62 protein-coding genes and 1 riboswitch (2 of these 63 only partly in view) are annotated in these 56,261 nt (G+C 53.2%); of the genes, 18 read left to right on the top strand and 44 right to left on the bottom strand.

Translation table 11 applies throughout. From position 1 onward, the window contains the following. The 5 genes from KO503_RS14900 to KO503_RS14880 form a co-directional block, all read right to left on the bottom strand. On the bottom strand, positions 1–58 hold the beginning of the coding sequence (locus tag KO503_RS14900) for a PTS sugar transporter subunit IIA (RefSeq protein ID WP_215992338.1). Its footprint begins 347 nt before the window's first position; the window shows 58 of its 405 coding nt (coding positions 1–58); the start codon lies at positions 56–58; the stop codon falls past the left edge of the window. After that, the gene (gene rapZ / locus KO503_RS14895) at positions 55–978 is read right to left on the bottom strand and encodes an RNase adapter RapZ (protein WP_215992337.1); all 924 of its coding nucleotides are present in this window, start codon (positions 976–978) and stop codon (positions 55–57) included. Before rapZ ends, KO503_RS14900 begins: the two co-directional genes overlap by 4 nt. After that, positions 971–1,426 (bottom strand): HPr kinase/phosphorylase, encoded by a 456-nt coding sequence (locus tag KO503_RS14890; protein ID WP_252731111.1) that lies wholly within the window; start codon positions 1,424–1,426, stop codon positions 971–973. Before KO503_RS14890 ends, rapZ begins: the two co-directional genes overlap by 8 nt. Before the next feature lie 74 nt (positions 1,427–1,500). Then, positions 1,501–3,234 carry a sensor histidine kinase gene (locus tag KO503_RS14885; protein WP_215992336.1) on the bottom strand — a complete coding sequence of 578 codons (1,734 nt, stop codon included), beginning with the start codon at positions 3,232–3,234 and terminating at the stop codon, positions 1,501–1,503. After that, on the bottom strand, positions 3,234–3,935 hold the full coding sequence (locus KO503_RS14880) for a response regulator transcription factor (protein WP_215992335.1): 702 nt from the start codon (positions 3,933–3,935) through the stop codon (positions 3,234–3,236). The genes KO503_RS14885 and KO503_RS14880 overlap by 1 nt, the downstream gene beginning before the upstream one ends. Positions 3,936–4,313: 378 nt before the next feature. On the opposite strand from KO503_RS14880, the gene KO503_RS14875 reads away from it, so the two are divergent. Beyond that, positions 4,314–5,912, top strand: coding sequence for a phosphoenolpyruvate carboxykinase (locus KO503_RS14875; protein ID WP_215992334.1), 1,599 nt, complete (start codon positions 4,314–4,316; stop codon positions 5,910–5,912). Positions 5,913–5,989: 77 nt separating this feature from the next. On the opposite strand, the gene KO503_RS14870 is transcribed toward KO503_RS14875, so the two are convergent. Further along, the gene (locus KO503_RS14870) at positions 5,990–6,760 is read right to left on the bottom strand and encodes a sulfite exporter TauE/SafE family protein (protein ID WP_215992333.1); all 771 of its coding nucleotides are present in this window, start codon (positions 6,758–6,760) and stop codon (positions 5,990–5,992) included. Between the two features lie 173 nt (positions 6,761–6,933). Here KO503_RS14870 and KO503_RS14865 point away from each other — a divergent pair, with 173 nt between their 5' ends. Further along, a complete protein-coding gene (locus KO503_RS14865; protein WP_215992332.1) occupies positions 6,934–8,607 on the top strand; it encodes an acyl-CoA dehydrogenase family protein in 1,674 nt (557 codons plus the stop codon). Here KO503_RS14865 and recO read toward each other — a convergent pair. The 12 genes from recO to folK all read right to left on the bottom strand — a co-directional run bounded on the left by recO (position 8,604) and on the right by folK (position 18,089). Then, complete coding sequence (gene recO / locus KO503_RS14860; RefSeq protein ID WP_215992360.1) at positions 8,604–9,353, bottom strand: DNA repair protein RecO; 750 nt, start codon at positions 9,351–9,353, stop codon at positions 8,604–8,606. The genes KO503_RS14865 and recO overlap by 4 nt on opposite strands. A 77-nt stretch (positions 9,354–9,430) precedes the next feature. Beyond that, a complete protein-coding gene (locus KO503_RS14855) occupies positions 9,431–9,763 on the bottom strand; it encodes a DUF1491 family protein (RefSeq protein ID WP_215942749.1) in 333 nt (110 codons plus the stop codon). A gap of 6 nt (positions 9,764–9,769) precedes the next feature. Then, a complete protein-coding gene (era, locus tag KO503_RS14850; RefSeq protein WP_215992331.1) occupies positions 9,770–10,687 on the bottom strand; it encodes a GTPase Era in 918 nt (305 codons plus the stop codon). Further along, positions 10,684–11,370: a ribonuclease III gene (gene rnc / locus KO503_RS14845; RefSeq protein WP_215992330.1), complete on the bottom strand. Its 687-nt coding sequence runs from the start codon at positions 11,368–11,370 to the stop codon at positions 10,684–10,686. Before rnc ends, era begins: the two co-directional genes overlap by 4 nt. Then, on the bottom strand, positions 11,367–12,149 hold the full coding sequence (gene lepB / locus KO503_RS14840; protein WP_215992329.1) for a signal peptidase I: 783 nt from the start codon (positions 12,147–12,149) through the stop codon (positions 11,367–11,369). Before lepB ends, rnc begins: the two co-directional genes overlap by 4 nt. 142 nt (positions 12,150–12,291) lie before the next feature. Continuing rightward, a complete protein-coding gene (acpS, locus tag KO503_RS14835; RefSeq protein ID WP_215992328.1) occupies positions 12,292–12,693 on the bottom strand; it encodes a holo-ACP synthase in 402 nt (133 codons plus the stop codon). 7 nt (positions 12,694–12,700) lie between these two features. Next, a complete protein-coding gene (locus tag KO503_RS14830; RefSeq protein WP_215992327.1) occupies positions 12,701–13,324 on the bottom strand; it encodes a LysE family translocator in 624 nt (207 codons plus the stop codon). Beyond that, entirely contained in the window at positions 13,321–14,070 is a 750-nt protein-coding gene (locus tag KO503_RS14825) for a pyridoxine 5'-phosphate synthase (protein ID WP_215992326.1), read from the bottom strand. Before KO503_RS14825 ends, KO503_RS14830 begins: the two co-directional genes overlap by 4 nt. 130 nt (positions 14,071–14,200) lie before the next feature. Then, positions 14,201–14,767: a DUF2062 domain-containing protein gene (locus KO503_RS14820; RefSeq protein ID WP_354667595.1), complete on the bottom strand. Its 567-nt coding sequence runs from the start codon at positions 14,765–14,767 to the stop codon at positions 14,201–14,203. 103 nt (positions 14,768–14,870) lie between these two features. Beyond that, complete coding sequence (locus KO503_RS14815) at positions 14,871–16,988, bottom strand: RelA/SpoT family protein (protein WP_215992324.1); 2,118 nt, start codon at positions 16,986–16,988, stop codon at positions 14,871–14,873. A gap of 52 nt (positions 16,989–17,040) precedes the next feature. Beyond that, entirely contained in the window at positions 17,041–17,394 is a 354-nt protein-coding gene (rpoZ, locus tag KO503_RS14810; RefSeq protein ID WP_215942741.1) for a DNA-directed RNA polymerase subunit omega, read from the bottom strand. 107 nt (positions 17,395–17,501) lie between these two features. After that, the gene (gene folK / locus KO503_RS14805; RefSeq protein WP_252731109.1) at positions 17,502–18,089 is read right to left on the bottom strand and encodes a 2-amino-4-hydroxy-6-hydroxymethyldihydropteridine diphosphokinase; all 588 of its coding nucleotides are present in this window, start codon (positions 18,087–18,089) and stop codon (positions 17,502–17,504) included. A 124-nt stretch (positions 18,090–18,213) separates the two neighbouring features. Between folK and KO503_RS14800 the strand changes: the two genes are divergently transcribed. The 4 genes from KO503_RS14800 (at position 18,214) to KO503_RS14785 (ending at position 21,005) form a co-directional block, all read left to right on the top strand. Continuing rightward, on the top strand, positions 18,214–18,783 hold the full coding sequence (locus tag KO503_RS14800; protein ID WP_215992323.1) for a LabA-like NYN domain-containing protein: 570 nt from the start codon (positions 18,214–18,216) through the stop codon (positions 18,781–18,783). A gap of 153 nt (positions 18,784–18,936) precedes the next feature. Then, entirely contained in the window at positions 18,937–19,887 is a 951-nt protein-coding gene (gene ispH / locus KO503_RS14795) for a 4-hydroxy-3-methylbut-2-enyl diphosphate reductase (RefSeq protein WP_215992358.1), read from the top strand. 36 nt (positions 19,888–19,923) lie between these two features. Further along, on the top strand, positions 19,924–20,385 hold the full coding sequence (rnhA, locus tag KO503_RS14790; protein WP_215992322.1) for a ribonuclease HI: 462 nt from the start codon (positions 19,924–19,926) through the stop codon (positions 20,383–20,385). After that, a complete protein-coding gene (locus tag KO503_RS14785; RefSeq protein WP_215992321.1) occupies positions 20,382–21,005 on the top strand; it encodes a trimeric intracellular cation channel family protein in 624 nt (207 codons plus the stop codon). The genes rnhA and KO503_RS14785 overlap by 4 nt, the downstream gene beginning before the upstream one ends. A gap of 4 nt (positions 21,006–21,009) precedes the next feature. Here the strand turns inward: KO503_RS14785 and KO503_RS17940 are convergent, their stop codons facing one another. From KO503_RS17940 to def (KO503_RS14760), 6 genes are all read right to left on the bottom strand, one after another. After that, positions 21,010–21,141: a hypothetical protein gene (locus KO503_RS17940; protein ID WP_289846654.1), complete on the bottom strand. Its 132-nt coding sequence runs from the start codon at positions 21,139–21,141 to the stop codon at positions 21,010–21,012. After that, entirely contained in the window at positions 21,142–21,381 is a 240-nt protein-coding gene (locus KO503_RS14780; protein ID WP_215942737.1) for a GlsB/YeaQ/YmgE family stress response membrane protein, read from the bottom strand. It abuts the gene before it with no gap. A gap of 10 nt (positions 21,382–21,391) precedes the next feature. Beyond that, a complete protein-coding gene (locus KO503_RS14775) occupies positions 21,392–21,634 on the bottom strand; it encodes a hypothetical protein (protein WP_215942736.1) in 243 nt (80 codons plus the stop codon). A gap of 9 nt (positions 21,635–21,643) precedes the next feature. Then, positions 21,644–22,549, bottom strand: a complete 906-nt coding sequence (gene fmt / locus KO503_RS14770; RefSeq protein WP_215992320.1) for a methionyl-tRNA formyltransferase — start codon at positions 22,547–22,549, stop codon at positions 21,644–21,646. Further along, on the bottom strand, positions 22,546–23,049 hold the full coding sequence (gene def / locus KO503_RS14765) for a peptide deformylase (RefSeq protein WP_215992319.1): 504 nt from the start codon (positions 23,047–23,049) through the stop codon (positions 22,546–22,548). The genes fmt and def (KO503_RS14765) overlap by 4 nt, the downstream gene beginning before the upstream one ends. A gap of 70 nt (positions 23,050–23,119) precedes the next feature. Beyond that, entirely contained in the window at positions 23,120–23,641 is a 522-nt protein-coding gene (gene def, locus KO503_RS14760; RefSeq protein WP_215992357.1) for a peptide deformylase, read from the bottom strand. 133 nt (positions 23,642–23,774) lie between these two features. On the opposite strand from def (KO503_RS14760), the gene KO503_RS14755 reads away from it, so the two are divergent. Beyond that, positions 23,775–24,956, top strand: a complete 1,182-nt coding sequence (locus tag KO503_RS14755; RefSeq protein ID WP_215992318.1) for a MalY/PatB family protein — start codon at positions 23,775–23,777, stop codon at positions 24,954–24,956. Between the two features lie 22 nt (positions 24,957–24,978). Here the strand turns inward: KO503_RS14755 and KO503_RS14750 are convergent, their stop codons facing one another. The 8 genes from KO503_RS14750 to KO503_RS14715 form a co-directional block, all read right to left on the bottom strand. Next, positions 24,979–25,341, bottom strand: a complete 363-nt coding sequence (locus KO503_RS14750) for a hypothetical protein (protein ID WP_252731108.1) — start codon at positions 25,339–25,341, stop codon at positions 24,979–24,981. A gap of 106 nt (positions 25,342–25,447) precedes the next feature. Continuing rightward, on the bottom strand, positions 25,448–26,215 hold the full coding sequence (gene cobM, locus KO503_RS14745) for a precorrin-4 C(11)-methyltransferase (protein WP_215992317.1): 768 nt from the start codon (positions 26,213–26,215) through the stop codon (positions 25,448–25,450). Next, a complete protein-coding gene (cobJ, locus tag KO503_RS14740; RefSeq protein WP_215992316.1) occupies positions 26,212–27,999 on the bottom strand; it encodes a precorrin-3B C(17)-methyltransferase in 1,788 nt (595 codons plus the stop codon). Before cobJ ends, cobM begins: the two co-directional genes overlap by 4 nt. Continuing rightward, entirely contained in the window at positions 27,990–28,733 is a 744-nt protein-coding gene (gene cobI / locus KO503_RS14735; protein ID WP_215992315.1) for a precorrin-2 C(20)-methyltransferase, read from the bottom strand. Before cobI ends, cobJ begins: the two co-directional genes overlap by 10 nt. Next, positions 28,730–29,926, bottom strand: coding sequence for a precorrin-6y C5,15-methyltransferase (decarboxylating) subunit CbiE (gene cbiE / locus KO503_RS14730; RefSeq protein WP_215992314.1), 1,197 nt, complete (start codon positions 29,924–29,926; stop codon positions 28,730–28,732). Before cbiE ends, cobI begins: the two co-directional genes overlap by 4 nt. Next, positions 29,923–30,561 carry a precorrin-8X methylmutase gene (locus KO503_RS14725; protein ID WP_215992355.1) on the bottom strand — a complete coding sequence of 213 codons (639 nt, stop codon included), beginning with the start codon at positions 30,559–30,561 and terminating at the stop codon, positions 29,923–29,925. The genes cbiE and KO503_RS14725 overlap by 4 nt, the downstream gene beginning before the upstream one ends. A gap of 896 nt (positions 30,562–31,457) precedes the next feature. Next, positions 31,458–32,699: a sirohydrochlorin chelatase gene (locus KO503_RS14720; protein ID WP_215992313.1), complete on the bottom strand. Its 1,242-nt coding sequence runs from the start codon at positions 32,697–32,699 to the stop codon at positions 31,458–31,460. Positions 32,700–32,704: 5 nt separating this feature from the next. Beyond that, positions 32,705–32,932 carry a DUF6732 family protein gene (locus KO503_RS14715; RefSeq protein ID WP_215992312.1) on the bottom strand — a complete coding sequence of 76 codons (228 nt, stop codon included), beginning with the start codon at positions 32,930–32,932 and terminating at the stop codon, positions 32,705–32,707. A gap of 331 nt (positions 32,933–33,263) precedes the next feature. On the opposite strand from KO503_RS14715, the gene KO503_RS14710 reads away from it, so the two are divergent. Continuing rightward, positions 33,264–34,238, top strand: coding sequence for a glutathione S-transferase family protein (locus KO503_RS14710; RefSeq protein WP_215992311.1), 975 nt, complete (start codon positions 33,264–33,266; stop codon positions 34,236–34,238). A gap of 20 nt (positions 34,239–34,258) precedes the next feature. On the opposite strand, the gene KO503_RS14705 is transcribed toward KO503_RS14710, so the two are convergent. Further along, a complete protein-coding gene (locus KO503_RS14705) occupies positions 34,259–34,633 on the bottom strand; it encodes a response regulator (protein ID WP_215992310.1) in 375 nt (124 codons plus the stop codon). Between the two features lie 177 nt (positions 34,634–34,810). Here KO503_RS14705 and KO503_RS14700 point away from each other — a divergent pair, with 177 nt between their 5' ends. The 5 genes from KO503_RS14700 to KO503_RS14680 all read left to right on the top strand — a co-directional run bounded on the left by KO503_RS14700 (position 34,811) and on the right by KO503_RS14680 (position 38,864). Then, the gene (locus KO503_RS14700; RefSeq protein ID WP_215992309.1) at positions 34,811–35,221 is read left to right on the top strand and encodes a DUF1636 family protein; all 411 of its coding nucleotides are present in this window, start codon (positions 34,811–34,813) and stop codon (positions 35,219–35,221) included. After that, entirely contained in the window at positions 35,218–36,153 is a 936-nt protein-coding gene (locus tag KO503_RS14695) for a threonine-phosphate decarboxylase (RefSeq protein ID WP_215992308.1), read from the top strand. The genes KO503_RS14700 and KO503_RS14695 overlap by 4 nt, the downstream gene beginning before the upstream one ends. Continuing rightward, positions 36,150–37,076, top strand: a complete 927-nt coding sequence (gene cbiB / locus KO503_RS14690; protein WP_215992307.1) for an adenosylcobinamide-phosphate synthase CbiB — start codon at positions 36,150–36,152, stop codon at positions 37,074–37,076. Before KO503_RS14695 ends, cbiB begins: the two co-directional genes overlap by 4 nt. An 82-nt stretch (positions 37,077–37,158) precedes the next feature. Further along, entirely contained in the window at positions 37,159–38,331 is a 1,173-nt protein-coding gene (locus KO503_RS14685; RefSeq protein ID WP_215992306.1) for a lytic murein transglycosylase, read from the top strand. Beyond that, positions 38,331–38,864, top strand: a complete 534-nt coding sequence (locus KO503_RS14680; protein ID WP_215992305.1) for a hypothetical protein — start codon at positions 38,331–38,333, stop codon at positions 38,862–38,864. Before KO503_RS14685 ends, KO503_RS14680 begins: the two co-directional genes overlap by 1 nt. Before the next feature lie 6 nt (positions 38,865–38,870). On the opposite strand, the gene smc is transcribed toward KO503_RS14680, so the two are convergent. Continuing rightward, positions 38,871–42,326 carry a chromosome segregation protein SMC gene (smc, locus tag KO503_RS14675; RefSeq protein ID WP_215992304.1) on the bottom strand — a complete coding sequence of 1,152 codons (3,456 nt, stop codon included), beginning with the start codon at positions 42,324–42,326 and terminating at the stop codon, positions 38,871–38,873. A gap of 197 nt (positions 42,327–42,523) precedes the next feature. Beyond that, positions 42,524–42,748, top strand: a riboswitch (cobalamin riboswitch). Between the two features lie 36 nt (positions 42,749–42,784). On the opposite strand from smc, the gene KO503_RS14670 reads away from it, so the two are divergent. From KO503_RS14670 to KO503_RS14660, 3 genes are all read left to right on the top strand, one after another. After that, a complete protein-coding gene (locus KO503_RS14670) occupies positions 42,785–43,465 on the top strand; it encodes an energy-coupling factor ABC transporter permease (RefSeq protein ID WP_215992303.1) in 681 nt (226 codons plus the stop codon). A gap of 67 nt (positions 43,466–43,532) precedes the next feature. Next, a complete protein-coding gene (cobW, locus tag KO503_RS14665) occupies positions 43,533–44,618 on the top strand; it encodes a cobalamin biosynthesis protein CobW (protein ID WP_215992302.1) in 1,086 nt (361 codons plus the stop codon). Between the two features lie 10 nt (positions 44,619–44,628). Further along, positions 44,629–45,087, top strand: a complete 459-nt coding sequence (locus KO503_RS14660; RefSeq protein WP_215992301.1) for a GNAT family N-acetyltransferase — start codon at positions 44,629–44,631, stop codon at positions 45,085–45,087. Between the two features lies 1 nt (position 45,088). On the opposite strand, the gene KO503_RS14655 is transcribed toward KO503_RS14660, so the two are convergent. After that, positions 45,089–45,253: a hypothetical protein gene (locus tag KO503_RS14655; protein WP_215992300.1), complete on the bottom strand. Its 165-nt coding sequence runs from the start codon at positions 45,251–45,253 to the stop codon at positions 45,089–45,091. 78 nt (positions 45,254–45,331) lie between these two features. Between KO503_RS14655 and cobN the strand changes: the two genes are divergently transcribed. After that, positions 45,332–49,006: a cobaltochelatase subunit CobN gene (gene cobN, locus KO503_RS14650; RefSeq protein WP_215992299.1), complete on the top strand. Its 3,675-nt coding sequence runs from the start codon at positions 45,332–45,334 to the stop codon at positions 49,004–49,006. On the opposite strand, the gene KO503_RS14645 is transcribed toward cobN, so the two are convergent. From KO503_RS14645 to KO503_RS14625, 5 genes are all read right to left on the bottom strand, one after another. Next, positions 49,003–49,332: a hypothetical protein gene (locus KO503_RS14645; RefSeq protein WP_215992298.1), complete on the bottom strand. Its 330-nt coding sequence runs from the start codon at positions 49,330–49,332 to the stop codon at positions 49,003–49,005. The genes cobN and KO503_RS14645 overlap by 4 nt on opposite strands. Positions 49,333–49,372: 40 nt before the next feature. Further along, a complete protein-coding gene (locus tag KO503_RS14640) occupies positions 49,373–50,200 on the bottom strand; it encodes an MOSC domain-containing protein (RefSeq protein WP_215992297.1) in 828 nt (275 codons plus the stop codon). A 177-nt stretch (positions 50,201–50,377) separates the two neighbouring features. Beyond that, on the bottom strand, positions 50,378–51,028 hold the full coding sequence (locus KO503_RS14635) for an HAD family hydrolase (protein WP_215992296.1): 651 nt from the start codon (positions 51,026–51,028) through the stop codon (positions 50,378–50,380). Next, a complete protein-coding gene (rsmD, locus tag KO503_RS14630; protein ID WP_215992295.1) occupies positions 51,025–51,585 on the bottom strand; it encodes a 16S rRNA (guanine(966)-N(2))-methyltransferase RsmD in 561 nt (186 codons plus the stop codon). Before rsmD ends, KO503_RS14635 begins: the two co-directional genes overlap by 4 nt. Next, positions 51,585–52,802, bottom strand: coding sequence for an NAD(P)/FAD-dependent oxidoreductase (locus KO503_RS14625; protein ID WP_215992294.1), 1,218 nt, complete (start codon positions 52,800–52,802; stop codon positions 51,585–51,587). Before KO503_RS14625 ends, rsmD begins: the two co-directional genes overlap by 1 nt. 77 nt (positions 52,803–52,879) lie before the next feature. On the opposite strand from KO503_RS14625, the gene KO503_RS14620 reads away from it, so the two are divergent. Then, positions 52,880–53,368: a peroxiredoxin gene (locus KO503_RS14620; RefSeq protein ID WP_215992293.1), complete on the top strand. Its 489-nt coding sequence runs from the start codon at positions 52,880–52,882 to the stop codon at positions 53,366–53,368. A 71-nt stretch (positions 53,369–53,439) separates the two neighbouring features. Here the strand turns inward: KO503_RS14620 and KO503_RS14615 are convergent, their stop codons facing one another. The 4 genes in view from KO503_RS14615 to KO503_RS14600 are tightly spaced (at most 43 nt apart) and all read right to left on the bottom strand, a layout consistent with a single transcriptional unit that may run on beyond the window. After that, positions 53,440–54,288 carry a mechanosensitive ion channel family protein gene (locus KO503_RS14615; protein WP_215992292.1) on the bottom strand — a complete coding sequence of 283 codons (849 nt, stop codon included), beginning with the start codon at positions 54,286–54,288 and terminating at the stop codon, positions 53,440–53,442. Next, positions 54,281–54,571, bottom strand: a complete 291-nt coding sequence (locus KO503_RS14610) for a 4a-hydroxytetrahydrobiopterin dehydratase (protein WP_215992291.1) — start codon at positions 54,569–54,571, stop codon at positions 54,281–54,283. The genes KO503_RS14615 and KO503_RS14610 overlap by 8 nt, the downstream gene beginning before the upstream one ends. Then, positions 54,564–55,751 carry a GNAT family N-acetyltransferase gene (locus KO503_RS14605; RefSeq protein ID WP_215992290.1) on the bottom strand — a complete coding sequence of 396 codons (1,188 nt, stop codon included), beginning with the start codon at positions 55,749–55,751 and terminating at the stop codon, positions 54,564–54,566. Before KO503_RS14605 ends, KO503_RS14610 begins: the two co-directional genes overlap by 8 nt. A gap of 43 nt (positions 55,752–55,794) precedes the next feature. After that, positions 55,795–56,261 carry the 3' portion of a glycerophosphodiester phosphodiesterase family protein gene (locus tag KO503_RS14600; RefSeq protein WP_215992289.1) on the bottom strand. It continues 295 nt past the right edge of the window, so only the last 467 of its 762 coding nucleotides appear in the window; its start codon lies off the right edge, out of view; its stop codon occupies positions 55,795–55,797.

The following is a 56,261-nucleotide window of genomic DNA, read 5'->3' as shown; positions in this document are numbered from 1 at the left end:
TGGCAGCGAGATATTCCCGCGCCAAACCGCCGTGTGCTATAATGACAATTCCGATCAAGCCTCAGCCCTCGACGCAACCTGCGGCGCACCTGATTGGCGCCGTTCCATTTCTCTATGCCTTATTGACACTTGCCAATCATGTTTCGCAAGGGCCTTTGATAGGTTTTCCACCAAGGCGACAGACCTGTGTTGCCCGCCGGTACACCCGAATGCGATAGAGAGGTGCCGCTTGCCCTCTTCACGGTAAGCTGGCAACAACAAAAGCGTGAGTTCCAGAATTTTTTGAAAGAAAGCATCATATCGCGGATCATTCATGACATATTCCTGAACCGCTTCGTCTTGCCCGTTCAAGCCACGCAATGCGACGTCCCAATACGGGTTGCTTAAAAAGCGAACATCAAACACCATATCAAGCCCGCGCGGCATACCACGTTTGTATGAAAAAGACTGTATCGAAATCGCCATCGGCGCATGTTGCCCAACAGAAAACCATCGCTCGATTTCGTCGCGCAGCTCATGCGGGCTCATGTCCGTTGTATCGATGATGATATCTGCGCGAGCGTGAATTGGAACCAACAAATCTTGCTCACGCGCAATGCCGTCTTGCGCCGTCTCTGCGGGAGCCAACGGGTGCCTGCGCCGTGTTTCAGAATACCGCCGCGATAGCACTTCGGCAGCACAATCTAAATAAAGCACGGACGCGTTATAATCCGAGTTCAACGCAAGCCTCTCAATAAGCTCAATCAACGCACTAACCGAAAAGTCGCGATTGCGAACATCAAGGCCAAGCGCGAGCGGTCGACCTTTTTCTGACACCCCAAGCAGCTTGGGCAAGATCGACAAAGGAATGTTGTCGATCACTTCGTAATCTAAGTCCTCAAGCACATTGATCGCAGTGGATCTGCCAGCCCCAGATGGGCCAGTCACCAAGACAACACGGCGCTGATCGCGCGCATTCGGTTCGCCAACATCAGCCATAGTCCTGCGGCGCGATGCGCCCCTCCTTTAAAAGCTGGATCAAAGCGGCTGCAAAATACGGGCTGTCGCTTCGATGGTATTCAGGAATATCAAGATCAAGTAGGCGACGAATTCGCGCCGGTGGCAAGCGGTCTTGTTCCACTTTTCCGAGATCAACAACCGCACGGATCACGCATTGAGGCATCGTCTGTGCTTTCAAAACCCCGATCCCGCGCGCCTCGATCATGTTTTTAATCGTCTTTGGGGCGCTGGCGACCAGACCGCCATCGGGCGTTGTGCTTAATTGGGTGCGATCATCGGATACCAAAATCGCCCCCAAAGCCATCATCATAAGCGCTAAAGATGATTTGCCACTCCCCGACGCCCCGACAATCAGCAATCCACGGCTTGGATCGATGGCGACACAACTGGCATGAATTATATCGCAATGCGGATCAGGTTTCATCATATCGCGCCCTATAAATATCAGCAAAAAGCCACCGCGTTTCTGCGATGGCTTTTCGATCTATTGAAGATGGCAAGTCACACAGGCAAGCCGACAACAAAGCGAGCTCCCAGAGGGTCGGACGTAATGTCAGCATCCGTTGGGCGAATGTTTTCGGCCCAAATGACCCCGCCGTGCGCCTCGACAATCTGTTTTGATATCGCCAACCCCAGACCTGAATTGTTTCCAAACTGCCCAACGGGGCGCTCGGAATAAAACCGTTTAAAGATTTTAGACAAGGCCTGTTCGGGAATGCCCGGACCGGTGTCTTCGACCACCACCAACACGCGGCTGTCACGTTTGCGCACCCAAACACGGATAGCGTCACCGTCTTCGCAAAACGATATTGCATTCGAGATCAAATTAACGAAGACCTGCGCCAAACGTGCTTCAAGCCCAGACACGACAATGGGTCTATCTGGCAAATCGGCGATAAATTCGACGCCTTTGTCTTGCGCTTCTTGGGTTAAGTACTCTGTCAAATTTGCGAGCATCTTGATCAAGTTGAAGTTTTCTTCTTCTTCCTTGACCAATTCGCTATCCAAACGCGACGCATTTGAAATATCCGACACCAGCCGATCCATACGCCTGACATCATGTTCGATAACATCCAAAAGCTTTGTGCGGTGCTCTTCCTTTTTCACCATACGCAACGACCCAACGGCTGAGCGCAGGCTTGCCAGCGGATTTTTGATTTCATGCGCGACATCAGCGGCGAACTGTTCGTTTGCATCAATTCGATCATAAAGAGCAGACACCATGCCACGCAGCGCCGATGACAAACGGCCGATTTCATCGGGTCGTCCGCTTAAATCAGGGATACGCACGCGCCCCGGTGCCATTTTACGACTGTTCTTATCACGACCGACTTCGGCGGCCGCAGCGAGATCTGCCAGTGGGTTTGCAATGGTGGATGCGAGGACCAAGCTCAGGCCAATAGACACCAAAATAGCGATGATGAAGACCTGTAAAATCTGTTCACGCTCGACTCGAACAAGCGCATCAATATCACCCTCGCCAGAATGCAACCCCACAACGCCAATCGTAGTTTGAACGCCATCGACATCAACCGTAATCGGGGCTGCCACAGCAAATACAGGCGAGCCGGATTGGCTTTGTGTCGAATTGATATGAATCTGATTGGTAAGTGCGCCTGGAATCAGGTCTGTAAGATGCGCGGCATCGTTATAGACCTCGTTGTCGAGGTCACTATTTTTAGAAAAAGAGGCGAAGCTCCAAATTTTGTTGAGAAAGTCAGATATGACCGTCGTGCGATGATCTTGGTTCAACCCAGCCACGGAGGTCGAGACACCTCGTTCAACCCCCTCTGTCGAAACCAAGAGTTCGCCCGCGCGGTCATAGATATAAAGGCCCTCACGCAAGGGAATTTGAAGCAGACCGCGCAATGCAGCAAAATCGTCAGAATTGACTTCAGCATCCAGACGACCGTCTTGTCCGGCCGTAAGCTCAATCATATCTGCGATCAATGTGGCCTCTGAAACCATCGCCATTTCACGCTGCTTAACCAAGCTGTCTCGGAAAGGATTGAGGTATAAGATACCGGCGACCATAAGGATAATGGCGACGAGATTGAATGTAATAATTTTCTGCGCCAGCGGTGAACGGTTGATCGCGATAAATTTGCGACGCTCACGTTTCGCGCGCAAATCTGCGTCGGTCGTTCTGGGCGCGACCCAATCGTCCCCGAGGACAACATCTGCGTCCTCGGAGCTGGCTTTGCCAAGTTTGAGCATGCGAGAGGCCAGCGACATTATTCTTCGTTATACCGGTAGCCGATGCCATACAGCGTCTCGATTGCAGAAAAGTCATTGTCAGCTGTGCGCATCTTTTTGCGCAACCGTTTGATGTGGCTGTCAATGGTCCGATCATCGACATAGACTTGATCGTCGTAGGCCACATCCATCAATTGGTCACGCGACTTCACGAAACCGGGGCGTTGCGCCAAAGCTTGCAACAACAAAAATTCAGTGACAGTCAAGGACACATCCTTGCCTTTCCAAGACACCGCGTGGCGTAGCGGGTCCATGGACAACTCACCGCGTGTGAGAACCTTGGTTTCTTCAGTCTCAGCGATCTCGACGCCATCGAGTGCTTCTTGGCGGCGCAAAAGGGCGCGGATGCGTTCCACCAACAGTCGTTGAGAAAAAGGCTTTTTGACATAATCGTCAGCGCCCATGCGCAGGCCAAGCACCTCGTCAATTTCGTCGTCTTTAGACGTCAAAAAAATCACGGGCATGTTTGTCTTTTGACGCACCCGTTGCAGCAGATCCATGCCATCCATTCGAGGCATTTTAATATCGAAAACGGCCATATCAGGAAGGCGCTTGCTAAACGCATCCAGTGCAGACTGGCCATCATTATATGTTTCAACTTCGAAGCCTTCGGCCTCAAGTGTCATAGAGACCGACGTCAGGATATTCCTGTCATCGTCAACCAATGCAATCCGCGACATGTTTCGGGTTCCTTTAACTGCTCAATCGTTCGTTTTTTTCACTATCATCTGCATTTCGACCACCTATGGCAAGGGAAACCGCGAATCGCCTGACCCGCGTCGCTTTATCAGACATAAAATTTTTCAAGGAATGACTAATTTGTCTCACAAGCTCGAAGTTTGCCCGAACAGAGCCGAAAATTTTCGAGGTCGCGCTAACTGTTTGCGCTAAACCAATAATGGTTGCGCTAACTGTGCGTTCACGTCCTGTTTACGGCTAGGTTTCGCGTGGTATAGGCTCACGTATCGGCCCCGATCCGGTGGCCGGTCGCGAAAAGCCCAATCGCGAATACTGACTTCATAGAGACGCCGCGAATTCGCGGCGAGGGAGCTTGCAAGATGACAACTGGACGCGTTAACCCGGCCTTCACATTAGACAATCAAGGCATCACCGGACTTGGAAACGTCTATTACAACCTGCTTGAGCCCGCCCTTATCGAAGAAGCGTTGAAGCGCGACGAGGGCACACTCGGCAAGGGGGGCGCGCTTTTAGTGACCACTGGCGCGCACACTGGCCGCTCACCCAAAGACAAATTCGTTGTACGTACAAAAGAAGTTGAAGACACCATCTGGTGGGAAAATAACACACCGATGACACCTGAGTCATTCGACGTTTTGTACGCAGATATGATCGAGCACATGAAGGGCAAAGATTACTTTGTTCAAGACCTGTTCGGCGGCGCAGATCCTGCACACCGTTTGGACGTTCGCGTTGTGACCGAACTTGCGTGGCACGCTCAGTTCATCCGTACCATGTTGCGTCGTCCTGCATTGACTGAAGTCGATAACTTTGTGGCCGATTTTACCATTATCAACTGCCCAAGCTTTAAAGCCGATGCGCAAAAGCATGGGTGTCGATCAGAAACCGTTATCGCCTTGAACTTTGAAAAAAAGATCATCTTGATTGGCGGCACAGCCTACGCTGGCGAGAACAAAAAATCTGTTTTCACTTTGTTGAACTACATTCTGCCAGGCAAAGGCGTTATGGCGATGCATTGTTCTGCGAACCACGCGCCAAACAATCCAGTCGACACGGCCATTTTCTTTGGCCTATCCGGCACAGGCAAAACAACGCTATCAGCCGATCCATCACGCATCTTGATCGGCGACGACGAACACGGCTGGTCCGAACGCGGCACATTCAACTTTGAGGGGGGGTGCTACGCAAAAACGATCAACCTATCCGAAGAAGCTGAGCCAGAAATCTATGCAACCACATCGAAATTTGGCACTGTTGTTGAAAACATGGTGTTCGATGAACATTCCAAAGATTTGGACTTTGAAGACAATTCTTTGACCGACAACATGCGCTGTGCTTACCCGTTGGACTACATTTCCAACGCATCCGAGACAGCGCTTGGCGGACATCCAAAGAACATCATTTTGCTGACATGTGATGCATTCGGTGTTTTGCCTCCAATTGCGCGTTTGACACCTGCGCAGGCAATGTACCATTTCTTGTCAGGCTTCACGTCTAAAACACCAGGCACCGAAGTTGGTGTTGTCGAACCAATCCCAACATTTTCGACCTGTTTTGGTGCCCCCTTTATGCCGCGTCGTCCAGAGGTTTACGGCAACCTGTTGCGCGATAAGATCGCAAAGCATGGCGCGACATGTTGGTTGGTAAACACAGGCTGGACGGGTGGCGCTTATGGCACTGGCTCTCGCATGCCAATCAAAGCAACACGTGCTTTGTTGACCGCAGCCTTGGACGGGTCTTTGGCTGAGGTCGAGTTCCGCAAAGATGAAAACTTCGGCTTTGACGTGCCTGTTGCGGTCGCTGGAGTTGCGGATATCTTGCTCGACCCGCGCCGCACATGGAGTGACAAAGACGCTTATGATGCACAGGCCGAAAAGCTTGTTTCAATGTTCTCTGATAACTTCGAACAATACATCGCCTACATTGATGATGACGTGAAAGCCGCCGCAATCGGCTAAGCCTCACATGACAATATAAGAAAAAGGCGCGCCACATGAGCGCGCCTTTTTTGTTGCGGTGGCCTGTTGTGGCTGAGCTACATCATCCCACGACGGATCAAATTCATCCCAGCAACCACAAGCACCAACAAGGTCAGCCGTTTGAATTTCTGCTGATCGAGGCGATCTTGCACACGATTGCCCAAGGTCTGTCCGATCAGCACAGGAATGATCATAAACAAAGACAACGGGAGCGTTTGCGCATTCAAAAGCCCGGACTTCAGATGCGACAACCCAAGCGCCACAGCTCCTGCAGCAAAGATAACACCTGTAACGCGCACTTGATCCTTTTTGGGTGTATCTAGCGCCGTAAGATACATCACCGTCAAAGGCCCCCAAATCCCCGCGAGACCGCCTAGAAACCCAGAGATCGTGCCGATAATCACATCTGCAATCTTGCGACTGCCATCATTTATCGAAAACTTTTTACCTGACAGCAAAACCAGCGCCAACAGAGTGATCGGAATACCTATGGTCAACATAATCGCATCATGAGACATCGCAGAGACCAATTGTGCAGTGATCACAATAGCCACCAACAACGTCCCGATGTAGAGCTTATACCGACTTGCCACAGTGACTGCCGCACCGACGCCCCCGCCTCGCAGAGCTTGCCAGACGTTCGACACCACAGTCGGCACAATCAATGCTGCGATTGCAACATCAGGGGGTAAAACTGTGGCCAACCCAGAGACCATAATCATCGGCAAAGCGAACCCCGTGGCCCCTTTTACAAAGCCCGCAAGCAGCGTGATACCAATCGCGAAAACAATCGCCATTGTTGAAAGGTTGTTGAAAATAAGGTCCATTTGCCATTCCCTGTGCCTTGGTTTGGGGCAAACTACTGCGCTCGAATGAAATCCGCACGACAAAAATCATCACGACATTTTAATTCATATCTACACTATATGTTGAATTTTTGTTGCGCTGCGGATGCAAAGCGATTATAGCTACACCTGCCCCAGAGAGTAGGAGAGTCCCGATGGCCCTTGACGGACATGAAATGCAAACGAAACCCGCAGTTTTACCTGACCTGATGACATTGACCGCGACAGTCGTTCCCAAAATGGCGGCGCTCTATGATCGCGCCCGCGCGGCATTACGCGCCGAATTTCTAGTCGAAGGTCAGATTTCTAATACAAAAATCGAAGCCAATCAAACCGCAGCGCATGGTCTTGCGTGGCTCGCCACCTATGTCGAGGCACTGCGCCAAATGCAGGCTTGGGCGGACAAACTGACCGAAGCCGGCACCTTTGGCGAAATGGAACAACTGATTCATCAAATTGCTTTCGGTGAATACATCAGTCAAATCTATGGCGGCATTCCAATGAACCAAGGTGAGATGGCACGCCTGTCAGACCTTGGGCTTGGGTTGGTCCAACCCAGCCACCCCGAAGCAGCCAAACTGATGCTTGAGGGCAATACGGTTGCCGCCCGCACACGCCTTGTTGCGCTGATGCAAGACAACGCTGGCCACGCAACTTTTGGCAATGCCGGCCTAGATGACGACTTGGAAATGATCCGCGATCAATTCCGCCGTTTCGCTGATGAGCGTGTTGCCCCCTTTGCGCATGAATGGCACCTTAAGGACGAGCTGATCCCGATGTCGATCATCGATGAGCTTGCCGAGCTGGGCGTCTTTGGCCTGACCATTCCCGAAGAATTCGGCGGTTTTGGCTTCTCGAAAGCGGCGATGGTTGTGGTGTCCGAAGAATTGTCGCGCGGCTATATCGGCGTTGGCTCGCTAGGCACGCGTTCTGAAATCGCGGCGGAGTTGATTTTGTGTGGCGGCACGCAAGAGCAAAAAGAACATTGGCTTCCGAAAATTTCTAGCGCAGAGGTTCTGCCTACAGCTGTGTTCACTGAACCGAACACAGGCTCCGATCTCGGCTCCTTGCGCACCCGTGGCATCAAAGACGGCGAAACCTACACGATTACGGGCAACAAAACGTGGATCACCCATGCGGCGCGCGCCAATGTGATGACCCTGCTCGCACGCACGGACCCGAACACGACAGATTACAAAGGTCTGTCGATGTTCTTGGCCGAAAAAGCGCCAGGTGATGACACCAATGATTTTCCAACGGCTGGCATATCTGGCGGCGAAATCGAAGTACTCGGCTACCGTGGCATGAAAGAATATGAGTTGGGCTTTGACGGTTTCAAAGTGGACGCTGCAAATCTTTTGGGTGGCATTGAGGGCCAAGGCTTTAAACAGCTGATGCAGACGTTTGAATCCGCACGCATCCAAACCGCTGCGCGTGCCATCGGTGTTGCGCAAAACGCACTGGAAGTCGGGATGCAATACGCCATTGATCGCAAACAGTTCGACAAATCACTGATCAACTTTCCCCGTGTGGGGGGCAAGCTCGCTATGATGGCCGTTGAAATTATGGTGGCGCGTCAGCTTACTTATTTCGCGGCTTGGGAAAAAGACAATGGCCGTCGCTGTGACGTGGAGGCGGGCATGGCCAAACTGCTGGGCGCACGTGTTGCATGGGCGGCAGCCGATAACGCTTTGCAAATCCATGGCGGCAACGGCTTTGCGCTTGAATATCAAATCAGTCGCATTCTGTGTGATGCACGTATTCTAAATATCTTTGAGGGCGCTGGCGAAATTCAAGCGCAAGTGATTACGCGTCGCTTGCTCAGCTAGCCTTCGAAACGTGGCGGTTCAAGTGCTGCAGATTTTTGCAAACGATCTAGAAAACGATCTCGGGCGACAGGCACAGGCTTGTCGCCCGTCTCGCCAGCAAAACGCGTTAAAAAATGCCCCGTCGTTGTAAGCCCACGCAGAACTTCACGATATTCCAACGGCGCTTGTCCCAGCAAACATTGCGGCAATGGCAACATGCGATCTGCCCATTCGCCTGCACCTTTGCGGCTGACGGCGCGACCAGATTTGGGCGACACATAAATCAAATCATCATGGGTGCCGGTGACTGCGCAAGCCGATAGATCCAACCCGAACCCCAGTTCTTCAAGCATCGACAATTCCCATTGAAGATAATCCAAAGGCCAATTGGGATCGTTACCAAGCTTATCGAGCAGGCTCATACTGTCGACATATAAATACCCATGCGTTTCGCGTTCTGGCAGGGCAAAGGCCAGCATGGCAGTGATCGAATTAAGCGCCGACAGCGCCATAGGGTCGTTCATAACGGCGGCAGCGCGGCTTTTGATTGGCTCGAAAGTGAAACTGCCAAGTTGATCTTCAAGGCGCGCCTTCCACGTCAGTGACACCTGACCACCGGGTTGCAAATGCGGTGTCATTTTGCGCGAGATACCACCACGCACAACCCCTGCGTGACGCCCGTGATGTTCCGTGAATACATCGACGATCACAGAGGTTTCGCCGTATTTACGGACTGCCAAGACGGCACCTTGATCACGCCATTCAATCACGTGCGGCATCCCTTTTTGGTTTGTCGTCTGAAGTCAATTTACTTAGGCTATCGTGCCTCGACGTTATCACAGCGTCAATCCGACAGGCCGACTTCGTCCAAAAGCGTGCGACCATCACGGTCTTCAACCTCAACAATCCACAGATCAGGGTCATAGCCGCGTTGCTTGTTTAGGGCCGCATCGACATCGCGTTCTGCTCCGCGGGCCAGTTCGACCCATTCGCGGCGATCTGCCATCAAATCGAATTGGCGTTGATAGGCGACAGCTTGGCCGTCCAGCGTGTTGAGCTTGATCATCACAGCTCCAGCAGTCGCATCGCCTTTCTTGACGACAAAAACGGGAATATCCGCCAAACGCAGACGCGTCAAATAGGCGGATACCCAGATATCAGCAGTAAGCCGCGCCAAGAGCGCTTAGTTCCCGTCTTTAAAATCGAGACCCATTTCACCGTAGCGTTCAGATTCTTCCAACCAGTTTGGACGCACTTTGACCTGAAGAAACAAATGCACTTTGCGGTCAAGAAAGGTGTTGAGTTCCTCACGTGAGGCACGTGAAATGCGTTTGATCGTCTCGCCTTTGTGACCCAGCAAGATACCTTTGTGACCGTCACGGGCCACATAGATCACTTGGTCAATGCGCGCAGAGCCGTCTTTGCGCTCTTCCCAGTTTTCGGTTTCAACCGTCAACTGATAAGGCAGTTCTTGGTGCAATTGCAGGGTCAGTTTTTCACGCGTAATCTCAGCGGCAATCATGCGCAGTGGCAGATCGGCGATTTGATCTTCGGGGTAAAGCCACGGCCCCACAGGCACTTCAGCCGCCAACCATTCGCGCAGGTCGTCTACGCCGTGCCCTTTTTCAGCCGAGATCAAAAACGTCTTATTAAAGTTGAAACGTTCGTTCATTTTGCTGGTCAGTTCCAACAAAGCATCGACAGGTACGCGGTCGATTTTGTTGATGGCCAACGAAATATTACGCGTGTCTGTGCGCTCGGACAGAGCGTCCAAAATGGCCTCAACCCCTTTGGTCATGCCGCGATGCGCCTCGATCAACAGCACCACAACATCCGCGTCCGCAGCACCACCCCAAGCCGCCGCCACCATGGCGCGGTCCAAGCGACGGGTCGGTTTAAAGATGCCCGGCGTATCAACGAATACCAACTGGCTATCGCCCTCAATCGCCACACCACGAATACGTGCGCGGGTGGTTTGGACTTTGTGCGTCACGATAGAAACCTTAGCCCCTACCATGCGGTTCAAAAGAGTGGACTTGCCCGCGTTGGGCTCACCGATAAGCGCAACAAAGCCCGCGCGTGTCGTCTTTTCGTCGGTCATTGTCCGCTCTCCAATTGATCCAGAAGCGCCTTGGCGGCGGCTTGCTCAGCGTTGCGTTTTGATGTTGCCTCGGCGCGCATGGTTTGCCCGCTTTGCAATTGCACTTCGATGGTAAAGACTGGCGCATGGTCGGGGCCAGAACGCTTTACCTCTTCATATTTCGGTGGCTGTTGTTTGCGCGCCTGCGCCCATTCTTGCAGCGCCGTTTTCGGGTCGCGGCTGTCGGCGTCCACGGTTTTAATGCGCTTGCCCCAGAGCCTAAGCACAACGTCTTTGGCCACATCAAACCCAGCGTCTTTATAAACAGCAGCAATCACAGCTTCCATCGCATCGGCCAGCAGCGCCTCTTTACGACGGCCACCTGACAACATTTCAGAGCGTCCCAATTTCAAGACTGCCCCCAAATCAATATCGCGGGCGATATCCGCGCAGGTCTCTTTGCGCACCAGCGCATTGAAACGCGGTGCCAATTGACCCTCGGATGCGGCGATATCAGCCTCGAACAATGCTTCAGCCATGCTCAACCCCAATACGCGGTCGCCTAAAAACTCAAGGCGTTGATTGTCAGGGCGTGTTGCAGACGAAAACGAGCTATGCGTCACAGCACGTGTCAGATGCTCTGGGTTTTTAAAGCTATGGCCAAGGCGCGCTTCAAAGGCTTTGAGTTCGGCAGCAATTTTCACACGATTTCCTTAAAGAAACGGTCCAGACGCCATGTCCAAATATAAAACAGTCTTTTGCCAGCAGCCGAGAACATCACACGGTCGACACGGCCAAGCAAGAATTTTTCAGGCACAAAACCAACACCTGTTGGCTGAGCAATACGACTGTCAGCGGAATTATCACGATTGTCGCCCATAAAGAAATACTGCGCGTCAGGCACTGTAAACACAGGCGTGTCATCCACGCGCGATTGTCCGATGTTTAGAATGTGATGGCTTTCGCCATTCGGGAAAGTTTCAATAAAGCGCTCTTTGACACATTCGCCACCCAAACCAACGGCTTGATTGGAACAGCGCGGCGTGTTGCCTGCGGCGCCTTGTGGGGCGAATGTTTCGGAAAATACGCCATCAGGTGTCTGTACAGCTTCTTCACCATTGATGAACAAAACGCCGTTTTTCATTTGGATTTTATCGCCAGGCAACCCGATCAGACGCTTTACAAAGGCGCGGTGCTGAGTGGGGTGTTCAAACACGACAACGTCACCGCGTTCAGGTGCTGACGCTAATATGCGGCCAGAGATCGGACATAGGAACCGTACGAGGCTCGGGCAAGAATATTCAGAAAAACCATAGCTCATCTTATTTACGAACAAAAAGTCGCCAACCAAAAGGGTGCTTTTCATCGAACTGGACGGAATAAAGAACGGCTGGAAAAACAAAGACCGGAAAATACCCGCGATCAGCAGAGCATAAACAACGGTTTTCACCGTTTCGGTTACAGAATCTTTTGCTTTGCTCATATCTTAAATCTCACCTTTATCGGACATATGCGGGTTTGTGCCAAACCTGTTGTGAGTTTCATGCTCAGCGGCGCGGGTGCTGTCAAGCGCATCACGCAAAACACTGTGGTTTCGGCAAGTTTTATAGTCTCACAAGTGCATTTTACGAAAGCGGGCGCGCCTCGATCACCACAAAAGCCTGCGCCCAAGGGTGATCATCGGTTAACGTGACATGAATAAGCGCCTCATGCCCCGCGGGCGTCATGGCTGCAAGCCGATCTTTGGCCCAACCTGTCAACTGCATTGTCGGCTGACCTGTGCTCATATTGGCGACCGACATATCCTTCCAAGAAATGCCCATGGCCAAGCCTGTACCCAAAGCTTTGGAACAGGCCTCTTTCGCGGCCCAACGTTTTGCATAAGTGCCTGCCACGTCTTTGCGGCTTTCGGCTTTGCTCCGCTCAAGCTCCGTGAACACACGCGTTTTGAAGCGATCGCCAAAGCGTTCAAGTGTGTCTGATATGCGTTCGATATTTGCGAGGTCTGTGCCAATGCCTAGTATCATGTATATCTCAAACCAATTTTGATGTGACCACTTTAAGTGCCGCATAGCCAAAGAGTGTCGCGAAAGCGCCATCAAAGAGACGATGCATCCGCAGATATCCGTTTGAGATGATCCGTGTTGAGAACAGTAAAGCCATAAAAGACATCACCACAAGCGAGGTCAGTAAGCACGTCACGGCCACCTGAGCCACGGCAATCGGTGCCGCACTTTGCGGAATCACAACCGCGAAAAGTGCGCCCCAAAACAAGGCTGCTTTCGGGTTCATAACGTGAATTAAAAATCCGCGCTGCCACGCCTTTTGCATCGTGTCAGTGCTTGGTGCGATATGATTAATACCGCTGCGCAATGCTGACTTCGCCGATTTAAAAGCGAGGTATAGCAGATATCCAGCGCCAAGATACCGAAGCGTCTCAAACACCCATGCATGGGACACCATAATAGCCCCGAAACCAAGGGCGGCGATGCAGGCCCAAACCATCGAACCATTCCAGACACCAAAGGCCAAAGCCAATCCGTTTTTGCGCCCCGCCCCCATCGACGCGCCTGCGATGGCCAACACAGCCGGTCCCGGAGACCCCACCGCAATCGCCCATCCCAACAGAATGGGCCATAGGTCGGCAAATAGGATCATCCGCGCGCCTCATCCATCAAACGCCGCATCTCATGAATGGCAGGTTTGAGGCCGCGAAAAATAGATTCGCCAATTAAAAAATGCCCGATGTTCAACTCAACGATCTGAGGTAAAGCCGCAATCGGTTGAACAGTTTCATAGGTCAAGCCATGCCCCGCATGAACCTCAAGCCCAAGAAGGTTGGCAAAATCCGCCATTTCAGTCAGACGTTTTAATTCATCATCACGTGCATCGAATTGTCCTTCGGCATGCAAATCGCAATAAGCGCCCGTGTGCAATTCGACCACAGCAGCACCAATGCGATGCGCCGCTTCAATTTGGGCACGGTCTGCAGCAATAAAAATCGACACACGACTGCCTGCCTCACGCAGAGGAGCGATAAAATGCGCCAAGCTGTTTTCTTCACGAGCAACCTCTAAACCGCCTTCCGTGGTGCGTTCCTCGCGCTTTTCGGGCACGATGCAGACGGCATGCGGTTTGTGACGCAGCGCAATCGCTTGCATCTCAGGCGTCGCGGCCATTTCAAAGTTCAAAGGCACGCTCAAGTGTTCGACAAGGGCATCAATATCGGAATCTGTGATATGACGGCGATCCTCACGCAGATGTGCAGTAATACCGTCAGCGCCAGCCTCTTCTGCCAGTTTAGCGGCGCGCACAGGATCAGGATAAGCCGATCCGCGAGCATTGCGCACAGTCGCCACATGGTCAATGTTCATGCCCAAACGCAACGGGGATAATACAGTCATAGGATGCCTTTCTTATTGCGCCGCGTGAAGGCCATTCCACCGCAAACGCTCTGCTCTCTCTGAGTGCAAAATAGACGGACTGCTTCAAAAGGGAACCGACTATTTTTGATCGCCCCCATCAATAAAATTTTCACTGCTTATTGTTAGGCTTAAAAGACCCGGTTTTGCGGCTCAGTTCTTCAAGTTTGGCCTTGAGCCGTCCGCGTCGGTGTTTTTGAAACGCTGTGATCATTGGCAAGCTCACGTAATACGCGGCACCGCCAGCCAAGGTGCCAAGCACCACACCGCCAATCAAATAAGGATAGAACACATCACTTGCAAACCGAAGAACACCATCCCAATTCGCCACATCATTTGTTACCAGCGCTTTGAGATTATGTAGTAAATCATGGCTTGCATCATAGAACTTTCCGACGAATGACCGCTCACTATAGGTGTCAAATTCAGACCCCAGTATAAAACATCCGACTTTAAGAGAAATCACTGCAATGGGGACATAGGTCAGAGGATTGCCAGCAAATGTCGCCAATATGGCCGCCAAGACATTGCCACGCATTAATTTTGCGAGAATGGCTGCGATAACAAAATGCGCGCCAAAAAACGGCGTAAAGGCTGTAAACACTCCAACATAAACGCCACGTGCAATACTGTCAGGGGTTCCAGGTAAACGATTAAGACGTAGCTTAAGATAGCGCACAGCGCGAGACCAACCCCCGCGAGGCCAAACCCACTGTTGCACCCACTTGATGGGCGACAGCCTATCTCGGCGTTTGAAAACCACGTTTTCCCTCAAAGACCCTTTAGGGCTTTCTGTTCAAATCTCTATAGCGGCGCACACGTGCAACGTCGCTTTCGGCCTCAAGTGCTAACATCACAGCATGAAGATGCTCAATATCCCTGACATCAGCATCGATAATCACCCTAAAGAAATCAGGTTTTCTATCAATGAATGTAAGATCAGAAATATTGGCTTTTTGCTCGCCAATCAAAGTACAAATACGTCCCAAAACGCCAGTGTCATTTGAAATTGTGACATCCAAAGACACTGCATGAATTGCCCCGTGCGGCCCCGAATGCCATTGAAGGTCGACCCAACGATCTGTTTCAGCTTCAAGTTCTTCAAGTGCGGGGCAATCAATTGCGTGCAGCATAACGCCTTTGCCGCGATAGGTGATCCCCACGATGCGTTCCCCCGGAACGGCTTGGCAGCATTGGGCACGGTTGTAGGTTTGATCTTCGCTCAAACCCAACACGGCACGCTTGGCATCCACATTGCCAGACGCGCGCACCAATTCTGGGTAGACAGCTTTTATCACATCTGTCGCCGTCAACTCAGCAGATCCCATTCGAGACAACAGTTCTTCAGTTGAGGACAAAGACAATTGTTTAGCAGCCGTTGCCAGTGCTTTTTCAGACGCTTTTTTGCCCACATGTTCAAAGGCCAAACGGGCCAATTCACGCCCCAATTTGACAAAGCGCTCGCGATCTTCTTCGCGCAACGATTTACGAATAGCCGCTTTCGCCCGCCCTGTGACAACGATATCCAGCCATGTCCCTTGAGGGCGCTGGCCTTCCGCTGTCAAAATTTCAACGGACTGACCATTTTTCAACCGCGTCCAAAGCGGCACACGAATGCCATCGACTTTGGCACCAACGCAACTGTCACCAATACGGGTGTGAATGGAATAGGCGTAATCAAGCGGGGTCGCCCCTTTGGGTAATTTGATCACTTCCCCTTTGGGTGTGAAGCAAAACACCTGATCGGAATACATTTCCAACTTTACGTGTTCCAAAAACTCGCTGTGATCGTCAGAATTTTCGAACCGCTCCGTGAGCTTTGCCAACCACTTGGCTGGGTCAACCGCAAATGGGTTATTGGCACGCACACCATCGCGATACGACCAATGCGCCGCCACGCCACCTTCGGCGACTTCGTGCATTTGACGGGTACGAATCTGCACCTCAACACGTTTGCCATCGCGCCCAGAGACAGTGGTATGGATCGAGCGATAGCCGTTGGTTTTAGGTTGCGAAATATAATCTTTGAAACGCGTTGGGACTGCCCGCCATCTTTGGTGGATCACGCCTAAGGTGCGATAACAATCACCTTCGGATGTGGTGATGATACGAAAGCCGTAAATATCGGACAGGCGTGAAAAGCTTTGCTGCTTTTCTTCCATTTTGCGCCAGATAGAATAGGGCTTTTTGGCCCGTCCAAAAACATCCGCCTCGATGCCTTCGCGTTCCAACTCGGCACGGATGTCATTGGTGATTTTATGGATCACATCGCCCGTTTCACGTTGCAACATGATAAAGCGGCGGATGATCGAATGGCGTGCCTCAGGGTTGATCACACGAAAGCTGAGATCCTCAAGCTCCTCGCGCATCCATTGCATCCCCATGCGGCCTGCAAGTGGCGCAAAGATATCCATGGTTTCACGGGCTTTTTGCAACTGTTTTTCGGGGCGCATGGATTTGATCGTGCGCATATTATGCAACCGATCTGCCAGCTTAACCAAAATCACCCGCAGATCTTTGGACATCGCCATAAACAGCTTGCGAAAATTCTCGGCCTGCTTGGTCTCAGAGCTGGACAGCTGCAAATTGGTCAGCTTGGTAACGCCATCCACAAGCTCAGCCACATCCGTGCCAAACTTGCGCTCGACCTCTTTATAGGTCGATTTCGTGTCTTCGATAGTGTCATGCAACAGTGCCGTGATGATGGTCGCATCATCAAGGGCTTGTTCAGTCAAAATCGCAGCGACTGCGATCGGGTGAGAAAAATACGGCTCACCAGAATGACGGAACTGCCCCTCATGCATCTCCTTTCCGTAAGCATAGGCTTCACGGATTAAATCTGCATTGGTCTTAGGGTTGTAGTTGCGGACCAAAGCGATCAGGTCTTCGACGTCGATCATTCGGTCCGCACTCTTCTTACACTGGCCAGAACCAAAGGCTCGTGGCGCAAAATTATTGTTGCCCTTGGGCTTCCATCAATGCCCGCAGAAGTTTTTCTTCAGACATATCGTCTTCAACAGGTTGATCTGTTTCTTGCCCCATAAGAAGCGCCATTTGGTCTTCTTCTGGTTCATCAACTTCGATCTGTGTCTGGTTGGACTCGATCTGACGCTCACGCAATGCGGAAGCCAATTGAGTTTCATCAGCGATCTCACGCAGAGCAACAACAGGGTTTTTGTCGTTGTCACGGTCTACGGTCAACGTTGACCCAGCCGAAATTTCGCGAGCGCGGTGCGATGCAAGCATTACAAGTTCGAAACGATTCGGAACTTTATCAACGCAATCTTCTACTGTGACGCGAGCCATGAGATCTCCAATTCCAACTTAGCGAGGGATACAAGCGCCCTATTTAGGCGCTTGCCCTGCAATTGACAAGGTACCTTTAAGCGCTAAACGCTGCATTTCTTGATGTTTCACAAAGGTATTATCCCCATAGTTTCACTTATTGGCAAGCTATCGCACAGCATCTGCGCTGTTTTACCTGAAACAGGGTGTATCCATTCAGGCCAAACGTCGCACAAGGGAATCAGTACAAACCCCCTATCTTGGATACGCGGATGCGGCAGTATGAGATTGTGAGGCGCCTCTTCCATTTGCACATCTAACGGCAAATCCACCCAGTGCTGATAGGTGGCCAAATCCGGAACTATCAGATTTTCATATGATAATATGTCTATATCCAGTGTGCGCCCTGCCCACCGACTATCGCGTGCGCGTCCAAACTTTGCCTCAACTTCATGCAGATGGTTCAACAACACCTGAGGCCCAAGAGACGTAGACACCACAGCGACCAAGTTCACATAATCAGGCCCGGCACCGACGGGAAAGCAAGGCGTTTGAAAAAAACGGCTCTGATCTTTCACCACCACGCCACGCGCAGTCAATTCGAGCAATGCAGCCGAAATCGTCTCAATTACGGAACCGATTGAAGACGACAAATTCCCGCCAAAAGCAAGAATTGCGCGATTTCTCGCGAGTTGCAAATTTTTGTCTCGCAGCAAGATCTTATCCCTATATATTTAGACATGTTTTACTTGGCGCGATTTCATACTACTTCTAGTCAAACTAAACCATGCGCTTCTGACTTTTTGGGACGCGCACCCCAACTATAAAAGGACTAATCGAATGTTCTATAGAGATGAACGTCTCGCTCTGTTCATCGACGGATCGAACCTCTACGCCGCGGCCAAAGCCCTAGGGTTTGATATCGATTACAAATTGCTTCGTCAGGAGTTCATGCGCCGCGGAAAGCTTTTGCGTGCGTTTTACTATACTGCGTTGCTAGAGAACGACGACTATTCACCGATCCGCCCTCTGGTCGATTGGCTCAACTATAACGGCTTCACCATGGTGACCAAGCCGGCCAAAGAATTTACCGACTCGATGGGTCGCCGTAAAATCAAAGGCAATATGGACATCGAATTAGCTGTCAACGCGATGGAACTGGCACCACATGTAGACCATATTGTGATTTTCTCAGGGGATGGTGACTTTAGACCTCTGATTGAAAGCTTGCAGCGTCAAGGTGTGCGCGTCTCGGTTGTATCCACAATTCGATCACAGCCGCCAATGATCGCGGATGAGTTACGTCGTCAAGCGGACAACTTTATCGAACTTGAGGAACTCAAAGATGTTTTGGGGCGTCCGTCTCGCGAACCGTATGAGCCGCCAGAAGCGCCTCACACGCCAGAATAATAAGTTGAATTTTTCTTATTTTCAGCCCCCTTCGCTTAATCCGCATTGGGGGCTATTTTATTTGTGCCATAATTCTTATACCGCCCCCATGGACGCGCCGCTGTAGGCAGCTTAGATATTGATCAAAGAATGGATGGGCCGATGACGCACACTTTGACCAAACCAGAGCTGACTTTGTATCTCGCAGCGCCACGCGGCTTTTGCGCAGGCGTGGATCGCGCAATCAAAATTGTAGAACTCGCGATTGAAAAATGGGGCGCACCCGTCTTTGTACGCCACGAGATCGTCCACAATAAATTTGTAGTGGATTCTCTGCGCGACAAAGGTGCCGTTTTTGTCGAGGAACTGGACGAGTGCCCTGATGATCGCCCTGTCATTTTTTCGGCTCATGGCGTGCCAAAAGCAGTGCCCGCAGAGGCCTCCAAACGTGAAATGGTCTATGTCGATGCCACCTGCCCGTTGGTGTCCAAAGTCCATATTGAAGCCGAACGTCATTCTGAAGCCGGTTTGCAGATGGTGATGATTGGGCATGAGGGCCACCCTGAAACCATCGGCACCATGGGGCAGCTGCCCGACGGAGAGGTTTTATTGGTAGAAACCCCCGCAGATGTCGCAGACCTATCGGTACGTGACCCCGATAAATTGGCGTTCATCACGCAGACGACTTTGTCTGTCGATGACACCACAGATATCATCGATGCCCTACGTGCGCGCTTCCCAACCATCGTTGGCCCGCATAAAGAAGACATTTGTTACGCCACGACCAATCGCCAAGCCGCTGTCAAAGCTATTGCTGCCAAAATCGATGGGCTCTTGGTGATCGGCGCGCCAAATTCATCCAATTCTAAACGCCTCGTCGAAGTTGGGTCTGCCAATGGCTGCGCCTATTCGCAACTGGTGCAACGCGCGACAGATATCGATTGGCGCGCATTGACTGGCATCTCGTCTATCGGCATCACTGCTGGCGCGTCTGCTCCCGAAGTTCTGGTCAACGAAGTGATCAACGCCTTCCGTGCGCGTTTTGACGTGACTGTGGAACTGGTCGAAACCGCGCAAGAAAACATCGAATTCAAAGTTCCGCGCGTGTTGCGCGTGCCCGCCTAGCCAGTACAGAATTACCCCCTACAGAAGGTGACAGACATGCCCGAAATTCACGCTTGGACTGATGGTGCGTGCTCTGGAAACCCTGGCCCTGGCGGGTGGGGCGCTTTGATGCGTGCGATGGATGGCACGACCGTTTTGAAGGAACGCGAACTCAAAGGTGGCGAAGCGGACACCACCAACAATCGGATGGAGCTATTGGCCGCAATCAATGCGTTAGAAACATTGACCCGTCCTACAGACATCACCATCACCACCGACAGCGCCTATGTGAAAAATGGCGTAACAAATTGGATCCACGGCTGGAAACGCAACGGTTGGAAGACATCCAATAAGAAGCCCGTGAAGAACGTTGATCTTTGGCAGCGTATTGACGCCGCCCAAGCCACACATAACGTGACGTGGAAATGGATCAAAGGCCACGCGGGACACGCGGAAAACGAGCACGCCGATGAATTGGCCCGCGCGGGCATGGCCCCATATAAAAAGTCACGCGCATGACCCCTCTGGCGCTTTTAGACTACGCATCCGTTTTGGTATTTGCCTTATCCGGCGCTTTGGTGGCTTCACGCCAGCAGCTTGACTTGATCGGATTTGCTTTCATCGCCTGTTTGACGGCCGTGGGCGGCGGCACCATTCGCGATGTTCTGCTCAATCGTGATGCGGTATTTTGGATCGCAGAGCCCACCTATATTCTTGTTGCCGCCTCGACATCTGTCGTTGTTTTTTTCACAGCACACCGGTTGGAAAGCCGTATGAAAGCCATTGTTTGGGCCGATGCGATTGCCCTATGCGTGGCCGTCGCTGCCGGCGCGGGCGTCGCTTTGAAACTCGGCCACTCGCCTGTTATAGTGGTTTTAATGGGCGTGGCCACAGGCAGCTTTGGCGGCTTGATGCGTGATGTGGTGTGCAACGAAGTGCCATTGATTTTAAAGCAAGGTGAACTTTACGCAACAGCCGCTTTTGCCGGATCCGTGGCTCTTGTGGCGGGATCGCACTTCGGCCTCCCTCCAGTTTACAGCTATTTGGCTTGCGGCGCGCTAACGCTTTCCTTGCGCGCAGGTAGCATCGTTCTGGGCTGGACCTTGCCCAGTTACAAATCTCGCCCGCCGAGCAGTTAAATCGCTATAGATACCAAGTGGCCGCAATTCCAAGGCAACACACAACGAACCATCCACCGGGGCGAAACATCAGCCAGATGCACAGGCTAATGAGAATGCGCAGGGCCATGCCGGGGATTGCCATCAGTGAAAACATTTAGCGTCGGTCTTTCAGCGTCTTCCAAGCCCAGATCAAAATCAATGCCCCCAAAACTGCGCCGACAAACCCGCCCAAGGCACCCGCTAGAACGCTAACGGCGCGCAAAATCAGCCCGCCGATCAAGGCCCCTACGACACCAATAGCGACAGTCATCAAGATACTTGTGTCCAGCTTCATCATCCGCGTGGCCAAAAAACCGGCCGCTGCACCAATAATGATAAGCATAAGAACGGGCATGATTGGAATCCTATCTTCTTTTACGCCAATGCGTTGGCACAATGATCAGGGCACCAAGCGACGAAACAATGGCGTTCACACCAGCGGGACGTAGGCCAATGCCAAACATAAGCTTGATGAAATAGGCCAAAAACGCGCCACCGATACAGATGATGATCGATTGCAAATAGCCGTTTCTGGTAAAACCCGTTTTTTCCGTAATGTAACCAACGATTCCCGCGATCACCACTGTGCCGATCAGTACTGGAAACATCTTATACCCTCACTCAAACGCCGTGCCTGTTGGCAAATCGAGACCTTTCAAAATCTCTGCGACAGGCATAGCACGTTTTCCTTCGCGCTGCGCAGTGAGAATTTCAACCGCACCTTCCCCGCAAGCGATCGTGAACGGTCCGACGACTTCGCCGACGGACCCAGTTGCATCGCTGACTTTAGACATGTGGAACTTGATCCGCTCGCCATCGTAGCTGCTCCAAGCGCCAGGGAAAGGCGACAACCCTCGGATTTGTCGATCAACTTTTTGCGCTGGTTGCGACCAATCGATTTGCGCCTCGGCTTTGGTGATTTTCTTAGCGTATGTGACACCCTCAAGCGGTTGCGCCTCAGGTGTTAATGCATCAAGCGCAAACAAAGCGTCAGTGATTGCAGCAGCCCCAATTTCAGATAGGCGATCATGTAAAGTCTCTGTGGTATCTTCGGCCTCGATATCAGTCTCTATGCGCATCAACACAGGGCCAGTATCAAGCCCCGCTTCCATCTGCATGATACACACGCCTGTCTCTACATCGCCTTCTAAAATAGCGCGGTGAATAGGCGCGGCCCCCCGCCAGCGCGGCAATAAAGATGCGTGAATATTCAAACAGCCTTTAGCGGGCGCATCAAGCAAGGCTTGCGGCAACAACAAACCATAAGCCACAACCACAGCAACATCCGCATGCAAGGCTTCAAAGTCTGCAACATCGACAGGGTCTTTGAAATTAAGCGGATGGCGCACCATCAACCCGAGTTCTTCGGCGCGTGCATGAACTGGCGTTGGGCGGTCTTTTTTGCCGCGTCCCGCAGGGCGTGGGGGTTGGCAATACACACAAGCGATTTCGTGACCTGCCGCAAGCAGTTCGTCCAAAACAGGCACAGAAAACGCGGGCGATCCCATGAAAATCACTCTCATTTTATCGCTCCTGTCTTCTTGGCTTTTTTCAAAAACATCTGGCGTTTGACCGACTTGAGATTGTCGAAATACATTTTGCCGTTCAGATGATCGATCTGGTGCTGGACAGATGTGGCCCAAAGATTCACGAAATCACGTTCTTCCATCTCGCCCTGAGCGTTCAAAAACTGAACGGTCACTGCCCGCGGACGCGAAATAACAGCAGACATGCCAGGTAAATTGGGCGAGGCTTCTTCGTGTTCGCGCGGTTGCGAAGATGCGTGCAGGATTTCAGGGTTGGCCATCAACACAGCCTTGCCTCGTTCCTCAGAACAATCCACGACAGCCAGACGTTGCAGCACGCCAATCTGTGGCCCAGCCAAGCCATATCCGGGCATCGCATCCATCGTCTCGACCATGTCAGCCCAAATCTGGCGGATTTCATCGGTGATGACCTCAACTGGTGGGCAAACCGTTTTAAGGCGTTTGTCGGGATAGGGAATAAAAGCGCGTGAGGTCATGGAACACCATTCAAATAAGTGCAGCGGATATTATGTCGTCGGCGACGCTGTGCCCACAACGCGACGCAGGTTAGTCGCGCGCCAATTCGCGTTTGTATTTTTGCATTTTGCGCGTGATCATTTGGCGCCGCATTGGCTTTAGGTAATCGATGAACAACTTGCCATCCAAGTGATCGATTTCATGCTGCACACAGGTCGCCCATAGCGCGTCAAACTCTTGTTCTTTCTCAGCGCCGGTCAAATCTTGCCATGTCACCCGCACCATTTTGGGGCGCTCTACCTCGCCGTATTGACCTGGGATGGACAAGCAGCCTTCTTCGTAGACGTTTTGCTCTTCGCTTTCCCAGACCACTTTCGGGTTGATCAGCGCCATTGGCTCAGGCGTTCCACCCTCTTCTTTGACGCAGTCCATGACGATCAGGCGGTTCATCACACCAATCTGCGGCGCTGCCAAACCGATGCCCGGCGCGTCATACATGGTTTCAAGCATATCGTCGGTCAGCGCCGCCAGCTCTTTATCAAAAGTGCTCACAGGGTCGCAGACCTTTTTCAGGCGTGGGTCGGGATGGATCAAGATCGGTTTAAGTGTCATGCCCATGCATGTAATCTTTTGCACGCCTTGGTGCAATATCGCGCCACCACCCTATATGCGCGAACACTCAAAAAAGTGGTTTTTCTTTTCCAAAAGCAATGGCTAGGGTCATTCCAAACAACGAGGACACCCCATGACCGACACATCCCCCTTTGACGAGATCATCCCGCGCTTTGGAACACATTGCGCCAAATGGGACATGATGGAGCCTATTTACGGCGTGCCCGCCGCAGACGGCATCGCGATGTGGGTGGCCGATATGGACTTTCGCCCGCCAACATGCGTGCAAGATGCCGTCAAGGATATGTCTGCGCATGGTATCTATGGATATTTCGGTGATGAGACGGCCTATACGGACGCGATCAAATGGTGGATGAAAAATCGCCACGGTTGGGATGTTGAGGCTGATTGGATTTTCACCACCCACGGCTTGGTTCATGGCACCGGTATGTGCCTTGACGCCTTTACAAAACAAGGCGACGGCATCGTCTTGATGACGCCAGTGTATCACGCCTTTGCACGCACGATCAAAGCGGCCGACCGCGAGGTTGTCGAATGCCAGCTCGCGTTGGAAGATGGCAAATACGTGATGGATTTCAAAGCTTGGGACGCACAGATGAAAGGTCATGAGACCATGCTCATTCTGTGCTCACCGCACAATCCGGGCGGGCGCGTTTGGACCAAAGACGAGCTGCAGGGCGTGGCCGATTTTTGCAAACGTCATGATCTGATTTTGGTATCTGATGAAATTCACCATGATCTGGTGTTCTCAGGTGTCAAACACACCCCGATGGCCGCCTTCAAAGACATCACAGACCGTTTGGTGATGATGACGGCCACCACAAAAACCTTTAACATCGCTGGCACGCATTCTGGCAATGTGATCATCGAAGACGCCGCACTGCGCAAACGCTTTGCCAAGCGTATGATGGGTCTTGGAATATCGCCAAATTCCTTTGGACTGGCTATGGCCACCGCCGCTTATTCGCCAGAAGGGGCCGCATGGGTTGATAATCTTGTGGCCTATCTGGCTGAGAACCATCGCCTGTTTGATGACGCTATAAATGCCATTCCAGGCCTGAAATCCATGCCGCTTGAAGCGACCTATCTGGCTTGGGTGGATTTCGCAGGCACAGGCATGAGCCGTGATGAGTTTACAAAACGCGTCCAAGATATTGCCAAAATCGCACCCAACCACGGGCCAACTTTTGGCACGGGTGGCGACACTTATCTGCGCTTCAACTTGGCGACACCACGCAGTGTGGTCATTGAAGCGACTGAGCGTCTGGCGCAAGCCTTTGGCGACTTGCAGTAAACACCATCTATTGTCGCGTCACTCAGTGGCGCGGCAATAAAGCTATCGGTGCATCCATGCTCTGTTCATAGTCTAAAGCAGGGTGATCCGTGGCAGCGGTTGAACGTTTAAAGTCAAAGCTCATCGCGAAACCATCATCATGCGACGCCACAATCAACGCCTGATACAAATGCCGCGCACCGTCATAAATATCAACGAGGCCACGCAAATTGTCTGCATTTTCACGCGCAACAGTAAAGCCTTGGTCCCACAGCTTTAAGATCGGATAGACATCCTGCTCGGTGCGCACCCGAAGACGTGAACGACGTTTCAAATCACGTTTGCGCGCAAGCTCAAGCCCTTCAAGAACGTCTTTGGGTAAAAATTCGGACATATATTCGGACATGACGTCTCCAGAATGCTGAGTGGTGAGCTACCCACATCATGGACGGAACATAGTTGAGGTCAAGTTAACCTTATATGACATGCTCCGCCGAGACGCCTTTGACGCATTAAGATTTCACCTTTGGACGTAATACATGCGGCATTGCAGGATCATAAAGCGCAGAATCTTTGAAATCAGCCACTTCACCCAACGCTGGGCCCACCAAAATCAAAGCGGTGCGTGTGATTTTTTCGACACGCACTTTTTCGCGAATGTCGCTCAAAGTGCCGCGAATCATCATTTGATCGGGCCAGCCAACGCGGTAGGCCACGGCCACAGGGCAGTCGGCACCGTAATGTGGCACAAGTTGGCGTTCGATTTCACGCAGGTTCCGCACGCCCAAATGGATCGCCAAAGTGGCCCCCGTTTTGGCAAAATTTTCCAAAGTTTCGCCTACAGGCATTGACGTAGACTTCATCGACACGCGGGTCAAAACGATAGACTGCGCGATCTCAGGAATAGTGAGTTCTTGCCCCAAAGCTGCAGCAGCTGCCGCATAGGCCGGCACACCGGGGATGATTTCATAGTCGATACCATCGGCACGCAAGCGGCGAATTTGTTCCGCAATGGCGCCATATAAAGACGGATCGCCACTGTGCACCCGTGCAATATTTTGACCTTTGTCATGCGCCAGTTTGATCTGTGCGTGGGTGTCTTCCAATGTCATCGGTGCTGTATCCATCACCAGCGCGCCCTCAGGTGCGCCCGCAACAACTTCGGCTGGCACAAGAGACCCCGCATATAGGCAAACAGGGCATTCGCCGATCAAGCGCTCAGCCTTTTTGGTCAGCAATTCAGGATCGCCCGGACCAGCACCAATAAAGTAAACGGTCATGAGAGATCTCCATCAATTTTACGGGCATAACCACGCGGCGTATACATGCGCGGACCTTCGCCAAGTTGCGCCAAACGTGAATTGCTTGATCCGACCAGCACAACGGTCAGCATATCGACCTCATCGACTTCCAACTCATCAAGGCGACGATAGCGCACGTTTTCAGTCGGGCGCCCAAGGTTCGAAGCCAGCATCACAGGCGTATCGGCAGGGCGATGCTTCAACAAAATGTCGCGCGCTTCAGCCAGCAATGTCCGGCGCTTCATCGACACTGGGTTGTAAAACGCGATAACAAAATCGCCCTCAGCAGCAGCGTTCAAACGACGCACGATATCAGCACGCGGTGTCAGCAAATCAGACAGCGAGATGGCGCAGAAATCATGACCCAAAGGCGCGCCCGCACGGGCAGCAGCCCCTTGCAATGCGGAAACACCAGGGGAACACACGACCTCAACACGGTGCGCCGCATCTGACACACCATGCGCGTCAGGACCACGATCCAGCAGCTCAAACACCAAGGCCGCCATAGCGTAAATGCCCGCATCACCAGAGCACACCAGCGCAACATTTTTGCCAAGAGCCGCTTGCTCTAACGCGTAACGGCATCGATCTTCTTCGCCTCCCAGCGGAAAATCAGACCGTGTTTTGCCCGCAGCCAGCGGTCCAAGTAAATCGATGTACAGACCATAGCCCACAAGCTCTTCGGCCTGCGATATCAATTTCGACACCTCTGGCGTGCGCCAAGCGGCCTGCCCCGGTCCAATACCCACCACAGACAATCGCCCACGCGCACGGCCTGCAAATTCGGTGATAGGTGCATTGCCACGCGTCAAAGCACAGGTGGTATTGGCCGTTTTTTGTTTTTCGACACTCAACGTCCCGCCAGCTGCCAAAGCCGCACCTTCTGACACGCCATGACAGCCCACTTCGGCAAACACCACTTCGGATGGATTTGCCAAATCTGCGGCCTGCTCTTCCAATTCTGCGGCTGTAAACAAGCGCAGCGGCACATCCAATCGCGCCGCCAATTGGTTCATCGCAGGCTCGTCCGCTTTCAGGTCGATGGTGTTCACAGATGCAATCGCACCAGAGGCAATCCCGTTGTCGTACAATGTCTTTTGCACCAAATTCCACAATTCTTCAGGGTCCGCATTGCGTGCACATCCAACCCCCAATGCATAGCGCTGTGGATGATAGACCAGCTTGTCCGCATTGCCTTTCATTGGCGCATCGGTGACGCATAATTCGACAGCGCCATCCACATCTTCAAGGCCAAAAATATTGTCGCCAACAAGACTGACACCTTCGCCAGACAACAACGTCGCCATGGCGTTTTTTGCGTCTTCAGGGTTTGCCAAACGATACCCTAAAGGCGGCTCGTCCAAAGCAATCCCAAGTCCGATGTCGCCAGCCGTGGTCACAGCCGCTTGCGCACCGATACCAACGGCAATCTCGCGCGCCATGCGATTTGCTCCGCGATGCCCGCCCAAAAGCGGAATCACAACAGCGCCATCATCCGAGACAGACAACACCGGCGGTTCGCTGCGTTTATCGCTGAGCAAAGGCGCCACAGCACGGATCAAAATACCCGAGGCACAAACCCCCACAACCGGCACACCAGCGGCGAATAAATCGCGCGCGTGATCAAGCGCGTTGGCAAAGGTCACATCGCAAGATGTACGGTCTTCACGGCCATGAAGTTCGGCGCCAAGCAATGTGGCGACCTTGCGGGCCACCTCTTCGCCAGAGCGGTTCAAACATAGGACGACGGGTTTTACAGCCACGGATCGGCCCCTTTCACAATCAAAATCATAGAAAAATACGGCGCCACATTGGGCGCGTCTTTCAGCGGTTTCACAACTTCGTCCGCGCCGGTCGCACGTTCGATATAAACGGAATTTTCAGTCAACCTTGCGGCCTCGATCAGTGCACGGACGCGGGGGAAATGTCGTCCCAGCTTCATCAACACCAAAGTGTCGCTGCTCGCGAGTTTCTCAGCCAAGGCAGCGTCCTCAAGGGGCGCGGGCAAAACCGTCATCACCTCGTTGCGCGCCACAAGTGGCAGACCAGCAACGGCAGCGCAGGCGGTCACAGATGTCACGCCCGGTACGACTTCCACGTCAAATGTCGCGTTAAGTCGAGCGAACAGGTACATGAACGATCCATAAAAGAAAGGGTCACCTTCGCACAGAACCACAACATTTTGCCCTGCATTCAAGGTCTCAGAAATCTCGATCGCGCCCTTATCATAGGCAGCTTGCGCAGGACCGCGCGCGACGGTCATTGGCACGTCCATGACAATCTCGCGTGTGTGGGGCGTGATGAAATTAGTTGCGATGGCACGCGCGAATGACGTGCCACCAGCCAGCGCAGGATAGGCAATCACATCTGCCTCACGTATAAGTCGTGCGGCTTTCAGTGTCATCAATTCGGGATCACCTGGCCCAAGGCCAATGCCGTAGACTTTACCCTTTTTTTCTGGGCCTGTTTTTCCTGAGCCGCTTTGTATCTTGGTCATAGCTTTACGATGCTCCACTGCGTGAGTGGCATGGCCGTGCGCCAACCCGTTAAGCGCCCAACAGGTTCAGCGCGGCTGATGGCGATACGTGTCAGGTCGCCGCCATGCTTTTGGAACAGATCAAACAGCACGGCTTCACCCTCTAACGTCACAGCATTGGCGACCAATCGCCCATGGGGTTTAAGCGCAGACCACGCCACTGCAAAACTGTCTTGCGACAGTCCTCCGCCAATAAAGATCGCATCGGGGGCGTCTAGCTCACTTAGGGCATCAGGCACCTCGCCGTCCACAATGCGCAAATTGGGCGCGCCGAGCGTAATCGCATTCTCTAACGCCATTGCACGACGATCTGCACGCCGCTCGATACCGATAGCGCGCGCGTCTTTTGCCGCACGCATCCATTCAATCGCTACAGACCCTGACCCGCAACCAATGTCCCAAAGCAACGCGCCACGCATAGGCATCAGCTTGGTTAAAGTCACAGCACGGATATCGCGCTTGGTCATAGTACCATCAGAGACAAAAACCTCATCAGGCAAACCAACGCGGGGCAAAGGCGCAACATCGGCATCCAAGACACAGTCAATCGCGAGGCTGTGAAAGTTTGGCACGTCATGCGCCCAAGTGGCCGCGAGACCATCAAACCGCGCCTCATCCGTGCCGCCCATATGGGCCAGCACAGTCATACGCGTGCGACCATAACCACGTGCGGCCAGCAGCGCTGCAATCTGCGCGGGGGTCTCGGACCCGTTGGTGAGCAAAATGAGCTTTTGATCGGGAGCAAGAAACGGCAAAACAGTCTCGGCAGGACGCCCGTGAACTGTGAGTGTTTCCACGCCTGACAAGCTCCACCCCATACGCGCAGCGGCAAGTTGAAAGGCTGACACCTGCGGATGGAACAGCACATCGGATGTCGCGAAGTGTTTTGCCACAATAGGCCCAACAGAATACCAAAGCGGATCGCCAGTGGCCAAAACTGCCACCTGTTTGCCCTGCAATTTTTGAAGTGTCTTCGTCAGCGCGCTAAAGGGCGATGGCCAATTGATGCGTTCCGCACTCAGTTCGGCCGTCAGCGCATGATGCCGTGCGCCCCCGACAATGACATCGGCGGCTTGCAACACCGCGCGCGTCGCTGGCGTCAGGCTGTCCAGCCCATTGTCGCCCATGCCGATGATATGCAGCCAAGCGTTCATTCGCCGATTTCCGGCAAACCGACAGCCAAGGCATTCACGGCAGCAGAGGCAATAGCCGAGCCCCCCCGACGTCCACGTAAGGCGACGAAATCGCAGCCTCTTGGATTGGCAGCCAGTTCAGCTTTGGATTCTGCTGCTCCAACAAAGCCAACAGGAAAGCCAAGGATCACCGCCGGTTTTGGCGCGCCTTGGTCGATCAACTCTAACAGGTGAAACAGAGCCGTTGGCGCATTACCGATAGCAACAACTGCGCCCTCTAAATGATCGGCCCAAAAATCAACTGCGGCAGCAGAGCGTGTGTTGCCGATGGATTTGGCGTGATCTGGCGTACGGGTGTCATTCAGCGTCACGATGACCTGATTGCCCGCGGGCAAGTACCGACGGATAATACCCGCGCCCACCATTTCGCAATCGCACAGGATTGGCGCACCATTTGCCAGCGCTTTGTGACCCGCAATATATGCGTTCGGTGAATAGGCCAAGCGATCCGCCACTTCGATCATACCGCAAGCGTGGATCAGGCGAATGGCAAGCCGTTCCATCCCTGCATCGAACCGATCAAGTTTGGCTTCAGCACGGACTGTGGCAAAGGATTGCGCATAGATTGACTGCGGGTCTTTATTGTAGGGGCGCATAAAGGAACGCGGCGTTTTGAGCGGCGTCACGGAGGCCTCAACGGCCTTTTGCAACAAGGCCTTGTGAACCAACCCAAGGATGCTCGCCTCATGATGCACGATATCGGCGCTATTCTCAGGGGCTCTCATCACAGCGGACAGGTTTCCGTCCAAATCAAGCCTTCGCAATGCGCGCGCCAGCGTTTCGACCTGAGTTTTGTCATGGGGTTGATCGTCGGATTTTGGAATATCAATCAAAGACGGAAAAACCTCAGCCGCGACATGGCCCCGCCCCTCACCAAAGGTTTGAAGCGGCCAAATGGTCAGATCGTTGCGAGCCTGACGAAGCTGCTCAAGTCGCGCGATACCAGTCAAAGCCTGCCCGCCGACAGAGCCTGTGCCTGACAGTTTCCACACCTCTTGAGCGTTTGAAACGCAATCCTCGGCGCGGCGATTGTTTGCAGGCAGGGTATCCCCCCAACCAATAGGCTTTTTACGCGGCAGACCTACGATATCACGTTTGAGCCCATTGCCCCAAAACGGACCCTCTGTTTGAAACATCGTATTGAGCTTGGCCGCAGCATCAAAGCGGTTGTTGGAATTGTCATCATTGTCGACGACTTCGCTGGTAATCAGCGCCCAAACATCGCGCCAGTCAGCTTGTGGGCCCAGCGCTTTTGAAAACCCTTGCGGATAGCCAAAGGCAAAGTCAAACCCTAGAAAAACCCGTTGATCTTTCAACGTGGCCGCATCCAGTATCTCATCAAGAACGGTCATCGCCTCTGCCCGCGTCGCGGGGTTGATCACCTGTGGCGCATCAGAGCTATAGGTGGCAATCCAAATGCTGTCCTCGCCCGTTTTTGGTTTACCAGCAGAGGACCAATCCACGACCACATGGACGTCAAAAAGGGTACGCGTCATGATTTACGCGCACTTTCTGGCCCGTGAGGATGCTTGGCATGCGGGTATTCGGGGTGGCTGTGGTCATGATCATGGTGATGGTGGTCATGGCCATGCGCGTGACCATGAGCGTGGTGATGGTGGTGGTGTCCATGACCATCATCTGCTTGCTGCAAGCGACACATCCCCGTGCAAAAATGATCGCAAAGCGTACAATCAGACACGTTAGACCCTGGCGCAGAGGCCCCTTGGCCTTCGACATGGTGATGGTGGCTTTCTTGCACAGCGCCAACTTCGGCTTCAAAGCCCAAAATCTGCGTCCGATATTTGCACATCACACAAGTGGGCGGCGGCACGTCGCCAAAGGCGGGATGCCCCTTGCCACGGGCCTTGATCTCTGCACGTTCATCGACGGTGATCGTCTTGGTCTCTTGTCCCTCAACGGCCAAAACTTGGGTACGGTAGGCGCAGATGCCGCAATTGGGCACAGCCACATCACCTTGCTGTTCCAAAATGCGTTCCGCAAAAGTTTCCAGAACCTTAGGATGGTCGTTCAGATACCCCGCCTTGACGAACTGAATGTCAGGATGTTGGGCCGCAACTTGGTCGGTAAATCCGTAAATCCTATCGATCAAAATGCCCGTGAACAAGAAATACGGAAACACGATGACGCGCTTATAGCCAAGTTTTGCCACGTGGTTCAGGCAAGGCTCGACCAGCGGAAACGTCACGCCCGAATAGCCCACTTCGCACCAGCCAAAACCAATGCCTTCCCATAGCATCCGCGCGATTTTCGACACGTTGCCATTGGCATCAGGGTCAGAGGCCCCGCGTCCGATCACGACCAAAGCCGTCTCGTGCAAGGGCAACTCGCCATACTCGGCGTTGGCGGCTGTCACAGCCTCTTTGATCCGTGCACCTGCGGCTGCGATCATCTTGGGATCGACGCCAAGTTCGCGACCATATTTCACGTCAATGCCGTGCTTTGCGGCATAGGTATTAAGCACCGTAGGGATATCGTTTTTGGAATGCATCGCAGCAAACAACATGCCGGGGACTGCCAAAATACGGTCACAGCCAGCCTCGCGCAAGCGATCCAAGCCATCGCGGATCACAGGGTTTGCGAACTCAAGATAGCCGTAGTCGACCATCCAATCACTTGGCAAAAGCGCTGGCAATTTTTCGGCCAAGACCCCGAATTCGTCCACGGCAGATTGGCTGCGGGACCCGTGGCCGCAGATCATCACTCCAGTTTTCATGATGGTCACGCTTCCTGTGGCTCTGCGTCGGGCTCTGAGTCTGCCTCGGCTTCACTGTTTGCGTCGTCTTCTTTTTTACCTCTGATCGCGCCCCATATGGCGATGCCAACGGCAGCGCCCAACGCGATGCCCGCGACAACATGATCATGGCCTGCCAACTCACCAACGTGGCCGACATGCGCCAAAGCAGGCGCTGCGATTAAAGTAAAAAGAACAGTCACTAAGTGCCGCATAGTATTTCCTTGTCTCAAGCGCCGCGTATACCCCCAGCGCAGTCACCCCGTAAGGTTGTTTCAATTCAAGGAGGCTGGGAAAATCCCGACGATGCTATTTTGGATCCCCTGTTTGGGTCAATCCAGCCTAGCCAACCTCTCTGGCCCTCAAGATTGAGAGCGTCGTCATGGTCTTTCTATAAGTTCGCAAGCCGCGCGGTGCAATTGGTTTAGCGCAATCACATGGTCGCAGGCCACCATACCGTGCGAATATGCACCATGCCTGCGCCCTCACCCCTGTTTTCGCACAAAGTATATTAGCCTAACTGTTGCGAAGAAAAAGGAGACTCCCATGGGCTTTTTGCAAGACGGTAAATGGAACACAGCTTGGTACGACACCAAATCCAGCGGCGGACAATTTCAACGCACCACAGCAGGGTTTCGCAATTGGGTCACGCCTGACGGTGCCGCTGGCCCGACAGGTAAAGGCGGCTTTAAAGCCGAAGCAGGGCGCTATCATTTGTATGTGTCTTATGCCTGCCCTTGGGCGCATCGCGCTTTGATCTTTCGTGCTCTCAAAGGCTTAGAAGATCTGATCACGGTGTCCGCAGTACATCCAGACATGTTACAGGACGGCTGGACCTTTGCGACAGACTTTGACAGCTGCACAGGCGATGATTTGTTTGGGTCAAAGTTCTTACGCGAGATTTACACCCGCGCTGTGCCAGATGTGTCGGGCCGCGTCACTGTCCCGATCTTGTGGGACAAAACATTGAACACCATCGTGTCCAACGAATCATCCGAGATCATTCGCATGTTCAACTCTGCCTTTGACGATCTAACAAACAATCGGTTGGATTTTTGGCCAGCCTCACAGCGCGACGACATCGAAGCTGTGAATGCACGTATTTATGACACGCTCAACAACGGTGTTTACAAAGCGGGCTTCGCGACCACGCAAGCCGCCTATGACGCTGCTGTCGTGCCGCTGTTTGAAACGTTGGATTGGCTTGAAGAACGCTTGAGCCACAAACGCTATCTGATGGGCGACGACATCACCGAAGCCGATTGGCGGCTGTTCACCACCTTGGTGCGATTTGATTTGGTCTACCATGGGCATTTCAAATGCAACAAGCACATGCTGAAAGATTATCCGAATTTATGGGGCTATACGCGCGAGCTGTATCAATGGGATGGCATTGCTGAGACCACAAAGTTCGATCATTTTGTACGCCACTACCATTACAGTCACGAGACCATCAATCCGAACCGGATTATCCCGATCACGCCAGACTTAGACTGGAATGAACCGCACGGGCGCGGCTGATCGCGACACAGATTGAATGATCACATCGCGGCACGCGAAGATCGGCCATAATGTTCGACCATCGCCGTTAAGTCGGCGGGGTCGACTTCGGATGTTATAAATGCGCGAGCGTTGGCCATGTGTTGAAAAATGGACCCATCCGAGAAAAACGTTGAATTGGTCACAAAAATCACCGGTGTATCGGGGTATCTGTAGTTGGCGTAATCTGCGACAGCGAAAGCCGATCCGTCTTCCAAAACCAAATCAAGAATGATCAAATCAACTGCATTCAGTTGCAGATATTCAATAGCGCTGGATTGGCCAAGGGCACACTGAACGCCGAGCCCATGACGTTCGAGGTGCCGTTGCCAAACGACACCCAAATCTGGATTACTTTCTACGATTAGAACTTGCATAGTCACCCCTGGACCCAATGTCCTGCATCTCATCCCAAAGCTTTCCTTTGAAGGAATCGATGCTCTAAAGTAACGAATGCTTAAGACTATGGTCAATGCACCTGAACCTGTCTTAAAGAACAGATAAAGGTTGCATTTTAACTTGCACTCCCTCTCACAGACAGCAAAAGAGACCCCATGAAAACATGGATCACAATATGCGAAGGCTGCAAACGCGGCGACTGGAATGACCGCCAAGTGGTTGTAACAGATGGAGATGTGCTCGCACAGGCGATAGAAACATGCGCGCAAACGGCGCAAGTGGAAACGCGCCGCGTGTCTTGCACGATGGGGTGCGAACGCGCCTGTAACGTCATTATTCAAGGCTTAGATAATGCTGGCCGCGCCAAAATCGGCTATTCTTTGGGCAGTTTTGACGGCACAGTTGAGGACGCACAGGCGATCACAGAGTTCGCGGAGCTTCATGCGCTGTCTTCCACAGGCCAAGTCCCCTTTCGCACATGGCCTGTCGGCGTAAAGGGCCATTTCGTGTCTCGTCACTTGCCTCTGCCAATTGAATCCGAATCGTCACAGGCCGATAAAACATGAGCAAGCACCGCGACCACGGAGGCGGCCTCGACGCCGCCGCCGCGCGGTTTGGCGGTGAACGCGCCGACTGGCTGGATTTATCGACGGGCATCAATCCCGTGCCTTATCCAATCAGCACATTTCCTAGCGATGCATGGTCCGCTTTACCTGATGCGGCCGCCTCAGATGCGTTGACCCAAGCAGCCCGTACGTTTTGGAACGTCCCCAAAGAAGCCGCGATCTTGCCTGCGCCCGGCGCATCCAGCCTGATCGCGCGCATCCCATCTTTGTGGCCGAGCGGAACTGTCTCGATCCAAAAACCAACATACAACGAACACGCAGGGGCCTTTGATTCACAAGGCTGGCAAGTGAGCCGTGACATGGGGGCTGTTCACGTCGTCGTCCATCCGAACAACCCCACGGGGCGGTTATGGTCTGCTGATGAATTGAACGCGCCCTTCACTGTGATCGATGAAAGCTTTTGCGATATCGCGCCTGATCAAAGCCACATCGCACGGGCTGCACAAAACGATACCATTGTGCTCAAAAGTTTTGGCAAATTTTGGGGTCTGGCTGGCCTGCGCCTTGGTTTTGCCATCGCGCATCCCGACGTCATTCATAAATTGTCGACCATGATCGGTCCTTGGGCCGTGTCAGGGCCCGCGCTGCATATCGGTGCCGCTGCATTGAACGATCAGGCTTGGGCCAAGATCACGCGAATGCGTTTGGCGCAAGACGCGAATAGGTTAGATGGTTTGATGACGGGACAAGGCGCCAAGGCCCTTGGCGGCACATCCCTGTTTCGTCTTTATGAAGTCGATGAAGCGCGAGCATGGCAAGAACGCTTGGCGCGAGGCAAAGTCTGGACGCGGATATTCCCGTACTCAGACAAATGGATTCGCCTTGGCCTGCCAGCCCCAGATGCATGGGGCCAATTGGAGGCAGTCCTTTGACGACGGCTTTCACATTGTTTTGCGCCATGATTCTGGATGCAATGTTTGGCGAACCCAAATGGCTTTGGTCGCGCCTGCCGCATCCTGCTGTGCTCATGGGGCGACTGATCAACTGGGCAGATACACGATACAACACCGGTGCACGACGTAAAGCTAAGGGGATTGTGCTACTCATTGTACTTGTTAGTATAAGCGGCGCAATCGGCGCGTTGATCGCCACCGTTCCCTATTTAGATATCATCGCAGCAGCGATCTTGATCGCTCATAGATCTTTGATCCAACATGTCAAAGCGGTCGCCACAGGATTGGAATCTTCGTTGCAAGACGGGCGGCACGCCGTGGCCATGATCGTTGGACGAGACACTCAAGAAATGGACGCCTCTGCGGTGGCGCGTGGCGCAATTGAATCCGCCGCCGAGAATTTTTCCGACGGTGTTGTTGCCCCTGTGTTTTGGTTTTTGATCGGCGGATTGCCCGCGTTGATGATCTATAAAATGGTTAATACAGCCGACAGCATGATCGGGTATTTGACCCCCAAACACGCTGATTTCGGCTGGGCCTCTGCGCGGTTTGACGATTTGCTCAACCTCATTCCGGCTCGTCTGACTATGTTGCTTTTGCTGCCTTTGGGCGGGCATTCCTTTGCAACGCTCCGCGCCGTGGCCAAAGACGCATCCAGACACCGATCCCCCAACGCTGGCTGGCCCGAGGCCGCACTGTCGCGTTCTCTCGACGTCGCACTCTCTGGCCCGCGTGCCTATCATGGCGAAATGCAACACTATGACTGGGTCAACGAAACGGGCCGAAAACAGGCCCAACCTTCTGACATCCATGTCGCGTGTCAGCGTTTGTGGTTTGCATGGGGCGTGCTGCTTTTGGCCAGCTTAATTTTATCATTCTGGAGCGTTTTCTTGCTCGCTTAACCCATCACATTTGCGCCTGTCACATTCCACCGCTAGGGTGAGTCAAACTGGCGAACAGTCAAAATTGATAACAGGTGATCTTATGCGTTTTCTTCCTCTCGTTCTTGCACTGACATGTGCCTCGCCCGCTTTGGCGAACGTACCTTGTGGCGGTTCCTTTTCCAGCTTTGTAAATAACGCCAAAGCTGAAGCTGTGCGCATGGGGCACAATAAAAGCACCGTGAATAAGTTCTTTGCCAACGCCGCCCATAGCCCTGCCGTGATCAAAGCAGACCGTTCACAAGGCGTATTCAAAAAAGATTTCATCGAATTTTCGCGTGCCGTAATCAGTCAAAACCGGATGAGCAATGGCGCATCTTACGGTGGCAAATACAAATCCGTCTTCGACAAAATTGAACAACAATACGGCGTTTCGCGTGGCGTTTTATTGGCATTTTGGGCGCTGGAAACCGATTACGGTCAAGTTCAAGGCAACTTCAACACGCTCAATTCACTGCTGACTTTGGGCCATGACTGTCGCCGTCCTGAGCTTTTCCAGCCGCAAATTTTCGCCGCACTGGAGCTATACGAGCACGGCGATTTTGATCCTGTACGCACCCAAGGCGCTTGGGCTGGCGAAATTGGAATGGTGCAAATGCTGCCCGAAGACATCTTACGCAATGGTGTCGATGGCGATGGCGACGGTCACGTAAGTCTCAAAACCTCTGCCCCTGATGCGCTGATGTCCGGCGGCAAGATGCTCAAGGGGCTGGGCTGGCGTGCAGGCGAGCCATGGCTGCAAGAGATCACCGTGCCAAGCAATCTTGACTGGTCCAAGACCGGATTGAATCATAAAATTTCCGTGGGCGACTGGGCTAAAATGGGCGTCACCGCTCGCACGGGTAGCCTTGGGAAATCCAACCTCAAGGCGTCAGTTCTTTTGCCCATGGGCCGCAAGGGGCCTGCCTTCTTGGCCTATCCGAATTTCGATGTCTACTTTGAGTGGAACAAAAGCTTTGTCTATGTGACCACCGCAGCCTATTTTGCCACCCGTCTGGAAGGAGCCCCTGCATATAAGGCTGGCAATCCTGATGCAGGACTGTCTGACGCGCAGATGAAAAACCTACAAACGAAGCTCAAAAACCACGGGCATGATGTTGGCAAAGTCGACGGCATCTTAGGCGCGAAAACCCGTGCCGCTGTGCAAGCAGAGCAGCAACGTTTGGGCCTACCTGCCGATGCGTGGCCAACAACATCTTTGCTGGGAGCATTGTGATGATAACCATGGGCGACCTTGACGCCGCACTGCCACATATTTTGTCCGCTCCCAAAGACGACGTGGCCATCGATATTTTATGCACACGCCCAAGTTTTGGAAAACGTGAGTACCCTAACCACATCGAAGTGTCGCCTGCGGGCGGCATCAAGGATGAGCGTTGGCTCAAACATCCTTGGTCGTGCTTAGAAGACGGCAGCCCCGATCCGCGTATTCAAGTCTCGATCCTACCTAAACGCGTCTTTGAGTTGGTGGTACAAGACAAGCTGCACCCCGGCGATACAATCATCGCGGATATCGACACCTCAGCCGAAAATCTTGCCGTTGGGCAACAGCTTCAAATTGGCACCGCCGTGGTCGAAGTGACGGATTTGTTCAATGATGCATGCGTCAAGTGGAAGGTCCGCTATGGTGCGGACGCCAAGGACTGGATCGTAAAACCAGAGAACATTGATCTGCGTCTGCGTGGCGTTTTGTGCAAGATCACGCAAGCGGGCATCATCACAAAAGCGGACCGCATCAAAAAGCTTTAGGGCAGATTAAGCAACCAGCGCTTCGGCCTTTTTCAAATCGACCGAGACCAATTGCGACACACCTTGTTCTTGCATCGTCACCCCAAACAAGCGATCCATGCGCGCCATGGTGACCGCGTGGTGGGTGATGATCAAAAAGCGCGTATCAGTTTGGCGCGTCATTTCGTCAAGCATATCGCAAAAGCGCGTGACATTGGCATCATCCAACGGCGCATCGACCTCGTCTAGCACACAGATTGGCGCTGGATTGGCCAAGAACACCGCAAAGATCAACGCCATAGCCGTCAAGGTTTGCTCGCCACCAGACAACAGCGACAAGGTAGACAGTTTTTTACCCGGCGGTTGGCACATGATCTCAAGGCCGGCATCCAACGGATCATCACTTTCGACCAACATCAGCTTGGCCTCGCCACCGCCAAACAAGTGCCGAAACAAGCTTGAAAAGCTCGTGTTCACTTCCTCAAACGCAGCCAAAAGGCGCTCGCGGCCCTCTTTGTTCAACGATGCGATGCCACTGCGCAGGGTCTTGATCGCCTCTTCCAAATCCAGTTTTTCAGTCTGCAAACTATCGTGCTCTTCACGCACCTCTTTGGAATCTTCCTCGGCCCGCAAGTTTACTGCGCCCAAGCTGTCGCGCAGACGTTTCAGGCGGTTCACATCCACCTCAATCGCCTCGCCCGTGGGCAGGGCGTCAAGATCAATCGCCAGCTCTTCAAGCAGTTTTTCAGGCGTGCTTTCCAGCTCTTCGCGGATGCGCTCAACGGCGGCCATAGTGGTTTCGCGAGCTGCATCACGGCGGGCTTCGGACGCGGCTCGCGCCTCGCGCGCCTCGGATGCCAAACGCTCTGCGTCGCGTTCGGCTGCGACGGCTGCCCGCAAGGCCTCTTCACCTTCAGCCAACATGTCAGCCGATTTGGCGCGACGCAACTCGGCCTCGTCCATGTCGTCCATCAAGGCCGCACGTTTTTCGGCGATCTCGTCAGGTTTTCCGATGGCGTCTTCCAATTCTAGCTCAGAGGCATCTTTGCGGCTGTTCAGTTCCGAAACACGTTTTTCCGCCGTTTCCAAACGATGACGCCACCCAGACAATTCCTTGGTGACTTCTTGTGACCGTCGTGTGCGCGCCTCACCTTCGCGCCGAATTTCATCATAGGATGACCGTTTGGACATCATTGTAATGCGAGCCGCTTCAACGGCCATTTTGACGCTTTCAATCGCATCACGTGCGGCTTGCAAATCGGGCAGGTCTCGCTGCGCGCTTTCTGCCTCACGTAGGCGCGTATCGGCACTCAGCGCTTCTTCATCGTGGCGCGACACGGCCAGCCCAAGGTTTTCAACTTTGCCCTCGGCCAGCGTACGATCGTTTTCAGCACGCGACAAAGCCCGCGCGGCATCTGACAAAGCCCGATCTGCATTGCGGCGAGCCTCGCGTGCAATCCGGTCCGCGTCAGACAGGCGTTGTAACTCTGCTTTGAGATGCTCATGGGCCTGCAAGGCTCCAGCGGCTTTGGCCTCGCCCGCTGCGGTTTCTTGTTTGAGATTTTCCAAACGGTTGAGCTGTTGCAGGCGCAAAGCGGCTGTTGAGGGCGCGTCCTCTGCACCCGCCCGAAATCCATCCCAACGCCACAGATCGCCCTCGATGGACACCAATCTTTGGCCAGGCTCTAGATCAGACTGCAACCGCGCACCATCTTCGGCTTTGATCAAACCGATTTGACCGATACGGCGTTCTAAAACGGCTGGCACAGTGACGTAATCAGACAAGGGATCCGCCCCAATGGGCAAGTCCTGCTCATCAGGGTAATCAGGCAAAGTGACCCAACCAGAGGCTTGATAGGCCTCAATCATAGGTTGGCGCAAATCGTCTGCGAGCGCGGCCCCCAAGGCTTTCTCGTATCCAGCCTGAACCTTGACCAAATCCAACACTTGCGTGCCTGCAATCTGATCACGATCAAGCATTTTAGACAAAGCTGCAAGCTCGGCTTTCAAGGCACCCAGTTCACCTTCGGCCTCGGATCGCGCGGCGCGCGCTGAGGCTTCTCGAGTTTGCGCATCGGCACGCGCCTCATCAGTTTCAATCAGGGCAGCATCGGCCTCTTCGGCCAGATAGGTCGCCTCTTCTTGTGCTGTCACCGCCATCGTCAAAGCTTCAGCGGAACTGGCTAAGGTGGCTTCTGCCTCGGCCACTGACGCGCGAGCACGATCAGATTCACTGCGCGCGCGATCAAGTGTTTTGCGGTTGTCCTCGACAAGACGCATCGCAGATTGATGCCGTGCCGCCAAACGCGCCACGTCTTCGGTCATTTCAGAAAGCTGTGCTTCGCGATCTTGCAAAACTTCATTGGCCTCAGATGCGCTGAGTGACGCTTCATCCAATTTAGGCTCGTGACCTTCAGCGGCCTTTGACAGCTCGCGCTTTTCCCATTCCAAGCGCTCAATCGTTTCGCCTGCGTCACGGTTAAGCTGTTCTTCGCGGGTCATGTCAGCGACGAGCTGATCAATACGTCGTGTCAATGTGTCGATAGAGGCGCGCGCGCGCTTTTCTTCATCCGACAGCTGGTCACGCGCAACGGTAAGGCGCTGCAATACGGCGGCTGCGATGGCTTCTTCTTCGCGCAATGATGGTAGGATTTCTTCTTTCTCGGCGCGCTGTTTAGCAGCGCCAAGTGTGAGTTTTTCCGCCTCGGCGGCTTGCTTCAAACGGCTGCGCAGAATCTCTTCGGCCTCGGCCCGTGCGAGGTCTGCGTCTCTCCAGCGACGGTAAAACAGTGTGCCTTCGGCTTGACGCAGCTCTGTGCCAATTTCGCGATACCGCGCGGCTTGGCGGGCTTGACGCGCAAGCGATGCAATTTGCGAGGCAAGCTGTTCAAGCACATCATCAACACGGGCCAAATTGGTCTCAGCCCCTTTGAGTTTCAACTCAGCCTCGTGGCGCCGTTGATACAGGCCGGAAATACCAGCGGCCTCTTCCAGAATGCGCCGCCGCGCTTTGGGTTTGGCGTTGATCAGTTCCGAAATTTGCCCCTGACGCACAAGCGCGGGCGAATGCGCACCGGTGGAGGCATCGGCAAACAACATCGACACATCGCGCGCACGCACATCTTTGGTGTTCACTTTGTAAGCAGATCCAGCGTCACGGGTGATGCGGCGGGTGATTTCAACGGTATCCGCCTCGTTAAACCCCGCAGGGGCAAGGCGTTCCGAGTTGTCGATGGTCAAAGCCACTTCAGCAAAATTACGTGCGGGGCGCGATGAGGCACCCGCGAAAATCACGTCTTCCATGCCGCCGCCACGCATGGCTTTGGGGCGGTTCTCCCCCATGACCCAACGCAGCGCTTCAAGCAGGTTCGATTTGCCGCATCCGTTTGGTCCGACCACGCCTGTCAGCCCCTCAGCGATCACAAGATCGGTGGGGTCTACAAAGCTTTTGAAGCCATTGAGGCGAAGTCGGTTGAAGCGCACGTGCGGCCTTATTTGGTTCTGTATTTGATTCTGTTGATAAAAACTGTCCTAGGGCGGTCAGGTTCTGTCAACAGAGACCTGCCGAATATAGGGATTAGCGCCAAGTTATCCACAAGATATTGCGATGCGCGAGGGGCGCAGCGCGAAGTCATCCAAAAGTATCAGGGGAATCGCCTTGACCCAAGGGGGGAGTTTGCGTCAAATAAGCAGGCTATGGTTCCCCTATCGTCACGCTAAGCGTGCTGGGGAGAAATGGGAATGTGGTAAGAGTGACCCAAGTCGGGGCTCGAATCCACAGCCGCCCCCGCGACTGTATGCGGTGAGTGCACGCCAACACTGCCACTGGACCTTACGGGTTTGGGAAGGCGGCGAGCGCACATTGACCCGCAAGCCAGGAAACCTGCCGTGGCCTTATATCAACCAGCCGTCGGGGATGACGGCTAAGGAAGGACTGTACTATGCATATCGAGCCAGGTCTCGTCACAGGCGCAAAACTTGCGCTGTCTGTTGTAACCGCTGTTGGCGCTGCGGGCTTTACTGCCAAGCACGCGGCCCAAGCGATCCGCGAAACTGGCGTTATGTCATTTGCCGCACGCACTTTGGCTGCATCCATCGCCGTTTTCATCTTTTTCCAAGTGCTACCACATCACGCAGTTGGCGTGTCTGAAGTACACTTCATCTTTGGGTCCACGATCTTTTTGATCCTTGGCGCAGCGCCTGCTGCGATCGGTTTGGCGCTGGGTCTTTTGATCCAAGGTCTTTTGTTCGCTCAAATCGATTTGCCACAATACGGCATGAATGTCACAACTTTGGTCGTGCCTTTGTTGGCGATCAAAATGGTTGCGGATCGCATTATCGCACCGGGCACAGCCTATGCAGACGTGAGCTATAAACAAGCGCTGGCGCTGTCCACAACCTACCAAGCTGGCGTTGTCGCTTGGGTTGGGTTCTGGGTTACATACGGTCAGGGTTTTGGATCTGAAGTCTTGGCGTCCGTCGGCACATTTGGTGCGGCTTACATGCTTGTTGTCGCACTTGAGCCTTTCGTTGATTTGGCTGCCCTTGCAGGCGCCAAAGCGATTAAAAAGCACCTGAGCACCACTGGCCTTGCGGCCCCACGCCTGTTCAACGCTGCTTAAATCAAAATATTAATCATGCATGCGCCGAGGCCTCATCGCCTCGGCGTTTTCATGAATGGAGGCACATATGCCCGCTAAAATTCCTGCCACGGTTGTCACTGGCTTTTTAGGCGCTGGAAAAACCACGCTGATCCGTCACATGCTGGCCAACGCAAACGGCAAACGCATCGCTTTGATCATCAACGAATTTGGTGATTTGGGGGTGGACGGCGATATTCTGAAGGGCTGCGGGGACGAAACCTGCACCGAAGATGATATCATGGAGCTGTCGAACGGCTGCATCTGTTGCACCGTTGCTGACGATTTCATTCCCACGATGGAAAAACTGCTCGCACGTGAAAACGCGCCAGATCACATCGTGATTGAAACCTCTGGCTTGGCTTTGCCGCAACCGCTTGTCCGCGCGTTCAACTGGCCCGAGATTTCCACCCGCGTCACTGTTGACGGTGTTGTCACTGTGGTAGATGGAAAGGCTGTGAACGAAGGCTTGTTTGCCCACAACGTTGCCGCAGTTGACGCGCAGCGCAAGCTTGATGAAAACCTCGATCACGAGACGCCTTTGTCGGAATTATTCGAAGATCAAATCGCCTGCGCCGATATGATTGTCGTGAACAAAGCCGATCTTTTGGGTGACGTTCAAGCCGACACCTTGGTGGCAAAACTCAAATCCGAGGCGCGCACTGGCGTCCAAGTGGTACGGGCCACGCACGGCGCTTTGCCGATTGATGTGTTGCTGGGTCAAGGTATTGGCGCTGAGACCGATATGTCCAGCCGTCACGAAGTGCATCACCACCACCATGACCACGACGACGATCATCACGACCATGAGGACGATCACACGGAGGATCATCATCACCATGATCACGATCATGATGCCTTTGAAAGCTTCATCGTGTCGCGTGATGAAGTGACCGATCCGAAAGCCTTTGCAGCACAGGTCTCATCAGTGATTGCAGCACATGGCATTTTGCGCCTCAAAGGCTTTGCTGCTGTCTCGGGCAAACCGATGCGCTTGACCATTCAGGCGGTTGGCCCGCGGGTGGATCACTACTTTGATCAGCCATTTGGCGATTCTCCACGAGACACCCGTCTTGTTGTGATTGGTCATGCTGGCCTTGATCGTGCGGCGATTACAACCGCCCTTTGCGCATAGAGGTACTCTTATGATCATTGTCGAACTTGGCAATCCGCTTGATCCCCAGCCCTCAGCCCTTTTGGCTGAGGCGCAAGCCTTGCAAGCCGAAATCTATGATGAAGAACACAATCACGCCCTGCCCACGGATGCCTTAGCAGCCGAGGACGTGCGCTTTTTCACAGCGCGCGAAGGGGACGTGGTTTTGGGGGTCGGCGCATTTAAAATTCACGCAGGCGACAAATACGGTGAAGTGAAATCTATGTTCACCGCAGCCGCAGGTCGAGGCAAAGGCATCGCCGCCGCCATCATGCGTGCGATTGAAGACATGGCAAAAGCCGAAGGCCTGACATCTCTCAAGCTTGAAACGGGTGATGAATTGGCTGCCGCCGTACGCCTATACGAACGCTTTGGATTCGAACGCTCAGGGGCGTTTGGCGATTATGAAGACAACGGCGTGAGCGTCTTTATGCAAAAGACGCTCAGCTAAGTCATTTGACTTTTTTAGCCTCAGCCGCCGCTTTCATTCTGGCCAATAATTCGGCCTTGGTGTCTTTGACACTGAAAGGGTTTTTAGGCGTCCCTTTGGCGTTGTGTTCATTGTGTTTGGGTGCGTTTTTGCCAATTTTAGGCGCACCTGATTTACCATAATCCATGGGAATACCTCTTTGGTTTGCCCGCTGATGCCGCAAAGCGCGACATGAAACAAGAGAATACGACAAAGGACGTCGCCCATGCACCTTCTTGCTGCCACTGCCGGTTCCGTAGATGACGGCACTGAAGCTGTCGATCTCAGCCAAACTCCCGCCGATTTGGTGGTGATTTCTGCGGCAGATACGGAACTGGCGATGTTATCCTTGGCGCACAGTCATTTGCCTGATGGGCCCAGCCTGCGGTTGGCCTCGATGATGCATTTGCGTCACCCGATGTCGGTGGATTTGCATCTTGATGACTGCGCCACAAAATCACGTATGGTCATTGCGCGGGTTTTGGGCGGCACGGGCTATTGGAAATATGGCGTCGAACAATATGCCGCGCGATTGCATGAGGCAGGCGTGACGTTTATTGCCCTGCCCGGTGATGACAAACCCGATGCGGAACTCGCGGCTTTATCTACCATTCCGTCAGAGCATTATCATGCTCTTTGGTCCTATTTGACTGAAGGCGGCGCGGACAATGCCCGTAATTTTTTGCGCTATGCTCAGGCCCTTTTAGAGGGCGGCGCCCTGCCAGAACCTGCCAAGCCGTTGTTGCGCGCCGGTCTGTATTGGCCCGCCCAAGGCTTGACCACCTTAGAGAAAATCAAAGCCGATTGGACGCCTGACGCACCCGTCGTACCAATCGTGTTTTATCGCGCACTGGTCCAAGGTGCGGGCCTTGCTCCTATCGATGGCATGGTCAAGACCCTGTCGTCGCGCGGCCTCAATCCACTGCCTGTCTTTGTGGCGTCTCTCAAAGACCCGATTTCCGTGGCGACACTCGAAACCCTTTTCACTGACGCCGCCCCTAGCGTAATTTTGAACTGTACGTCATTCGCCGTTGGCACGCCCGAAGGCACAGGCGCTGTCAATCCGCTGGCCACAGAGTTCGCCAATGGCGCACCTGTGTTTCAGGTGGTTCTATCTTCGTCTTCAGAGCAGTTATGGAGCGAAGGGACGACAGGTTTGTCAGCCCGCGATATAGCTATGAATGTGGCCTTGCCCGAAGTGGATGGGCGCGTGTTGACCCGTGCTGTGTCATTCAAAGGCGAAGCGTATTTTGATGAGGCCACGCAGTGCCCGATTGCAACGTACAAAGCCAATGCAAACCGTATCGATTTTGTCGCGGATTTAACGGCCAACTGGTCTGCGTTGCGTCACACCACAGCGAACAACCGCAAAGTTGCTTTGATTCTGGCCAACTACCCGAACAAAGATGGACGTCTTGCAAACGGCGTGGGCCTTGATACGCCAGCGGCCACCGTTGGCACTTTGAATGCCCTTAAACAGGCAGGATACGATGTCGAAAATATCCCCGAGAACAGCGATACTTTGATGCAAAGCATTCTTGCGGGACCGACGAATTGGTTGACCGAGCGCGCGCAGCGCACAGGCGGCGAAAGGCTCGCGCTTACAGATTACCTAAGCGCCTATCACGCCCTGCCGCAACCCGTACGTGATCAAATCGAGGCCCGTTGGGGTGCGCCGGAAACCGATCCGTTTTTCGCTGACGGCGCCTTCGCGTTATCCATCTTGACCTATGGCAACGCAGTCGTCGGTATTCAGCCCGCACGGGGCTATAACATCGATCCGACCGAGACCTATCACGCACCGGACTTGGTGCCGCCACACAACTACCTCGCGTTCTATTTCTACCTACGCCATGCCTTTGGTGCACAGGCTTTGGTGCATATGGGCAAACACGGCAATCTTGAATGGTTGCCCGGCAAAGCCACGTCATTGTCCGAAGTTTGTATGCCCGAAGCCGTCATGGGCCCGATGCCGCACCTTTATCCATTTATCGTCAATGATCCAGGTGAAGGCACTCAGGCCAAACGGCGCGCACAGGCTGTTATTATTGACCACCTAACGCCACCGCTAACACGCGCCGAAACCTATGGTCCGCTGCGCGACTTGGAAGCGTTAGTGGATGAATATTTTGAAGCCGCAGGGGTTGATCCACGCCGCATTGGTGAGCTGCGCAAAGAGATTTTGTCGATGTCATCCGTGACAGGGTTAGACCGTGATGTTGGCATGACCGGCGATGAAGACAGTGATCTGGCCAAGCTTGATGCCTACCTGTGCGAGTTGAAAGAAGCGCAAATTCGCGATGGTCTGCATATTTTTGGTCACGCGCCTGAGGGACGCCTTGCGCGCGATTTAGCATTGGCATTGGTCCGCGTACCGCGCGGGGATGGCAAAGGTCACGATGCGTCTTTTGTGCGCGCTATAGCCGCTGATTTCGGCTTTGATTGTGATCCTTTGGATTGTGATATGGCAGCCCCTTGGACAGGGTCTAAACCAGATGTTTTGGCAAGATTAGACACGGATATGTGGCGCAGCACTGGCGATACAGTTGAGCGTCTTGAGCTATATGCTGCGCATCTTTTGGATACAGGTTTGAACGCCTTTGGGCCTGCTTCACAATTGGTTCTGGATCACGTACGAGGCAGCGTTTTGCCCATTGTGACGTCTTGCGGTCCTGCAGAAATTGATGGGCTTTTGACAGGCCTTGAAGGGCGTTTTGTACACCCCGGACCAAGCGGCGCACCGACCCGTGGACGGTTGGATGTATTGCCAACAGGGCGGAACTTTTTTTCAGTCGATGCCCGCGCTGTACCGACCCAAACAGCATGGAAACTGGGCTGGAAATCCGCGAATATGTTGATTGAGCGTCATCTGCAAGATCACGGCGATTGGCCGCGCGCGATGTTGGTGACCGCTTGGGGCACTGCGAATATGCGCACTGGCGGCGACGACATTGCGCAGGCTTTGGCCTTGATGGGCGTCAAACCGAAATGGGATTCGATGTCGCGTCGCGTGACTGGATTTGAGATCTTGCCAGCGGGCGTTTTGGGCCGACCTCGTGTCGATGTAACCCTACGTGTGTCAGGATTTTTCCGTGACGCCTTTCCGCAGCTGATCGCATTGGTCGATAGTGCAGCGCGGGCGGTGCAAGACCTTGATGAAAGCGTCGACCAAAACCCTGCTGCCGCACGGGCGCGTGATGGCGAAAGCACCGCGCGTGTCTTCGGGGCAAAACCTGGGGCGTATGGCGCGGGACTGCAAGCTATGATCGACGAGCGCCTTTGGGACGGGCGTGATGATCTTGGCGATGCCTACTTGGAATGGGGCGGCTACGCCTATGGCGCAGGGCGCGAAGGTGTCAAAGATCGGACTGGATTTGAGGCCCGTTTGAGCCAAGTCGAAGCCATTGTACACAACCAAGACAACCGCGAACACGACCTTTTGGACAGTGATGATTACTACCAATTTGAGGGCGGGGCTGCGGCAGCTGTGGCACGTTTGCAAGGCCAAGATCGCCCAATTTATCACAACGACCATTCGCGCCCTGAACGGCCAGTCATTCGTACCTTGGACGAGGAAATAGGGCGTGTTGTGCGATCGCGTGTGGTGAACCCGAAATGGATCGATGGTGTCAAACGGCATGGTTACAAAGGTGCATTTGAGATTGCCGCAACTGTCGATTATTTGTTTGCCTTTTCAGCCACGACCCATGCCGTGAAGGACCATCATTTTGATATGGTCCATGCGGCATTTATTGAAAACGACGACACACGTGACTTTATTGCGGAACATAACGCGCCAGCGCTTAAAGAAATTGCCGAACGGATGATTGAGGCGATGGATCGCGGGTTATGGCGCCCAAGATCCAATTCAGCACGCAGGCTTTTGGAAACGCTTATCTAAGCGGTTGGGCAGATTGTAATAGCTTTGACCAGCGCGTGATCGCCAACAAGCGATCCCTTTTTCACATCACAAGAGGTGGCCTGCACAATCGCCTCATATGCTTGCTGAAAAATCAACAAACGCGAAGGCGGCGGGAAAACCACATTTACCCGATGGGCCTCAACTCGATTGCCATTGAATTCTGTGTAGACCTTAAACGTGTTGCCACCGACCGCGACCACTTGCGCACCAGCACGGCCATAGCCCAAGGCGGGACTGTCCAACGCACATCCACCCAAGACTGCGAGAACGAAGAGTGGACTTAATATACGATGAACAAATCCCATGATGAGACTGTCGCTCGATATGCTTAAGGCTTCGTTAACGTCATCCCGACGATATCAGATTGGAGGTCCCGCTCTCCAACACCACGACCTCATCACCGAGCTTCATCGTACCTTCGACCTCGACCACTGCGTTCTGTCCAAAAATGATCTTGCCGTTAGAGGCGCGATGCAGACGCCGTAGCGTGGCCAAAGGCTCATAGACATCTGTTTGAATACCAGTGGCCGGATCTTGCGTGACCATAATACAGCGCTCGCATGGCTTAACGATACGCAGCACTGTCGAGCCAATGCGGATCAAACGCCATTCATCTTCTGCCCAAGGTTCAAAATCGCCTTCAATCACAACATTGGATCGAAAGCGGCGCATTTCGACAGGTGACGCCAATTCAGCATTCAGCGCCAGCAAAGACGGTGTCGTCGTGACCAAGATCGGAAATCCGTCAGAAAACCCCGTGAAATGTGCCGTCTTCGCGTAGGCAGCAGATACCGCACGCACACTGTCATCAGGCATATAAACCAAACGAACTTCGCGTTCGAGCGCAGAGGACAGAAAGTGGGAAGCGTAATTCCCAGCATCTTGCACGTTTTTGATTTCTGTTGAAAACACGGAAGCATTGGTCGGAGCGTTATTGGGCCAAGGGACGTCAATGCGCTCGCCGTCAAAAGACAGGCTAATGCCAAAGTCAGTGCAGACCGCATGCAGATTGGCCAAGGCTGGCAATTCACGACGCGTGGCCGCAATGCCAGAGTTATAAATAACAGCCCAGCGGCGATCTTGATCTATTCCAAACGGCCCTGCGGTCGCCATTGCGAGATCGTAACCGGTCATGCTTTTGACTGGGTATTTCGTAAGGCGCGCGAGCTTCATATATTTCTCAAATGTACATCTGGTTCCTTTACGTAACTCTTATGTGATTCGCAGCAACATTGGCAGTTGTCGCATTAGACAGGTTGCCACTGACCTAGACGTCACTTTTCGTATTGCTCCAGTCGCGCGACAGATAAAGCCATGCCCCTTAAAGCCACATCGGAACACATTTGAACATTACAAGTTAAGCAGTGATGGCAGATCATCCATATGCGCCAAATGCTCTGCGCCGATGGCGATCAAATGCGCGCCATCGCCGTTCGGGTCAAACCCAAGCGTTCGCATCCCAGCGCGCAAACCTGCCGTGGCCCCAGCAACGCTGTCATCGACCACAACACAGTCTTTGGGGGCTACCCCCATAAAGGAGGCCGCTTTCAAAAACAGCTCAGGGTCAGGTTTCCCCGCTTTGCAATCATGCGCAGAAAAAATCCGCCCCTTAAGGCGGTCAAACAACGCAGGGTGCGCGCCGAGCGTGATGTCCATTTTCGCCATAGGCCCGTTGGACCCTACGGCATAGGGAATACCTGCGGCGTCCAAAGCATCCAAGGTACGCTCAATTCCTGCGATCAAGGGCACGCCTTGTTTGAGCCGCTCAAACATTTTGGTATAGATTGCATCCACCCAGTCATCTGGCAAATCCGCCCCGTTGACGCGTGCTTTTTTAGCGATATCTGCCATCGCTACGCCCATGTAATCTTCGTCCACCTGCGCCATTGTCAGCGTCAAACCGTAGAGTTCCAGATCATCGCGAAGCAATGCCAATGTAGGCGGTTCGCTATCGACAAGAACGCCATCGCAGTCAAAAATGACCAATTTCGGTTGTTTCATTTTGGCTCCAGAAAGTTGATTTTGGTGTCACCATATTTTCGTGTGTCCAACAAGATGAGCGCATCAGGGACAATGATAGGTGAGGAATCTTCCCAAACCACAAGGGCCCGCGCTGTGAGCCAATTGCCTGCCAGCGCAGCGGCCATCGCTTTTTCGCCCATGGTTTTCGCATAAGGCGGATCAAGAAACACCAGATCATAGGGCGCGTCAGGATTTTGTGGTAAGCGCGTGGCGTCAGCACGGATGAGTTTGCATTTCGGTCCCGCTTTGCAAATCGCGATATTCTGTTCGATCAGGCTTTGCGCTTTGCGTCCATCATCGACAAAGGTGACACATTCACCGTCTCGCGACAGCGCTTCAAGGCCAAGCGCGCCGGTGCCTGCGAACAAATCAAGCGTGCGCGCATCGGTCAAAGCATCACCAAATTTACCGCCCGCCAAGACATTAAACAGGCTTTCACGCACACGGTCAGTTGTGGGCCGCAGGTGCGCCCCCGCATCGCCTTTCCCCAAAGCAGCCAAAGCAAGCCCTCGATATGTTCCAGCAACGATCCGCATTAGGCTTTGAGTAGCGCTTTAAGATCAGAGGCAGGATCTGCAACGACACTTGGGTCGGCAGACTTGCCGCTCTCGATCAAACGTTTGGCGACCATATAGCCGCGCGGATCATTCATTGCGTCAATCGCGATCAAAGCCCCGTTTTTATAGTACCAATGCGACCGCATAGCACCACCATCACGCAGGACAACTTGGTCATGCCCAACTGACAGACCCGCGATTTGCAATTTTACATCATATTGGTCTGACCAAAACCAAGGTTTCGGTGTATATTCGATGTTCTGACCAAGCATATTTTTGGCAGCAATAGCCCCTTGATCGATGGCGTTGCCCACGTTTTCTAAACGCACCTGCACGCCATTTTGCGGATAGGAGGCACAGTCGCCCGCCGCATAAATCGAGGGATCAGAAGTGCGCGCAAACAGATCGGTTTTTATACCATTGTCGACCGTGACACCTGCCGCCTCAGCCAACTGCGTGCCCGGAATGATGCCGACGCCAACGATGACAAAATCAACATCTAAGACGCTGCCATCTGACAATTCTGCGCCGGCGACACGCCCCGTGCCCGTCAAGCGGTTGAGACCAACGCCCTCAAGAATGCGTACCCCATGGTTTTCGTGCAGTGCGCGGAAATAATCAGAGGTCTCTTTGGAGGCAACACGTTGCAAAATGCGCTCGGACATTTCCACCAAAGTTACGTTGAGGCCTTTCTTAGCCGCCACTGCTGCGGCTTCCAAACCGATATATCCCCCACCAACAATCAACACGGATGCTCCTGTGACAAACTCAGGTGCAATCGCGTCAGCATCTGCCAAGCTGCGCATGGTATAAACGCCGTCCAAATCACCGCCAATTTTGGCTGGCAAGTGACGCGGCGCAGACCCTGTCGTTAAAGCCAAAGCGTCATAGCTCAGCGTTTCACTCACGCTATTTTTGGTAACTGTGATCGTTTTCATCGCAGCATCAATATCAGTCACCCGCGTTGATCTGCGCAGCGTGATGTTCTCATCGGCGTAGTAAGATTCGGGACGTAAATACAGTCGATCAAGCGCCATCTCGCCAAGCAAATACGCCTTAGACAAAGGCGGGCGTTGATAGGGAATGGCCGCCTCATCGCCGATCAGAGTGATTTGGCCTTCGAACCCCTGCCCCCGCAACGTGGTCACGATGGATTGGCCAGCTTGGCCTGCGCCGACAACAATGTAATGGGACATGTGATTTCTCTTCTGGCCTAATGTTGTGGGAACCTTATATCTTTAGATGAGAAATGAAAACGCATAGAGGACATGTCATGACAATCTCAATCGGTGATAAATTGCCCGACGCGACGCTACTTCAAATGGGTGCGAATGGCCCAGAAGCCGTCGAACTGGGAACAAAAACCAAGGGCCGCAAAGTGGTTATTTTTGGCCTGCCAGGCGCATATACAGGCGTGTGTTCTACTGCACATGTGCCAAGCTTCATCCGCACAAAGGATGCTCTCTCAGCCAAAGGCGTAGATGAAGTGATCTGTGTCTCGGTCAACGACCCTTTCGTGATGAGCGCTTGGGGCGAAGCAACAGGCGCAACTGCGGCAGGCATCGCGATGCTTGGGGATGCAGAGTCGACTTTGACCAAAGCACTTGGCCTTGAGTTCTCGGCGCCCCCCGCAGGCCTGATTGACCGTTCTAAACGTTACGCCCTCGTCGCCGAAGACGGTGTCGTGACCGTGCTGCAAGTGGAAGACAACGCAGGCGAATGTAACATTTCTGCTGGCGAAAGCGTCGTTGACGCGCTGTAATTCTTATTACTTTTGAACGTCAAAGCGCGCGCGTCACATAGGACGCGCGCGCTTTTTGATGTATCCCTACGCTATTCGGCAGTATTAAAGACGGTGCGCGTCGGGAATGGAATTTCTATTCCAGTTGCGTCTAAAGCTTCTTTTACATTGCGCTTCATATCGGCTTGATATTGGAAATACTCCGATGATGGCACCCAAACGCGCACCAAGAAATCCACCGAAAAATCGCCCAAGTTGTTCACCTGAATAAACGGTTCGGGATCTGCCATAGACCGTGGGTCTGCCATGATCGTGTCACGAATGGCCTTTTCTGCGGCTTTCAGGTTGGCCCCATATGAAACCCCAAAAACCCATTCCGCACGACGGGTGTCGTTGGTCGAATAATTTGTGATGATGTTGCCCCAAGCTTGGGCGTTGGGAACAATAATTTGTACATTTGACAGATCGGCCAGCTCAGTAAAATTGAGTGTGATGTCTTTAACCGTCCCAGCGGTGCCGGCAATATCAACAAAATCACCGATTTTAAACGGACGGAAAAAGACGATCATCACACCTGCCGCAACATTCGACAGCGTGCCTTGCAGCGCCAAACCAATCGCCAAACCACCAGCACCGATCAACGCCACAATCGAGGTCGTTTGAATGCCAAAGGTATTGAGTACAAACATCACAGTCAGCACCAAGATCAAGTAACGCGCAATGTTGCTCAAAAAGTTGAACAGCGTCACATCTAAAGCCTGATACCGAAGCCCAATACCGCGCACACGGCGCGACACGGCCCGCGACACGACAAGGCCAGCCAAGAGCATGAGCAACGCCCCCAAAACCGAACCGCCTAGGCTGATCAAAGCATCAACCGACATAAGGTCGCCAATCGTGGTGTCTTGGTAAATCGTATAGGAAAGAATCGTATCAAGCATTGCCTGCTGCCTCGTTCATTTTCTGTGCCAAAGCGATGTCTTTTGCGGTCACCCCGCCGGCATCATGGGTCGTCAAAGTGACCTCAACCGTGCGATAGACATTACGCCACTCTGGGTGGTGGTTCATTTTTTCTGCGATCATCGCCATCTGTGTCATCCAGCCAAATGCGGATATAAAATTCGCGAACTGAAAGGTTTTGGTCAGAGCATCGCCCGCCTCAGCCAGCTGCCAGCCAGACGGAATTTGCCCGCTCATTTCGGCTGTCGCTATCAGATCAGTCATGGTCGTCCTCTGTGTTTGTGCGCCTAAATGGGCCGTAACTTGTCAACACTTCCGTGTCTTGATCTACAGCCTCGCGTTCAGCATCAACGTAGTCTTGAACTGCGCGCGCAAACCCAGCATCCGCGATCCAATGCAGCGAATGCGTTGTCTTTGGCAAATAGCCCCGCGCCAACTTATGTTCGCCCTGCGCACCGGCTTCGACCCGCGCCAATTCATGGGTGATCGCATAATCGATGGCTTGGTAGTAGCACAACTCAAAATGCAAGCAGGCGTGATGTTCCGTGCAGCCCCAATAGCGCCCAAACAAGGTATCGCCACCAATGAAATTGAGCGCACCGGCGATGGCAACGCCATCTCGCATGGCCAAAACCAAAAGCACATCGTCGCGCATGGTCTCTTGCACGCAATCGAAAAAGGCACGCGTCAAATAGGGCGTGCCCCACTTGCGTGCGCCTGTGTTTTGGTAGAACTGCCAAAAGGCATCCCAGTGCTCGGCTTGAATCGCATCGCCTGTCAGAGATAGAATCTCGCCACCAAAGCCCTGCGCTTGCTTGCGCTCTTTGCGAATAGCTTTGCGTTTGCGCGCGGACAGATCACTTAAAAAGACATCAAAGTCCGCGTAGCCATTATTTTCCCAATGGAACTGCTGACCGATCCGATGCAAAAGCCCCATCTCGCGACCGGTGCGGGCCTCATCTTCAGTACAAAAGGTAATGTGCAACGATGACAGATTTTGCTCTGATGCCACATGTACAGCGCCTTGCACCAAGGCCGTTTGACCTATCGCGTCATAGCCTTCGCGACACAGAAACCTGCGCCCAGTTGCAGGTGTAAACGGCACAGCAACTTGTAGCTTTGGATAATAATGACCACCCGCATTTTCGTAGGCCTGCGCCCATGCATGATCAAAGACGTATTCGCCTTGAGAATGCCCTTTCGCATAAAGGGGAGCAACGGCAATAAGCTGGCCATTCTGGCGCGCCCCCAGATAGCGTGGCGCCCAACCGGTGCTTGCGCCAACAGAGCCAGACTCCTCAAGCGCCGTCAAAAAACGGTGAGTTGTAAATGGATCTAGAGGCTGCCGCGATCCTTGGGTGCGTCGCACAGCACAAGCATCCCAATCGCTTGGGTCAAATTCGGCCATACTGCCGCTAACAAAAATCTCAATCTGATCACTCATAGCGCACTCCTGCGCTTATAACCTGTACCCTGAGAGGCCAACGTCAAGCAGGAACATAGCCTTCAAAGGTAATATTCTCGGCATAACGTGCTGCATCTGCGGCCTCGCTTGCGGAACGAATAGTCCAACACAAAATATGCGCACCAACTTCTTTAAGATCTTGAATCCGCGGTGAGGCCAAATTCGTCCATTGATGCGACACAAAGCTCGCACCGACGCGGTCATAATCAGAAATTTCGCGCAACGCGGCGCGGGTTTCTTCTTTTAATAATGGCCAATCTTGGGGCGGATATCCGCATGTCGTCAGTCCACGAGGAATATTCGGTGCGGCCTCGGCCAACGCAGCGACCGCATGAGGGTTGAACGACATCACCGCAACGGCACCAGCGTAGCTTTGTAACAAGCGCGCCACTTTGCGTTCTAACGGTCCAACATTGGGCCCCATAACACCATCTTGATCTTTTATTTCAATCAAAAGCGGCACACGACCAGCAACACGATCCAAAACCG

The organism is Pacificibacter marinus, from assembly GCF_018860505.1.
Classification (GTDB): domain Bacteria; phylum Pseudomonadota; class Alphaproteobacteria; order Rhodobacterales; family Rhodobacteraceae; genus Celeribacter; species Celeribacter marinus_B.
Note: the sequence above shows the minus strand (reverse complement) of the source record. Positions and strands in the feature narration are given on the sequence as shown.

Bases quoted from the DNA above. Each gene is read 5' to 3' on its own strand.
- rapZ (WP_215992337.1), bottom strand. From the start codon at position 978: ATGGCTGATGTTGGCGAACCGAATGCGCGCGATCAGCGCCGTGTTGTC.
- KO503_RS14890 (WP_252731111.1), bottom strand. From the start codon at position 1,426: ATGATGAAACCTGATCCGCATTGCGATATAATTCATGCCAGTTGTGTC.
- KO503_RS14885 (WP_215992336.1), bottom strand. From the start codon at position 3,234: ATGTCGCTGGCCTCTCGCATGCTCAAACTTGGCAAAGCCAGCTCCGAG.
- KO503_RS14880 (WP_215992335.1), bottom strand. From the start codon at position 3,935: ATGTCGCGGATTGCATTGGTTGACGATGACAGGAATATCCTGACGTCG.
- KO503_RS14875 (WP_215992334.1), top strand. From the start codon at position 4,314: ATGACAACTGGACGCGTTAACCCGGCCTTCACATTAGACAATCAAGGC.
- KO503_RS14870 (WP_215992333.1), bottom strand. From the start codon at position 6,760: ATGGACCTTATTTTCAACAACCTTTCAACAATGGCGATTGTTTTCGCG.
- KO503_RS14865 (WP_215992332.1), top strand. From the start codon at position 6,934: ATGGCCCTTGACGGACATGAAATGCAAACGAAACCCGCAGTTTTACCT.
- era (WP_215992331.1), bottom strand. From the start codon at position 10,687: ATGACCGACGAAAAGACGACACGCGCGGGCTTTGTTGCGCTTATCGGT.
- lepB (WP_215992329.1), bottom strand. From the start codon at position 12,149: ATGAGCAAAGCAAAAGATTCTGTAACCGAAACGGTGAAAACCGTTGTT.
- acpS (WP_215992328.1), bottom strand. From the start codon at position 12,693: ATGATACTAGGCATTGGCACAGACCTCGCAAATATCGAACGCATATCA.
- KO503_RS14830 (WP_215992327.1), bottom strand. From the start codon at position 13,324: ATGATCCTATTTGCCGACCTATGGCCCATTCTGTTGGGATGGGCGATT.
- KO503_RS14825 (WP_215992326.1), bottom strand. From the start codon at position 14,070: ATGACTGTATTATCCCCGTTGCGTTTGGGCATGAACATTGACCATGTG.
- KO503_RS14815 (WP_215992324.1), bottom strand. From the start codon at position 16,988: ATGATCGACGTCGAAGACCTGATCGCTTTGGTCCGCAACTACAACCCT.
- rpoZ (WP_215942741.1), bottom strand. From the start codon at position 17,394: ATGGCTCGCGTCACAGTAGAAGATTGCGTTGATAAAGTTCCGAATCGT.
- KO503_RS14800 (WP_215992323.1), top strand. From the start codon at position 18,214: ATGTTCTATAGAGATGAACGTCTCGCTCTGTTCATCGACGGATCGAAC.
- rnhA (WP_215992322.1), top strand. From the start codon at position 19,924: ATGCCCGAAATTCACGCTTGGACTGATGGTGCGTGCTCTGGAAACCCT.
- KO503_RS14785 (WP_215992321.1), top strand. From the start codon at position 20,382: ATGACCCCTCTGGCGCTTTTAGACTACGCATCCGTTTTGGTATTTGCC.
- KO503_RS17940 (WP_289846654.1), bottom strand. From the start codon at position 21,141: ATGTTTTCACTGATGGCAATCCCCGGCATGGCCCTGCGCATTCTCATT.
- KO503_RS14780 (WP_215942737.1), bottom strand. From the start codon at position 21,381: ATGCCCGTTCTTATGCTTATCATTATTGGTGCAGCGGCCGGTTTTTTG.
- KO503_RS14775 (WP_215942736.1), bottom strand. From the start codon at position 21,634: ATGTTTCCAGTACTGATCGGCACAGTGGTGATCGCGGGAATCGTTGGT.
- fmt (WP_215992320.1), bottom strand. From the start codon at position 22,549: ATGAGAGTGATTTTCATGGGATCGCCCGCGTTTTCTGTGCCTGTTTTG.
- def (WP_215992319.1), bottom strand. From the start codon at position 23,049: ATGACCTCACGCGCTTTTATTCCCTATCCCGACAAACGCCTTAAAACG.
- def (WP_215992357.1), bottom strand. From the start codon at position 23,641: ATGACACTTAAACCGATCTTGATCCATCCCGACCCACGCCTGAAAAAG.
- KO503_RS14755 (WP_215992318.1), top strand. From the start codon at position 23,775: ATGACCGACACATCCCCCTTTGACGAGATCATCCCGCGCTTTGGAACA.
- KO503_RS14750 (WP_252731108.1), bottom strand. From the start codon at position 25,341: ATGTCCGAATATATGTCCGAATTTTTACCCAAAGACGTTCTTGAAGGG.
- cobM (WP_215992317.1), bottom strand. From the start codon at position 26,215: ATGACCGTTTACTTTATTGGTGCTGGTCCGGGCGATCCTGAATTGCTG.
- cobI (WP_215992315.1), bottom strand. From the start codon at position 28,733: ATGACCAAGATACAAAGCGGCTCAGGAAAAACAGGCCCAGAAAAAAAG.
- cbiE (WP_215992314.1), bottom strand. From the start codon at position 29,926: ATGAACGCTTGGCTGCATATCATCGGCATGGGCGACAATGGGCTGGAC.
- KO503_RS14725 (WP_215992355.1), bottom strand. From the start codon at position 30,561: ATGCGCCCCTACAATAAAGACCCGCAGTCAATCTATGCGCAATCCTTT.
- KO503_RS14720 (WP_215992313.1), bottom strand. From the start codon at position 32,699: ATGAAAACTGGAGTGATGATCTGCGGCCACGGGTCCCGCAGCCAATCT.
- KO503_RS14715 (WP_215992312.1), bottom strand. From the start codon at position 32,932: ATGCGGCACTTAGTGACTGTTCTTTTTACTTTAATCGCAGCGCCTGCT.
- KO503_RS14710 (WP_215992311.1), top strand. From the start codon at position 33,264: ATGGGCTTTTTGCAAGACGGTAAATGGAACACAGCTTGGTACGACACC.
- KO503_RS14705 (WP_215992310.1), bottom strand. From the start codon at position 34,633: ATGCAAGTTCTAATCGTAGAAAGTAATCCAGATTTGGGTGTCGTTTGG.
- KO503_RS14700 (WP_215992309.1), top strand. From the start codon at position 34,811: ATGAAAACATGGATCACAATATGCGAAGGCTGCAAACGCGGCGACTGG.
- KO503_RS14695 (WP_215992308.1), top strand. From the start codon at position 35,218: ATGAGCAAGCACCGCGACCACGGAGGCGGCCTCGACGCCGCCGCCGCG.
- KO503_RS14685 (WP_215992306.1), top strand. From the start codon at position 37,159: ATGCGTTTTCTTCCTCTCGTTCTTGCACTGACATGTGCCTCGCCCGCT.
- KO503_RS14680 (WP_215992305.1), top strand. From the start codon at position 38,331: ATGATAACCATGGGCGACCTTGACGCCGCACTGCCACATATTTTGTCC.
- KO503_RS14670 (WP_215992303.1), top strand. From the start codon at position 42,785: ATGCATATCGAGCCAGGTCTCGTCACAGGCGCAAAACTTGCGCTGTCT.
- cobW (WP_215992302.1), top strand. From the start codon at position 43,533: ATGCCCGCTAAAATTCCTGCCACGGTTGTCACTGGCTTTTTAGGCGCT.
- KO503_RS14660 (WP_215992301.1), top strand. From the start codon at position 44,629: ATGATCATTGTCGAACTTGGCAATCCGCTTGATCCCCAGCCCTCAGCC.
- KO503_RS14655 (WP_215992300.1), bottom strand. From the start codon at position 45,253: ATGGATTATGGTAAATCAGGTGCGCCTAAAATTGGCAAAAACGCACCC.
- cobN (WP_215992299.1), top strand. From the start codon at position 45,332: ATGCACCTTCTTGCTGCCACTGCCGGTTCCGTAGATGACGGCACTGAA.
- KO503_RS14645 (WP_215992298.1), bottom strand. From the start codon at position 49,332: ATGGGATTTGTTCATCGTATATTAAGTCCACTCTTCGTTCTCGCAGTC.
- KO503_RS14640 (WP_215992297.1), bottom strand. From the start codon at position 50,200: ATGAAGCTCGCGCGCCTTACGAAATACCCAGTCAAAAGCATGACCGGT.
- KO503_RS14635 (WP_215992296.1), bottom strand. From the start codon at position 51,028: ATGAAACAACCGAAATTGGTCATTTTTGACTGCGATGGCGTTCTTGTC.
- rsmD (WP_215992295.1), bottom strand. From the start codon at position 51,585: ATGCGGATCGTTGCTGGAACATATCGAGGGCTTGCTTTGGCTGCTTTG.
- KO503_RS14625 (WP_215992294.1), bottom strand. From the start codon at position 52,802: ATGTCCCATTACATTGTTGTCGGCGCAGGCCAAGCTGGCCAATCCATC.
- KO503_RS14620 (WP_215992293.1), top strand. From the start codon at position 52,880: ATGACAATCTCAATCGGTGATAAATTGCCCGACGCGACGCTACTTCAA.
- KO503_RS14615 (WP_215992292.1), bottom strand. From the start codon at position 54,288: ATGCTTGATACGATTCTTTCCTATACGATTTACCAAGACACCACGATT.
- KO503_RS14610 (WP_215992291.1), bottom strand. From the start codon at position 54,571: ATGACTGATCTGATAGCGACAGCCGAAATGAGCGGGCAAATTCCGTCT.
- KO503_RS14605 (WP_215992290.1), bottom strand. From the start codon at position 55,751: ATGAGTGATCAGATTGAGATTTTTGTTAGCGGCAGTATGGCCGAATTT.